The sequence below is a fragment of the Streptomyces sp. NRRL B-3229 genome (assembly GCF_000719505.1).
In the GTDB taxonomy this organism is placed as follows: domain Bacteria; phylum Actinomycetota; class Actinomycetes; order Streptomycetales; family Streptomycetaceae; genus Streptomyces; species Streptomyces griseorubiginosus.
The window spans coordinates 170,988-226,859 of record NZ_JOGP01000007.1; the positions used below are offsets into that span (position 1 = coordinate 170,988).

A 55,872-nucleotide genomic window follows, 5' to 3' on the forward strand; every position below is an offset into this window, starting at 1 on the left:
TGGATGATCAGCTCCTGGATGGAGTGGTACGAACGCGCCGTGCGCCGGAGCGCGAACAGGGACTCGGCACGCTCCTCGTAGTTCTCCCCGATCCCGATGAGGATGCCGGAGGTGAAGGGGACGGAGGAACGGCCCGCGTCCTCCAGGACCCGCAGCCGCACAGCGGGTTCCTTGTCCGGGGAGCCGTAGTGCGGGCCGCCCGGCTCGGACCACAGGCGGGTCGCGGTCGTCTCCAGCATCATGCCCATGGACGGGGCGACCGGCTTGAGGCGCTGGAAGTCCGTCCAGGACAGCACGCCGGGGTTGAGGTGAGGCAGGAGTCCGGTCTCTTCGAGGATGCGGATGGAGATGGCCCGGACGTAGGCGATGGTGTCGTCGTAGCCGTGCGCGTCCAGCCACTCACGCGCTTCCGGCCAGCGGTCCTCGGGCTTGTCGCCCAGGGTGATCAGGGCTTCCTTGCAGCCCAGCGCGGCGCCCTTGCGGGCGATGTCCAGGACCTCGTCGGGGGACATGAACATGCCGTGGCCGGCCCGGCGGAGCTTGCCGGGCACGGTCACGAAGGTGCAGTAGTGGCACTTGTCCCGGCACAGCCGGGTCAGCGGGATGAAGACGCTCTTCGAGTAGGTGATGACACCGGGGCGGCCGGCCTGTTCGAGTCCGGCGTCCCGGACCCGGGCCGCGGACGCCGTCAGGTCGGTGAGGGCCTCGCCGCGTGCTTGCAGCAGGACCGCCGCTTCGCTCACGTCGAGGGCGACGCCGTCCCGGGCCCGTTTGAGGGCGCGACGCATGGAGTTCTCGGTGGGGCCGGTTCCGCTGGGGCGGTCGGTGGGGCCGGTTCCGGAGGTCGCGGAGGTCGTCATCCTTCGAGCATACGAGCGGTGTGATCAGGGCAGAGGGGCTGCCTTGAGGTGGGTGACGTCACACCTGACCACCGTCACCGCCGACATACCGGGCATACTCGTCCAGCGCCTTCAGGACCTCCCCCTCGCCCGCCGGGGGCAGCTGCACCACGACCTCCTCGATGCCGAGGTCGGCGTAGTGGGCGAGCTTGCCCGGGTTCGGGAAGACGGCGTACGGGACGACCTGGAGGGCGTTCGGGTCGCGGCCCGCGTCCGTCCAGGCGGCGCGCAGCACGGGCAGGGACTCGGAGAGGCCGCGTCCGCCGATGGGCAGCCAGCCGTCGGCGTACTCGACGATGTGGGAGAACAGCTTGGGCCCGGCGGCGCCGCCCACGAGGGTCCTGCGCTGAACCGGCTTGGGGAAGGCGTGGCTGGCCCGGACGCTCCCGAACCGGCCTTCGTAGGCGGTCGGTTCATCTGCCCACAGGGCCTGCATGAGCGCCATCCGGTCGCGGACGAGTTCCCTGCGCGTGCTCCACTCGACGCCGTGGTCGTCGGCTTCCTCGACGTTCCAGCCGAAGCCGAGGCCGAGGGTGAAGCGGCCGCCGCTGAGGTGGTCCAGGGTCGCGATCTGCTTGGCGAGGTCGATCGGGTCGTGCTGGGCGACGAGCGTGATGCCGGTGCCGAGGCCGAGCGACTCGGTGACGGCGGCGGCCTGGCCGAGCGCGACGAAGGGGTCGAGGGTACGGCCGTACTCGCGCGGGAGTTCGCCGCCCGCGGGGTACGGGGTGACCCGCTCGACGGGGATGTGGGTGTGCTCGGGCAGGTAGAGCCCGGCGAAGCCCCGCGCCTCCAGCTCACGCGCGAGCCGGGTCGGGGTGATGGTCTCGTCGGTGAGGAAGATGGTCACGGAGATTCGCATGATGCATCTCTACCGGGCTGGGGCGGGGATGTCCATACCGACTGGTCGGCATCACGGGGAGGCGAGCGGGCCGCAGGCCGTCTGGCGGTGCTGTCGGGCCGTCTGTCGGTGCTGTAGGTGCGCTGTCGGAGCTGTAGGTGCGGTGTCGGTGGTTTGTCGACGGGGCCCCGGAACCTTGCTGGAGACGGCCGACCGGAGTCACCGGGCGGCCCATTCCGAAGGAGCCACCATGACGACCGGCAACGCCTTGAACAGCCCTGTCACGATCATCGGCGCCGGACTCGGCGGCCTCACGCTCGCCCGCGTCCTGCACGTCAACGGCATCGCGTCCACCGTCTACGAGGCGGAGGCCTCGCCGACGGCGCGGTCGCAGGGCGGGATGCTCGACATACACGACTACAACGGCCGGCTCGCCCTGGAAGCGGCCGGGCTGCTGGACGGGTTCCGCGGGCTCGTGCTGGAGGGCCGCGAGGCGGCACGGCTGGTCGCCCCGGACGGGACCGTCCTGTTCGACCAGCCCGACGACGGCACCGGTGGCCGGCCCGAGGTGCAGCGCGGTGAGCTGCGGCAGCTGCTGCTGGACTCGCTGCCGGCGGGCACGGTCCGCTGGGGCCGCAAGGTCAGCGGTACGCGGGCGCTCGGCGGGGGCCGCCACGAGGTGAGCTTCGCGGACGGCTCCGCGATCGTCACCGACCTCCTGGTCGGAGCGGACGGCGCCTGGTCCCGGGTCCGGCCGCTGCTCTCGGCCGCGGTGCCCGCGTACACCGGCATGTCCTGCGTCGAGGTCTATCTGCACGACTCCGACACCCGGCACCCGGCCAGCGCGAAGGTGGTCGGAGGCGGGGCGCTGTACGCGCTCGCGCCGGGCAAGGGTTTCGTGACGCACCGGGAGCGGGGCGGCAACCTGCACACCTACGTGATGCTCGCCCGGCCGCGGGAGTGGTTCGCGGACATCGACTTCACCGACTCCGCGGCGGCTGTCGCGAGGATCGCCGCGGAGTTCGACGGGTGGGCACCGGAACTCACCGCGTTGATCACCGACGCGGACACCGGTCCGGTACTGCGTCCCCTCGCCGCCCTGCCCACCGAGCACCGGTGGGAGCGGGTACCGGGAGTCACCCTGATCGGCGACGCCGCGCACGTCGCCGCCCCGAACGGCGAGGGCGCCAACCTCGCGATGCTCGACGCCGCCGAACTCGCCCGGTCCCTCGCGGCCCACCCCGACGACGTCGAGGCCGCCCTCACCGCGTACGAAGAGCCCATGTTCCCCCGCAGCACCGAAACGGCCGCCGAGGGCACGGAACTCTTCGCCCTCATGTTCGGCGAGGACACACCTCGGGGGCTGATCGAGATGTTCACGGGCCAGGACCGGAACGCCTAGCCCAACTCCCCCTTCCCCGCGCGTCAAGGCCCGGCGTACGGCTCGCAGGCCACGCCGTCACCGTCCCTGTCGAGATGCGGCGCGTATCCGGGGTCACCGCGGTGGAGCGGGGCAGCGCCGGCGGCCCGGGCCTCGTCACAGTTCTCGTAGTACACGTCGGGCGCTGGGGCCGTCGTCTTCGGTTCGGGGGCCTCGGCCGTCCTGGCCGGTTCGGGTGCCTCGGCTGTCTTCGTGACGGTCTTCGTGGGAGGGGGTTGAGGAGGGGTGGAGGGGGCGACGGTCACGGTCTCGGTTGCCGTGACGGTCGGACTTTTGACGGGGTGCGTCGGGAGGGGGACCGAGGTGTCGGCCGCCGGGGTCTCGGAGGACGCGGGTGCGTCGGGTTCGCCGTCGGACGGGGCGACTGCGCTGAGGACGCCCCCGAGAAGCAGAAAGCCGGCGAGTAACCCCAGGACCACGGTCAGGATGCGGCCCAGCAGGCCCAGAGATGCCCACTTCCGTCGCATGCGCCACACGGGGCCACGTCGTCTGCCGTTGCCGGTCATCGCAACGTCCTGTGCTCGATCAGATCCGGTCTCCAGTTCAGCACCTGGGCAGGTGCACCGCATGTCGGAGCAGTTGGGGCCCGGCGTGCGCGCACAGCCTGACCGTCGCACGCTGAAGCCATGAACAGCCCGACCCCGTCGGGACCCCCTGACGAGCCACTGCACACCCAGGTCGACGACGCCACTCGGCCGGAACATCCTGCGCGTTCGCGCAGGGGCGTCCTGACCCATGCGGGCGCGGCCTTCGCCGGGATCACCATCGGCGTGCTGATCGGCGTCACGGCCGGCTCCGGCAGCGACACGGGGCAGTCCATCAACTACCTCTGTGGACCCGTCCCCCTTCTGGACACCGTGCAGTTGGACCAGTTCCACGGTCCGATGCTCATCGACGCCGAGGCCCATCTGGAGAAGTACCGGCGCCTGCTGGACGTCGTGGAGGGCATGGCTCTCAGCCCCGCCAAGTCCCGGGATCTGATCCAATCCATCGCCCAGAACCTGTGAAGGAGCCGAGATGATCACGGACAGCTGGCAGAAGTCGTCCTACTGCCAGGAAGGCGACGCCTGCGTCCACATATCCACAGGCCCCGACCACGTCCGCATCACCGACTCCGACGCCGCCCTCACCGTCGTCACCGTCAGCCGTGCCGCCTTCGACGGCCTGCTGAAGTCGCTCTGACCCGACCCCCGGCTCACCACGGACCGTGGTCGAGCAAGCCCAGGACCAGGATGGCCGTCGCCGTCGTCAGGAAGACGATGCCGCCCACGATGTTGCGGGAGCCCACCCGCAGGTGGGCGATGATCGCCCCGGTGAAGTAGAGGATCAGGCCGGTCGCTGCGAGGGTGCCCAGGAGGGGTACGGCGAGGCCGGTCAGCAGGCCCACCGTGCCCGCCGCCAGCAGCGTGCCCAGGACCGGGACGTACTTGCGGGGTATGCCCTTCATGTCGGCCTGGGTCTTTGGGTATTCGTGTCCGATCAGGTAGGTGACGGCCGCGGCGCCGTTGAAGACCGCGCCGAGGATCGTGACCGTGAGGTAGGCGGCGAACAACGAAGGTCCCCGTTCTGTAGACGTGAGGCGTGACAGTGCCGCCATCACGACGAACGGGGACCCGCAGATGTGACATCGTCCCGCAGGCGCTCAGTCCCGCGTCGACTTCAGGTCCGCCACCACCGCCGCGTGGTCCGACGGCCACACCCCCTCCACCGGCCCGTCCCCCGCGCGCCGGACGCCCAGGACGTGGCCCAGTTGCGAAGGCCCTGGCGGGCCCACGTGGATGTAGTCGATGCGAGCCCGCGGGGATGCACCGACGTACGGGTTCGCCGGGTCCCATGTCGCCGACGGGGCGCCCTGGTCCGCGTACTCCCAGGCGTCCAGGAACAGTTGGTCCGGTGCGGCCGGCGCCGTCTTGTAGCCTCCGAAGAGGCGGATCTCGTCCGAGTCGGGCCACGCGTTGAAGTCACCGGTGACGATCGGCGGGAAGCCGGTGCCCGAGCGGTGCGCGGCGACGAACTCCGCCAGCGCCGTGACCTGTTGGCAGCGGACCGCGGAGGCGGTGGGCGCCGAGGTGAGGTGGGTGGTGAAGAAGGGGATGTCGTACGACGGTCCCGCGAGCCGGGCGTGGAAGGCCAGGCGGCCGTCGTCGATCTCCTCGGGCGCGGGGAGGCGCAGGACCGCCTGGTCCAGGACCGGCCAGCGGCTCAGGACCGCGTTGCCGACCTCCACGCCCGGCTCGCCGATCCGCCGCTGCCAGCGCTCGGAGGCCGGTGAGGGCGCCCACGCCCAGTGCAGGCCCAGTTCACCGGCCAGCCATTCCGCGAGGTTCTCGGTGCCCGCCGACCACACCTCCTGGAGGCCCACCACGTCCGGCCGCAGCTCACGCAGCACCGCCAGGATCGCCTTCTGCCGCTGCTCCCACGGCCCGAAGCGCCACCACAGGTTCCAGGTCACCACGCGCATCGCCGACATCCCTTCGTCCGCCCGGCCCGCACCCTGAGATCATCGAGGGCGCCGGTCAGGATACGGAAGACGAGTGACGGGAACCTCAACGACCATGCCCCGCGACCCCGAACGCAGGTACCGCGCAGCCGTGGCCCTCCAGCGCCGGCTCAACCCGGTCATGCGACGACTGCCCCTCCAGACCGTCCTGGAGACCACCGGCCGCAGCTCGGGACTCCCCCGCCGGACCCCGGTGGGCGGCAGGCGGATCGGCGGCTCCTTCTGGCTGGTCTCCGAGTTCGGGGAGCGCTCGCAGTACGTCCGCAACATCAAGGCCGACCCGAGGGTCAGGGTGCGGATCCGCGGGCGCTGGCACCGGGGGACCGCGCATCTGATGCCGGACGACGACCCCGGCGTACGCCTGCGCTCGCTGCCCCTGATGAACAGCGCGGCCGTACGGGCCATAGGGGCGGGGCAGTTGACGGTGCGGGTGGATCTGGAGGCCTGAAAGCAAGGGTGGTGGCCCCGCTCCCGGGCAGAGTCACCATCCCGCCCCGGGCAAAGCCCACCACCCCGGTCACAGACCCGCGCCCCTCACTTCGCCGGCTTGTAGAAGGCGTACGTCGCCGAGTACGCCACGCTCACCTGGTCCGTGCCGGTGCAGGCGCCGGCCGGGGCCACGCCGCCCGCCGTGTTCAGGCGCTGTATGTAGGAGACGCCTCCGAAGACGCCCACGCCCCGGGTGGCGGTGGCCTGGAGGAGGAGCTCGGGGATGGTGCCGGTCTTCGGGGAGTTGGCGATCGCGGTGGCGTTCACCGCGCTGCCGTCCACCGTGGACACCCAGACGGGGCCACGGGAGTGCAGGGCGACCGCGCGGCCCCTGCGGTCGAACAGGGTGGCGGCCGGCTCCAGGAGCTTCCAGGCACCCTCGGTGCAGGTGTACGTCTGCACGCCCCGGGCGCCGAACACGGCGGTCAGCTTGTTGCCGTCGGGCACCTTGAGGGCCGCCGGGGCCTTCACGGGCTTCGGCGCGGGGTCCGAGGGGGTGGCGTAGCCGGTGGTCGCACCCAGCAGGGCGGCCGTGGCGGCGACACCCGCAGTGGTCAGGACGAAACGCTTGGTGAGCTTCAAGTCAGTTCTCCGGAACGGTTCTTGACTGGTCATCAGGGCATGGACATCGATGTCCGCGCCCTCCGCTCCGGGACTCTACGGGCCCACCGCCCGGTTACCGGCCAGTCGGCCGAATTCCCTCCGTAGCAAACTGCGAGAAGGCGCGGGGAGCCGTGGAAAGCCGCCTCACCCCGGCCACACGATCGACTGCACCTCGCTGTAGGCGTGCAGCGCGTACGACCCGCAGTCCCGGCCGATCCCGCTGCGCCGGAAGCCCCCGAACGGCGCCTCCATGTTGCGGCCGACCGTGTTGACCCCGACTCCCCCGGCCCGCAGTCGCCGGGCCACGCGGAAGGCGCGGGCCACGTCGGAGGACCAGACGTAGTCGATGAGGCCGTAGTCGCTGTCGTTGGCGAGGGCGACTCCCTCGTCCTCGTCGTCGAAGGGCGTGACGGTCACGACCGGGCCGAAGATCTCCTCCCGGACCACCCGCAGGTCCGGGTGGCAGTCGGCGAGCAGGGTCGGGGGGACGTAGAAACCCCGGTCCGTCGCGGGCCGTTCACCGCCCACGACCACCGACGCGCCCTCCTTGCGGCCGAGTTCGACGTACGACTCGACCCGCTCCCGGTGCGCCGCCGAGATCACCGGCCCGACCACCGTCCCCGCCTCCCGCGGGTCTCCCACCGTCAACCGGTCGGCATAGGCGGCCAGTTGCTCGACGAGTCGGTCGTAGATCCCCCGCTGCGCCAGCACCCGTGTCGGCGCCGTGCAGATCTGGCCGCTGTAGAAGGAGAAGGTGGTCCCGATGCCCGCCACCGCCGACCCGAGATCGGCGTCCTCGAAGACGAGCGCCGCCCCCTTCCCGCCCAGTTCCATCAACTGCCGTTTCATGGACCGCCCGCACGCCTCTGCGATGCGCTGTCCGACGGCCGTGGAGCCGGTGAAGCTGACCATGTCGACGTCCGGTGAGTCGACGGCGGCCTCGCCGACCTCCACCGCGCGCCCGCCGACCACGTTCACCACCCCGCGCGGCACTCCGGCGGCCTCCAGCGCCTCGGCCATGCGGTAGACGGACAGGGGGTCCTGCGGGGCGGGCTTCACCACCACCGTGTTGCCCATGGCCAGCGCGGGGGCGATCTTGCCGGCGGGGTTGGCCCACGGGTTGTTGTACGAGGTGATGCAGGTGACGACCCCGACCGGCTGGCGCACGGCCAGCGCGCCCATCACGGCGGCCCTCCCCATCGGCCCGGCGTCGTTGACCTGGGGCGGGATCGCCCACTCGGTCGGCTCGACCTGCGCGTACCGCCGGAACCGGGCGGCCGCGACCCCGACCTGCATGCCCCGGGCCGTACCCGTGGTCGCCCCGGTCTCCGCCTGGGCGAGTTCCGCGTACGGCAGGAGGTGGGCGCGGATGAGGTCGGCGGCCCGGGCGAGGATCGCCGCCCGCTCCCCCGGCGCCGTGCGCGACCATGGCCCGAAGGCCTCGCGGGCCGCGGCGCAGGCCGCGTGCACCTGATCCCGCGAGGCCTCCGGGGCCCACCCGACGGTCTCCTCGGTGGCGGGGTCGACCACCGCGTAGTGCCCGCCGTCGGGTGCCACCCACTCCCCGCCGACGAACAGCCCCTGTTCCTCGGGCCGCGCACTCACTTCGTGCTCACCGTCCGCGTGTCCCGCCCGGACCGCAGCACCCGCCCCGGAACGGCCCCGCTCACCACGTCGTCCCGGATCGCCTCGACCCCGTTGACCCACACGGCCCGTATCCCGATCGCCTTGGAGTCGAGCCGTGGGCTGTCACCCGGCAGGTCGTGCACCAATGTGGCCGTGCCCGCGGCGATCTGCTCCGGGTCGAAGAGCACCAGGTCGGCATGGAAGCCCTCCTCGATGCGCCCGCGCTCGCGCAGCCCGAAGAGCTGAGCCGGGTCGTCGGTGAGCATCTTCACGGCCTGTTCCAGCGAGGTCAGTTTCCGGCCGCGCAGACAGTCCCCGAGGAAGCGGGTCGTGTACGGCGCCCCGCACATCCGGTCCAGATGGGCGCCCGCGTCGGACCCGCCGAGCAGCACGTCCTCGTGCTGCCAGGCCTCGGCGCGCATCGCCCAGGACGCCGGGTCGTTGTCGGTGGGCATGGGCCACAGGACCGTACGGAGGTCGTCGGCCGCGCAGATCTCGACGAGCGCGGCGAACGGCTCAAGGCCGCGCTCGGCCGCGATGTCCTCCACGACCCGCCCGCTGAGCCCGCGGTTCGCCTCGCTGTAGGTGTCGCCGATGACATACCGCCCGAAGTTGGTCAGGCGCCGGAAGACGCCGGCCTCCTTGGCCTGGGAGTGCCGGAGCAGTTCCTTCTGTACGTCGGGGTCGCGGAGCCGCTCGATCCGTTCGGGGACGGGCAGCGCGAGCACCGGGCCCCAGCCGGGGATGAGGTTCAGGGCGCAGAAGGTGCCGAGGGACATGTTCATCGGGGTGAGGATCGGCATGGTCAGCGCGACGACCCGGCCGCCCGCCTTCCGCGCCCGCTCACTGGCGAACAGCTGCCGCGGCACCCGTTCCGGGACGGCCGAGTCGATGGTCAGCACGTTCCAGTTGAGCGGCCGCCCCGCCGCCGCGCTCATCTCCACGAACAGCTCGATCTCGGCGTCGCTGAACTGGTCGAGGCATCCGGCCACGATCGCCTCGATCTGCGTCCCCTCGTGCTCCCCCACGGCCCGGGAGAGAGCGAGGAGTTCGGCGGGCAGGGCGTGCCGGGAGGCGACCGGTTTCCCGTCCCCGTCGGAGTGGGTGGAGGACTGGGTGGTGGAGAAACCCCAGGCACCGGCGTCCATGGCCTCGTGCAACAGCCTTACGATCTGGGCCAGTTGCTCCTCACTGGGCTGCCCGCCGACGGCGTCCGGCCCCATCACGTACCGTCGCAGCGCGCAATGCCCCACCATGAAACCGGCGTTGACCGCGATCCGCCCTTCGAGCGCGTCCAGGTACTCGCCGAAGGAGCTCCAGCTCCAGGGCGCCCCCTCCTCCAGCGCGACCAGCGACATCCCCTCCACCTTGGACATCATGCGGCGGGTGTAGTCGGCGTCCTCGGGCCGGGCCGGGTTCAGCGGCGCGAGCGTGAACCCGCAGTTCCCGGCGGCGACGGTGGTCACGCCGTGGTTGAGGGAGGGGGTGGCGTACGGGTCCCAGAACAGCTGGGCGTCGTAGTGCGTGTGCGGATCGACGAACCCGGGGGCGAGAACGAGCCCGGTGGCGTCCTCGGTGGAACGGGCTGCCTCGGTGACGTGCCCGACGACGGCGATCCGACCGTCACGGATACCGACGTCGGCAGTGAAGGCAGGCGCGCCGGTCCCATCGACAACGGCCGCACCTTTGATGACGTGATCGAGCATGGGGTTCACCTCCTGGGGCACAGGGGATCGACCTACCTAGGGGCGCGGGGCTGTTTTGATATGCGGCTCCGCCGCGTGGGCGCGACAAGCCCCCACACACGCCCGCAGCCGCCGTACGACCTCAGGCAGCCTCCCGGAACCGCGTGGTCCGATGCACAGGATCCGTGTCGATCTTCGGAATCACGTGCTCCCCGATCAGCCGGATCGTCTGAAGCGTCTCCTCCTTCGGCACTCCCACCGGCAACCCGAAGCTCAACTGGTCCGCCCCCGCCTGCTCCCACCGCTTGCACTGCCGGACCACCTCGTCCGGGTCCCCGCAGATCAGCAGCTCCTCCTCGATGAGGACCTCGACGAACTCCGCGGTGTACTCGGGCAGCGTCTCCGGCCACACCGGGAACCCCTCGGGCCGCGGGAAGGTGTCGTGGTAGCGGAAGACCAGCGAGGGCAGGTAGTGCAGGCCGCCGTTGACGGCGATCCGGATCGCCTCGTCATGCGTCGGCGCGCAGATCGCCGTCGTCGTCACCATCACGTTGTCGTTGACGAAGTCCCCGATCGGCTCGGCGTCCACCACGGCCGTCTTGTACTGCTCGAGGACCCACTCCATGTCGGAGACCTTCTGCACGCTGAAGCCCAGCACCCCGAGCCCCTTGCGGGCGGCCATCGCGTACGACGGCGGGGAGCCGGCGGCGTACCACATCGCGGGGTGCGACTTCCCGTACGGCTTGGGCAGGACCTTGCGCGGCGGCAGCTGCCAGTGCTTGCCCTGGAAGCCGGCGTACTCGTCCTGGAGCCACATCTTGGGGAACTCGGCGATGGTCTCTTCCCAGATCTCCTTGGTGTAGTTCATGTCGGTCACCCCGGGGATGAAGCCGAGGATCTCGTGCGATCCGGCCCCGCGGCCACTGCCGAACTCGAAGCGGTTCTCGGAGAGATGGTCGAGCATGGCGACCTTCTCGGCGACCTTCACGGGGTGGTTGACCTGGGCCAGCGGGTTGAAGATGCCGGAGCCGAGGTGGATGCGTTCCGTCGCGTGCGCCAGATAGCCCAGGAACACGTCGTTGGCGGAGAGGTGCGAGTACTCCTCCAGGAAGTGGTGCTCGGAGGCCCAGGCGTACTTGAAGCCGGACTTGTCCGCCTGGATGACGTACTCGGTCTCCTCCATCAGCGCCTTGTGCTCGGCCAGCGGGTCGGTCTCGGCGCGCTTGCCCACGTATCCCTGTACAAAGAGCCCGAATTCCAAGGAGGTTCACCGTCCCCAGTTGTTTCTGACAGGCCGTCAGATTTTAGATCTGCCGCGACTGTGGCACCGGCCGCACACAGGGTCAAGAGCTGATGGACTGTCAGATGACGGAGACCCCGGCCAGCCAGCCCCCGTCGATCACGAACGGCTGCCCGGTGATGTACGAGGAGTCGGCCGAGGTCAGGAACAGCGCCAGCGCCGCCACCTCCTGCGGACGGCCGATGCGGCTCAGCGGCACCAGCTTGCGGTAGAAGCGGTCGAGCCCCCGGGAGGCCTCCTCGCCGTCCGCCGACGGGTCCAGGACGGCCGGGTTGGACATCGCGGTGTCCACGGCCCCGGGGCACATGGCGTTGACCCTGATCCCGCGCGGCGCCAGCTCCAGGGCGGCGACCCTGGTGAGCCCGAGGACGGCGTGCTTGGAGGCGGCGTACGCACCCACGCCCGCCATGCCGGTCACCCCGGTGTAGGAGGCGGTGTTCACGATCGTGCCCCCGTCGGACAGGACCGGCCCCACGGTCTTCATGCCCAGGAAGCAGCCGACCTGGTTGACCTGCACCACCTGCATGAACTCCGCGAGAGGGGTGTCCAGCAGGGTGTTGAAGCGCAGGATCCCGGCGTTGTTGACCAGCCCGTCGACGCGCCCGTACTCCTCGACGGCGGACCGCACCGCCTGCTGCCAGTCTTCCTCCTGGCCCACGTCCAGGTGGACGTAGTGGGCGCCTATCTCGTCGGCGAGGGCCCGGCCCTGGTCGTCGAGGACATCCGCCACGACGACCGCGGCACCCTCCTCGCGGAACAGCCGGGCCTCCTGCTCCCCCTGTCCGCGTGCCGCTCCGGTGACCAGGACGACGCGTCCGTCGAGCTTGCCCATGGCGAACCCCTTCGCATCGGTGGAGTTCGCATCGTAGCGCCGAATCTGACGGAACGTCAGATAGCAAGTAACTCACGAGTAGGGACATTTGCCTCTGTGCACGGTCCGTGCCGCTCGCCAACAATCCTTCTGCGAAAGGTAAAGCAACCCTCAAGAACGGAGAACGGCGTGTCCCGCAGGAGACTCAGGAACAGGAAAGTCCGCTACGTGGCGATGGGTGCGGCTCTCGTCACGGGGGGCACCCTGGCTGCCATTCTGCTGCCGTCGGCGAACGCGGCCGAGGAGAAATCGGCGGCCGAGATCATGGATCTGTGCAAGAGGGCCAAGGTCCTTCAGGGAAAACAGCAGTCCATCGAGGACTTCGGGGGCCATCCCATCGCCGGTCCGAGCTTCGGTTCGGACAACTGCGATTTCGTGGAGACGAAGTTCGAGACCTTCGACGGCCCTGCCGAGAAGGCGTCGATCGACTTCCCCAACTGCGAGCCGAACGCGACCGATCCGGCCAAGGTCTCCATTGCATGGGAGTCCGAGGTGTCCCAGGGCAAGGGAAAGCAGATCACCACCGTGCAGGGCGGTTCGTTCGGTCTCTTCGGTGCCCTGAGCGGCGCCTGGTCGGTGCACCGGAGTTCCCTCGACATGACCACCAACACGGCGAGGGCCGGAAGCAAGGAAACCGTCGAGGTGCCGGTCGGCAAGGTCGCGCACATCCAGTTCACGCCGAAGTTGCAGCGCATGACCGGCGAGTGGCGGGTCCGCGTCGACGCCTTCCCCGGTGACTTCGCCAACAACCCGAGGCCCGAGCAGAACTTCGTCCTGCCCGACGTGGTCGAGGGCCCCAGCATGCTGCCCGGCGCCGCCGGCGCTCCCGGAGTGGTGGACGGCACGGCGAAGCCCGTCCTCGAGGACTGCTGACCCCTTCCCGCACCCCACCCCGTCTCACCCAACCCGCTCACCAGGAGAAACCCCTCATGTCCCGGAACAGCCGCTCCAGAAGCCACGGTCGCAGCAGCCGCAGGAAGCGCCTCGCGCTCATGGTCGGCGCCCCCGTGGTCGCCGTGGCCGCGGGCGTCACGCTGATCAACTCCGCCGGTGCCGCCACCCCGTCGGAGGTCTCGGCGGACTGCCGCGCCGACTCCGACAAACTGGAGAACTGCGAGTTCGTCGACGTCCAGTTCAAACAGAACAGCTTCGGTCCGAACGAGCGGGTCTCCCCCGTCTCGGACAACTGCGGAAACGCCACGACCACCACCAAGACCTTCAGCGTGAGCGCCTCGGTGACGCGCACCATCCAGCTGGAGGAGGGGTTCACCGTCGACAGCGGCATCAGGCTGGGAAACTCGGTCTTCGAGATCGGCGCCAAGTTCCAGACCGGGGAGATCAACATCACCCGGGACGACAAGAGGACCACCCTGGCCTTCGACCGGTCCGACATCGTACAGCCGGACAGCATGGGCTTCTTCATGTGGTCGCACAAGCGCACCGATGTGAGCGGATTCCTCAAGGCCACGTACAAGGAGCCGCAGGACGGCCAGACGGTGTTCTTCTCACCGAGCGAGGGTGCCGCCGACATTCACGTCTTCTATCCGCAGATCCTCAAGAACGGGACTCCGGACGGGCGGCTCTGGCTGCGCAATGTGAAATGCGGCACCACCGACGCGGCCAAACTCTCCGAAGCCTCCGGTGATTCCGCGCAGAACACGACAAGGGCGGTTCTGCCGGAGCCCGGATTCGGCCAGGGCGGCGCGAACGTCACCGACGTGGAGATCCCGCTCTCGGAGGTGACCGCTCCTTAGCGGTTCTCAGGTGCGAACCACGGGCGCGGCTCCCAGCCATCGCAGGACCGCGTCCGTGCTGCCGCGGGCGTGCAGCTTGGCGTAGATGTTGCTGAGGTTGTTGCGGATGGTCTTCTCGCTCAGGCTGAGCCGCAGCCCGATCTCCTGGGCGCCCAGGCCGGTCGACAGCAGCTCCATGACCTCGCGTTCACGCGGCGAGAGCAGCGCCCGCAGGCCTTCGGCGGAATCGCCCTGCTCGGGGGCGCGCCGGACGCCGTCGCGCACGGCGGCACAGGCGGAGGGCGAGAGATAGGTGTGTCCCACGGTCGCGCCGACGACGGCCGAGGAGAGCATGCAGGTGCAGTGGTCGCCCTCGACGAGGTAGCCCGCGCCGCGCCGGAAGACCTCGACGACGGTCTCCGTGTCCCGGTGCGGGCTGACCACGATCACCGGGGCGCCCGCACCGCCCAGCTCCGCGAGCGCGTGGAGCGGTTCGTCGCAGCGCAGGACGACGACGTCGGCCCCCGCCGGGACCAGGAAGGGCCGCTCCAGCTGGATGGCCCGGCCCACGTAGGGGTCGTCCTCGGCGGGCCAGCCCGCGTGCGGCCAGTCGCCGTCGGCGCAGGCCAGGGCCACGGTCAGCCGGGTGAAGCCGTGCAGGGGGGAGGCGGGGCCGGAAGCGTGGGGCGAGCTGTGGGGGGAGTTGCCGGAGGTGCGCACTTACGGTCCTTCCGCCGGAGCCGTCACATCCGTACCTCACTGGATACGCGGCCCGGCGGGGAGGTGTTCAAGCTTTCAATGACGAACCCACCTCGGTGCCGAACTCCTCTATCTGGTCGAGGAGTTCGGCGGGGCTCCGGCTGCGGAAGCGGACCTGGATCTGGTCCACGCCCATCGCGCGGTAGGCCCGCAGCGACTCCGCGAGTTCACCGGGGGCGCCGCTGAGCGTGCGGCGGCCGACGTCCCACGTGGGGGTGCCGACGTAGAGCGGCTCGGCGATGGCCCCGACGGTGAACGGTCCCTCCAGGCCCGCCTCCTGCCGCAGCCGCCGTATCCGCTCGATCTGCGCGGGCAGCTTGTCCCGGGGGTCGCCCTGGGGCAGCCAGCCGTCGCCCCTGAGGGCGGCCCGGCGTACGGCGGCCGGGGAGGAGCCCCCGACCCACAGCGGGACATGGGGCTGGGCGGGGCGGGGGCGCTGGCCGAGTCCCTCGAAGTCGTAGAGCTTGCCGTGGTGTTCGGGGAACTCCTCGGGCCCGAGGGCGCTGCGCAGGGCGTCGATCGACTCGTCGAGGACGGCTCCGCGGTGGGCGAAGTCGACGCCGAGCGCCTCGAACTCCTCCTGGACGTGGCCCGCGCCGACCCCGAGGACGAGCCGTCCGCCGCTGAGGTGGTCGAGGGTGGCGTACTGCTTGGCGGTGAGCAGGGGATGCCGCAGCCCCACCACCGCCACGTGGCTGAGCAGCCGGGCCCGTTCGGTCACGGCCGCCAGGAAGGCGAGGGTGGCGACCGGGTCGTACCAGATCGTGCTCATCGCGGGGGCGAGGCGGCGGGGGATCGCCACGTGGTCGCAGGCGGCGATGTAGTCGAATCCGGCGCGGTCCGCGGCGCGGGCGATCCCGGCGAGGTCGGCGGGGGTCGCTTCAGCTTCCCAGGGCTCGGCGTAGATCGTGCTCTGGGACTGGATCGGGAGCTGGATGCCGTATCTCATGCACCGCTCCACAGCCCCTCGGGGGTGAGCCCGAGCAGTTCGATGGCGTTGCCGCGGACGATCCGTTCCACCACGTCCGGGTCCAGGTGCCCCATCTGGGCCTCGCCGACCTCGCGGGACTTGGGCCAGGTGGAGTCGGAGTGGGGGTAGTCGGTCTCGTAGAGGACGTTGCCGACGCCGATCGCGTCGAGGTTCTTCAGGCCGAACGCGTCGTCGAAGAAGCAGCCGTAGACGTGGTCCGTGAAGAGTTCGGACGGCGGGCGGTGGACCTTGTCGGCGACGCCGCCCCAGGCGCGGTTCTCCTCCCACACCACGTCGGCGCGCTCCAGGATGTAGGGGATCCAGCCGATCTGGCCCTCGGCGTACATGACCTTGAGGTTCGGGAAGCGTTCGAACTTGCCGCTCATCAGCCAGTCGACCATCGAGAAGCAGCAGTTGGCGAAGGTGATGGTGGAGCCGACCGCCGGCGGGGCGTCGGCGGAGGTGGAGGGCATCCGGCTGCTGGAGCCGATGTGCATCGCGACGACCGTGCCGGTCTCGTCGCAGGCGGCGAGGAAGGGGTCCCAGGCGTCGGTGTGGACGGAGGGCAGGCCCAGGTGCGGGGGTATCTCGGAGAAGGCGACGGCCCGTACGCCCCGGGCGGCGTTGCGGCGGACCTCGGCGGCGGCCAGCTCGGCGTCCCACAGCGGGATCAGGGTCAGGGGGATCAGGCGGCCCTCGGCCTGCGGGCCGCACCACTCCTCCACCATCCAGTCGTTGTACGCCCGCACGCACAGCAGGCCGAGGTCGTGGTCCTTGGCCTCGGTGAAGGTCTGGCCGCAGAAGCGGGGGAAGGTGGGGAAGCAGAGGGCCGACTGGACGTGGTTGACGTCCATGTCGGCGAGGCGGGCGGGGACGTCGTAGGAGCCGGGGCGCATCTGCTCGTAGGTGATGACCTCCAGCTTGATCTCGTCCCTGCTGTAGCCGACCGCGGTGTCGAGGCGGGTGAGCGGTCGGCGCAGGTCCTCGTAGATCCACCAGTCGCCCAGGGGGCCGTCGTCACCGGGGGCGCCCATGACGGGCTTGAAGCGGCCGCCGAGGAAGGACATCTCCTTCAGCGGGGCGCGGACCGTGCGGGGGCCGGTGTCCAGGTACTTCTTCGGGAGCCGGTTCTGCCAGACGTCGGAGGGCTCCACGGTGTGGTCGTCGACGGAGATGATCTTCGGAAGTGCCGTCGTGGTCTCCATGGCGCCCACGGTAGCGCCGATCTGACGGTCCGTCAGCTCTGTGTGCGGCGGCCGACGACTCCGGTTCCCCTCGTGAACGGAAGCGGAGAGAAGGTAAGGGGGTTGTGATATCACCGCGCGGCCCCCTGTGATCACGCTCTCCACAGCTGACGCGACCACGGTTCACAAGGCAGACTGACGGGGTTGTAGACAGGCCCTAGGGGGACGGCGATGGACGGTGAACCGAGGGTGCCCGAGCAGCGGCGTCCCGGCGCCTCGGCGGAGGGCGGGAAGGACGCGGGGTCTTCGGCGGGGGTCGCGGTGGAGGCGGGCAGCGCGAGGCCGGCCGTCCAGGCCGATGCCACCGCCGGCGTTCCGCCGCTGCGGTTCTCCGTGCTCGGGCCCGTGCGGGCCCGGCGGGGTGGGGAGTTGCTGAGCACCGGGTCGCCGCAGCAGCGCGCCCTGCTGGCCGCCCTGTTGCTGCGGGAGGGCCGTACCGCCACCGCCGCCGAGTTGATCGACGCGCTGTGGGGCGAGGAGTCGCCGTCGCAGGCGCTGGCCGCCGTGCGGACGTACGCCTCGCGGCTCCGCAAGATCCTCGACCCCGGCATCCTGGTCAGCGAGTCCGGCGGTTACGCGATCCGCGGGCTCGGCGAGGACGCGCTGGACCTGGCCGCCGCCCAGGAACTCGCCACCGAGGCCGAGAAGGCCAGGAACACCGGCGACCTGTGCCACGCGCGGGAGGTCCTGAGCCGGGCGCTGGCCCTGTGGAACGGCGAGGTGCTGGCAGGCGTACCGGGCCCGTACGCCGAGGCACAGCGCGTACGGCTGGAGGAGTGGCGGCTGCAACTCCTCGAATCCCGCCTCGACATGGACCTGGAGCAGGGCTGCCACGCCGAGGCCGTCTCCGAACTGACCGCCCTCACCGCCGAGCACCCCCTGCGCGAGCGGTTCAGGGAACTCCTCATGCTCGCCCTGTACCGCAGCGGCCGTCAGGCGGAGGCCCTCGCGGTCTACGCCGACACCCGCCGCCTGCTCGCCGACGAGCTCGGCGTCGACCCCCGCCCCGGCCTGCGCGAACTCCAGCAGCGCATCCTCCAGGCCGACCCCGGCCTCGCGGAGCCCTCCTCCCCGCAGCCCGAACCGGCCGCGGCCCCCGTCCGCCCCGCGCAACTGCCGGCGACCGTCCCGGACTTCACGGGCCGCGCCGCCTTCGTCACCGAACTGAGCGAGGTCCTCGCCTCCGGTGCCGAGGGCCGCGTGATGGCGGTGTCCGCCCTGGCCGGCATCGGTGGCGTCGGCAAGACCACGCTGGCCGTGCACGTGGCCCACCAGGCCCGTGCGGCCTTCCCCGACGGACAGCTCTACGTCGACCTCCAGGGTGCCGGCTCCCGCGCCGCCGACCCCGAGACGGTCCTCGGCGCGTTCCTCAGAGCCCTCGGCACCGCCGACTCCGCGATGCCCGACTCCCTGGAGGAACGGGCCGCCCTGTACCGCTCGGTCCTCGACGGCCGCCGGGTCCTCGTCCTGCTCGACAACGCGCGCGACGCGGCCCAGATACGGCCCCTGCTGCCCGGCACCGAGGGCTGCGCCGCCCTGGTGACCTCCCGTGTGCGGATGGTCGACCTCGCCGGGGCGCACCTGGTCGACCTGGACGTGATGTCCCCCGACGAGGCACTCCAGCTGTTCACCAGGATCGTCGGCGAGGAGCGGGTCGCCGCCGAACGCGAGGCCGCCCTCGACGTGGTCGCCGCCTGCGGCTTCCTCCCGCTCGCCATCCGCATCGCGGCCTCCCGCCTCGCCTCCCGCCGCACCTGGACGGTGTCCGTCCTCGCCGCGAAGCTCGCCGACGAGCGCCGCCGCCTGGACGAACTCCAGGCAGGCGACCTCGCCGTCAAGGCCACCTTCGAGCTCGGCTACGGCCAGCTGGAGCCCGCCCAGGCGCGCGCCTTCCGCCTGCTCGGCCTCGCCGACGGCCCGGACATCTCGCTGGCCGCGGCGGCCGCCGTACTCGATCTGCCCGTCGAGGACACCGAGGACCTGCTGGAGTCCCTGGTCGACACCTCGCTGCTGGAGTCGGCGGCGCCCGGCCGGTACCGGTTCCACGACCTCGTACGGCTCTACGCGCGCGCGTGCGCCGAACGCGACGAGTGGCCGCCCAGCGAGCGGGAGGCCGCCCTGTCCCGGCTGCTGGACTTCTACCTCGCGACCGCGGCGGCCGTGTACGCCATCGAGCGGCCCGGCGACCGGCTGGTGGAGCACCTGGAGGAGATCCACTACCCCGGGCTGACCTTCGCGGACCGCCACACCGCCCAGGACTGGCTGTACGCCGAGGCCAACGCGCTGCTCGCCTTCGTGCAGCAGTGCGCGCAGGGGGCGTTGCTGCGGCGCGCGGTGGACTTGCTGTGGGTGGCCAAGGACCTGGCCGAGTCGGGGGCCAACGCGAAGCAGTACGAGACCGCCGCCGTCGCCCTGCGGGACGCGGCCGACGCGGCGAACGACCCGCGCACCCGCGCGCGGGCGCTCACCACGCTGACCAACGTCCACCTCGTCGCCGGCCGCTTCGAGCAGGCCGACGCCGAGGCCCGGCTGGCCATGGAGCTCGCCCGCGCGGCCGGCGACCTGGCGCCGAGCTGCTGGGCCGCCAACGACCGCGGCATCATCGCCCTCTACCAGGGGCGGCACGCGGAGGGCGAGGCCTGCCTGAAGGAGGCCATCGAGAGCTTCCGGCTCGACCGGAACCTCGCGGGCGAGGCCAGCGCGCTGTGCAACCTCTCGCGCATCCACCTGGCCATGGGGCAGAGCACCAGCGCCGTGGAGCTGGCCCAGCAGGGCATCGTGATCTACGACCGGCTCGGGCACACGCTGCGGGGCGCGAACGGCCGGTACGCGCTGGGTCTCGCGCTCACCGGGCAGCGGCGGCTGGAGGCCGCGGTGGACCGGCTCACGGAGGCGCTGGAGGTCTTCCGCGACAGCCGGCAGCGGCTGTGGGAGGGCATGACGCTGTTCCGGCTCGCCGAGGCGCACCTCGCCGGCAACCGGCCCGCGCAGACCGCCGCCCTGACCGAACAGGCCCTCGCGGTCCTGCGGGGCATCGGCGGGGAGTGGCGGCGCGGCAACGTGCTGACGGTCCTCGGCCGCGCCCTCAGCAGCCTCGGCCAGCCCGGCCGGGCCCAGGCCTGCTGGCAGGAGGCGCTCACCATCTTCGAGCAGCTGGGCTCGCCGGAGGCCGCGGACGTACGGCTCCTGCTCGCGCCGTCGGCCACCGTGTAGGGCGTGGGGGCATCGGGCGGAACGACGTTCATCGTTCGTTTATCGCCGCCCGGCAGACTCGTCCCCGTCGATCCGTCGCGTCGGGGGGCAGACGGGTCAGCGGTGGTCGCCATCGCTAGGGTTACCGACCCTGACACGGCCGCCCGGCGACCCTCGGGGGAGTCGCCGGGCGGCGTGGCCCATCATCGAAACGGGAGAGTCACCACCCATGAGTGAAACCGCGAAGAAGGACGGCCCCGTCAAGCCGCTCGACAACCACGCCACGGGGACCGAGGACACGGTCAAGCCGCTCGACAACCACGCCACGGGCGCCGAGAAGGTCGTCACCCTGGCCGCCGGCACGACGGACGGCACGGTCAAGCCGCTCGACAACCACGCCACGGACGAGAAGGCCTGACCAGGACTTCTCCTCGCACGGGGATCGGCCGCGGCGGCGCGGAGGGGGAGCCGCCGCGGCCGAGGCGTGTCCGGGGGCGGCGCGTCTCGCGCCAGACCGTCCCGCGCCACGCGGGGGGCCATCCGGTCCGGTGAGCCCTTCGACCCGGGAGCACATGGCCCTCCCCTCCACGGTCGCAATCGCTAGGGTTGGCTCATGACCGCACTGCCCGACTGGATGCGCCCGCCACGCGCGGAAGGCTGGTTCGCGGAGGACCTGGACCGCCTCCCCGAGGCACCCCGCCACACCGAGCTCATCGACGGAGCCCTCGTCTTCATGATGTCGCCCCAGAGGTGGTGGCACGGCCACCTCGTCACCATGCTGACCGTCGCCCTCATGGAGCAGGTTCCGGCCGATGCCAGGGTCGGCCGCGAGATGACCATCAAGCTCGACCCGCGCAACCGCCCCGAGCCCGACCTTCTGGTGACCACGGCCGACTACGACGCCGACCGCACCTGGTTCACTCCGGAAGAGGTGCGGCTTGTCGTCGAGGTCGTCTCCCCCGAGTCGGCGCATCGCGACCGAACGGTGAAGCTCCGCAAGTACGCGGAGGCCGGCATCCCGCATTACTGGTGCATCGAGGACGAGAACGGCGCGCCCGTGGTCCACGTCTACGAGCTCGACGGACCCACACGGACGTACGCGCCGGCCGGAATCTTCCGGGGCACCCTCCAGCGCCCGGTGCCTTTCGGGATCAATCTGGACCTCGACAAGCTCACACCGCCCCGCAACAGCTGAAAGGCAGCTGGAGCAGTCAGAGTAGCGATCGGGCTCAGAACCCCCGCAGCTCCCCCTTCACCACCTTCCCGCTCGCGTTCCTCGGGAGTTGCGGTACGAACTCCACCGTTCTCGGGACCTTGTAGTTCGCCATCTCGCGGCGGGCCCAGGCGATCAGGTCGTCGGCGGTCAGGGTCGAGGTCGGGCGGCGGACGACGTACGCCTTGCCGACCTCGCCGAGGCGGGGGTCCGGGACGCCGATGACCGCCACGTCGGCCACCGCCGGGTGCAGGCCGAGGAGTTGCTCGATCTCCGCCGGGTACGCGTTGAAGCCGCCGACGATGAACATGTCCTTCAGGCGGTCGGTGATGCGGAGGTTCCCCGAGGCGTCCAGGACGCCCACGTCCCCCGTGCGCAGCCAGCCGTCCTCCGTGACCGCCTCCGCGGTGGCCGCCTCGTCCTCGAAGTAGCCGCGCATCACGTTGAAGCCCCGGACCAGGATCTCGCCGGGCTGCCCGGGCGGTGCCTCGACGCGGACCTCCGTGCCGGGGATGGCCCGGCCCGACGTCGACGCGATCACCGGCAGCGGGTCGCCGCGGCGGCACATCGTGACGATGCCGCTGGCCTCCGAGAGGCCGTAGGCGGTCAGGACCGTCTCCACGCCCAGTTCGCCGTGCAGTTGCTCGACCAGCCGGAGCGGGACCACCGCCGCGCCCGTCACCACCAGGCGCAGGGCGGAGAGGTCGTGGGAGTCGCGTGCGGGGTGGTCCAGGAGGGACTGGTGGAGGGTGGGCGGGCCGGGCAGGACCGAGACGCGTTCCGCCGCGATGTTCGCCAGCACGGTGTCCACATTGAAGACAGGCTGCGGGATCATCGTCGCCCCGCGCATCAGGCACGCGATCACCCCGGCCTTGTAACCGAAGGTGTGGAAGAAGGGGTTGACGATCAGGTAGCGGTCGCCCTGCCGCAGCCCGGCCAGTTCGCACCAGACGTCGTACGCCCGCAGCGTCTGCTCGTGGGTGATCACCGCGCCCTTGGAGCGGCCGGTCGTCCCGGACGTGAAGACGATGTCCGAGGGCCAGGACCCCTCGACGGCGGCGGCACGCGCCCGCACCTGCGCCTCCCCCACCCCGTCCCCGCTCGCCAGGAACTCCTTCCAGGTGCGGAAGTCCGCGGGGGCGTCGTCCGAGAGCACCACCACCTGGTCCAGCGACGGCAGCCCCGGGCCGTCCGCGATCGCCCGGCGCAGGGAGGCCACGTAGGAGGTGCCGAGGAAGGTGCCGGTGACGAACAGCAGGCGGGCTCCGCTGCGGCGCAGGACGTCCGCGGCCTCGGTGCCCTTGAAGCGGGTGTTGAGGGGCACCAGGACCGCTCCCGCCGACACCGCGCCCAGCGCCGAGACCATCCAGTCGAGCGAGTTGGGCGCCCAGACGGCCACCCGGTCGCCGGGCCGCACGTCGTTCGCGAGGCACGCGGCCGCCGCGCGCTCCACGCGGACCCCCAACTCGCCGTACGTGACGCGGTTGCGGCCCTCCACGACCGCTTCCGCGGAGCCGTACCGCCGCGCCGCCCACTGGACCAGTTCCGGGATGCTGCGCCACTCCACATCGGCCTCCCCGAAAGCGGAAACGCATTAGCTGACTACCCGTCAGATTAGCTGTAGCCTGACGGGCTGTCAGCAGGCCTCACAGGTGCGGAGGTGCGGAGGTGCGTGCAGCGTGACCCTCAAGGACGCCACGGCGATCGTGGGCATCGGACGGACCCGGTTCGCGAAGAATCTCGCCGAGGACGAGAGGACCCTGGCCTGCCGGGCCGTTCTCGCCGCGCTCGACGACGCCGGGATCGCCCCGGGCGAGGTCGACGCCCTCGCCTCGTACACCATGGAGGAGACCGACGAGGTCGAGCTCGCCAAGGCCGTCGGCTTCGGCGACCTCACCTTCTTCAGCAAGGTCGGTTACGGCGGCGGCGGTTCGTGCGCGACGGTCGCCCATCTCGCGGCGGCCATCGCGAGCGGCCAGGCCACGGTCGGGGTGGCCTGGCGCTCCCGCAAGCGTGGCTCCGGGCCGCGTCCCTGGACCAACACCGCCGTTCAACTCCCCACCCCGGCCCAGTGGACGAGACCCTTCGGGCTGCTGCGGCCCGCCGACGAGATAGCCATGCTCACCCGCCGCTACATGCACGAGTACGGCGCGACCCGCGACCACCTCTTCAACGTCGCCCTTGCCTGCCGCAACCGCGCCAACCAGAACCCCGCCGCGATCATGTACGACCGTCCCCTGACCCGCGAGATGTACATGACCTCCCGCTGGATCAGCGAACCCCTGTGCCTCTTCGACAACTGCCTGGAGACGGACGGGGCGTTGGCGTGCGTGGTCGTCAGCAGGGAGCGTGCCCGGGACTGCCCGCGGACCCCGGTCTACGTCCACTCCGCCGCCCAGGGCCTGCCCGCCCAGCACCACGGCATGGTCAACTACTGGAACGACGACCCGCTCACCGGACCCGCCTGGACGGCCGCCCGGCACCTGTGGAAGAACGCCGACTTCACACCGCAGGACGTCGACGTGGCCCAGATCTACGACGCGTTCACCTCTCTCGTCCCGCTGTCCCTGGAGGGGTACGGCTTCTGCGGCCGCGGCGAGGGCGGCGCCTTCACGGAGGGCGGCGCCCTGGAGATCGGCGGGCGGCTGCCGATCAACACCGGCGGGGGCGGGCTGTCGGAGGCCTACGTGCACGGCTTCAACCTCATCGACGAGGGCGTACGGCAGCTGCGCGGGACCAGCACCGCCCAGGTGCCGGACGCCGCGACCTGCCTCGTCACCGCCGGCGAGGGCGTCCCCACCTCCGCCCTGCTGCTGACCAACAGGAGCTGACATGCTCGAACCGGTGAAGGACCCCACGGGCGCCCCCTTCTGGGAATACGCCGAGCGGGGTGAACTCCGCGTCCAGGCCTGCGCCGACTGCGGCGAACTCCGCTTCCCGCCCCGCCCCTGCTGCCCGCACTGCCAGTCCTTCGAGCAGGAGTGGCGCCCCGTCTCCGGCCGCGGCCGCGTCTGGTCCTACGTCGTCCCGCACCCACCCCTGCTGCCCGACTACGCGGCGCAGGCGCCGTACAACGTCGTCGTGGTCGAACTGGAGGAGGCACCCCGGATCCGGCTGATCGGCAACCTGGTCCGGGCCGCCGGCGCCCCGCTCAACTCCCTTGACCCGGACCGCATCCGGATCGGCGCCCGCGTGCAGGTGGTCTTCGCGGACGGGCTCCCGCAGTGGGTGCTCGCGTGAGCGGCCTGCGGGTCACCGCCGACAAGGACACCGGCGTCGCCGTCGTCACCCTCGACCGGCCGCAGCGGCTCAACGCCATCGACCTCCCCCTGCGGGACGAACTCATCTCCACGTGGAGGGAGTTGCGGTTCGACGACTCCGTGCGGACCGTGGTGCTGACCGGGGCCGGGGAGCGGGCCTTCTGTACGGGGCTCGACCGGGACGCGGAGGTGCCGCAGCCGAACTCGCCCTATATGACCGACGATCCGCTGCTGAACGTCGGGCCGAAGTCCAACGACCTGTGGAAGCCGGTCGTCGCCGCCGTCAACGGGATGGCCTGCGGGGGCGCCTTCTATCTGCTCGGCGAGTGCGACTTCCTCGTCGCCGACCCGGCCGCGACCTTCTTCGACCCGCACACCACCTACGGCATGGTCTCCGCCTACGAGTCGGTGCTGATGGCGCAGCTCATGCCGCACGGGGAGGCCGCGCGGACGGCGCTCATGGGGACGGCGGAACGGCTCTCCGCGGCGCGCGCCCACGCCATCGGGCTCGTCACCGAACTCACCGAGCCGGGTGGGGCGTTGGCAGCCGCGACCGCCGCCGCCGAGGTCATCGCCGGGTATCCGCCGGAAGGGGTGCAGGGCACGGTCCGCGCGCTCTGGGCGGCCAAGGAGGCCGCCGTGCAGCGGGGCTTCGCGCAGGCCCCGCACCTCATCGCGCTCGGGAACCTGCCGCCGGACCGGCAGTCCGGACTGTTCCGTTCCCGACAGCCCGGATTCCGATTGCGTTAGCAATGTCGATGCACTGTACAGGCGTATGCTCGCCCCATGGTTGAACATCGCACGGTCGACGTGAACGGCATACGGCTGCACATCGCCGAGGAGGGCGAGGGACCGCTCGTCGTGCTGCTGCACGGCTTCCCGGAGTCCTGGCACTCCTGGCGCCACCAGTTCGCCCCGCTGGCCGCGGCCGGCTTCCGGGTGGTCGCGCCCGACCAGCGCGGATACGGCGCCGGCGACCACCCCGAGGACGTGTCGGCGTACAGCATCCTGCACCTGGTCGGCGATGTCGTCGGGCTGGTCCACGCACTGGGCGAGGAGCGGGCCTTCGTGGTCGGGCACGACTGGGGCGCGCCGGTGGCCTGGCACACCGCGCTGCTGCGGCCGGACGTGGTGCGCGGGGTCGCAGGACTGAGCGTGCCGCCGCCGTTCCGCGGGGACCGACCGCCGCTGGAGGTCATGCGGGAGCGGTTCGACGGGCACTTCTACTGGAACTACTTCGCCGAGCCCGGCCCGGCCGACGCCGAGTTCGGCAAGGACCCGCGCGCGGCCCTGCGCAGGCTGCTGTACGGCGCCTCGGGCGACGCCCCCGACGCGGGCCGCTACGAACAGGCCCTGGTGACCGACCTGGACCGCGGCTGGCTCGCCGACATGCCCGACCCCGGGACGCTCCCCGACTGGCTCACCGAGCAGGACCTCGACGAACTCGCCGCGAGCTACACCCAGGGCTTCACCGGCGCCCTGAACTGGTACCGCAACCTTGACCGCAACTGGGAACTGACGGCCCCTTGGCACGGCGCCCGGGTCACCCCGCCGGCCCTGTACGTCTACGGCGACCGGGACCTGGTCCCGGCCTTCCCGGGCACGCCGGAACTGATCGAGCAGCTCCCGCGGCTGATGCCGAACCTGGTCCGGGACCCCGTCCGGCTGAAGGGCTGCGGCCACTGGACCCAGCAGGAGCGGCCGGACGAGGTCAACGAGCTGCTGGTGGAGTTCCTGACGGGGCTCCGGGACTGACGGTCAGGAGACCCTGTCGGCCTCGGGTTCGACCTGGCAGTGGTCGAGGTGGGTGAGGAGCGCGGCGCTCGCCTTCACCCGGACGGTCTCCGTGCCCTTCGCGGGCACCGTGACTTCCGGGTACTCGACCGACAGCAGGTGGCCGTCCTTGTCGTCGAAGGAGAAGGAGACCTTGAAGGTGCTCGCACGGCTGTTGGGGTTGGTGACCTCGGCCGTCGCGTACGGGTCGGTCCTCGTCGCACACTTCACCAGGCGCGCGGAACCGTCCCTCAGCACCCTGGTCCGGCTCGACGAACCGCCGCCGCCGCTTCCGCCACTGGTGCTGTAGCTGTCGTGGTCCTGGCGGGAGCTGCTGCACCCGCCCCCGCCGTCACTGTCGCTGTGACTGCTCTTGTGCCGCCCGCTGCTGTGGTGCCGCCCGCTGGAGAACCCCGTCAGCGCGAGCACCACCGCCGCCATGACCGCTGCGAACCTGAGAACACGCCCCCGTGAATGCATGCGATCACTCTAATGGGGGCCACTGACAGCACGCGGCCACCGGCGTCCCGCCCAGGTCACCCGGCCCGCTCAGGTCGCCCTGGCCGTCCCCGTCCCCTTCTCCGCGTCCAGCGCGTACACGCAGCGGTCCTTGCTGCACGCGTACACCACGCCGTCCCTGACAACCGGTGAGCCGGTGATCTCGCCGCCGGTCGCCAGCTTCCAGCGCAGTCGGCCGTCGTCGGCCTTCAGGGTGTAGAGCAGGTGGTCGGTCGAGCCGAAGTGGATGCGGCCCTCGGCCACCGCGGGCGCCCCCACGATGTCGCCGCCCGCCTGGAACCGCCACTTGGGTGTACCGGTGACCGCGTCGAGGGTGTAGAGGCCCTTGCCGCTGCCCACGTGCACATGGCCGCCCGCCACCAGCACCGGTTCGACCGAGGCGCGGGCCTCGGTCGCGATGCGCCAGCGGTCCCGGCCGTCGACCGCGTCGAGGGCGTACACCGTGCCGAGGTAGTCGGCGAGGTAGACCCCGCCGCCGGTGACCGCGGCGCCCGGCACGAAGGTGGGCGGGCACAGGAAGGCCGCCGGGGCCTCGAAGTGCCAGCGGACCCGGCCGGTGGTTACCTCGAGGGCCATGACCCGGGTCCCGGCCGAGACGTACACGTATCCGTCGTGGGCCTGCGTCACCCGGACCGGCACCCCGCCGCAGGAGGCCGCGTCGCCGATGGGGAACGCCCAGCGCTCCTTGCCGTCGCGGGCGTCCAGGGCGCGCAGCCGGCCCTCCTGCCAGACGTAGACCGTGCCCTCGTGGAGGGCGGGGCCGGCCTCCGGGGACTCGAAGTCGGTCTGGCAGCCGCCGATCTCCCAGAGCTTGCGCCCGTTGGAGGCCTCCCAGCCCTGGACGCCACCGCCGCGGGTGCCGGTGACGACGGTGCCGTGCTCGGCCTTGAGGGAGTACACCCAGGCGTCGGTGCCGATCCGCCACTGGTCGGCGCCCTCCCGGGCGTCGAGGGCGAACAGGGTGGGGCCGTCGGAGGCGTGGATACGGCCGTCCGCGACCGCCATGGACCAGGCCACGTCCCGGGTCTTGAAGCGGCGGCGGCCGGTGGCGACATCGAGGGCGTGCACCTCGAAGGAGGTGACGTAGACGAGGTCGCCGGCCACCGCCGGGGTTCCCCACACGTCGTTCGACATGCGGAAGCGCCAGGGGCGCCAGCCGGCCGCGGACTCCGGCGGCGCGGGCGGCGGGGACGGTACGGCGGGGCCCACGGCCGCGTCCGTGCCGTTGACGCCGGGGCGCGGCCGGGACCAGGAGGCGACCAGGCCGAACTCCGGCGGGGGCGCCTTCACGGCGGCGGCGCGGGCGTCGGCGACCCGCGGGCCCGGCCCGATGGGCACCTGCGCGCCGGCCAGCCGCACGGGCCCGGTGTCGGGGGCGCCGACGGGCACGGGCGCGGGCGGCACCGGGTCGTAGGAGGGCGGCGGCGGTACGACCGCGGGGCGGCCGCCCCCGCTGCGGGAACCGCCGGTCTGGGTGGGCGCCGGGCGGCCGCCGCGCCGGGACTCGATGAGGGCCACGGCCTTCTCGGGCAGCCACGCCGACGCCGTACCGCTGTCGTCGGAGCCGGAGCCGAAGAGGTGGGGTGCCAGCTGGGCCTGGAGGTCGGCCGGGTTGGGGCGGGCGGTGGCCTCCATCTGCATGCAGGACTCGATGAGCGGGCGCAGCTCGTCCGGGAGGCCTTCGAGGTCGGGGCCCTCGCGGAGCAGCATGAAGACCGTCTCGACCGGGTTGGCGCCGTGGAAGGGCGGGTGGCCGGTGGCGGCGAAGACCAGCATGGAGCCGAGTGAGAACACGTCGCTGGCGCCGGTGACGCTGCGGGAGTCCTTGGCCTGCTCGGGGGACATGTAGGCGGGGGTGCCGACGGCGACGTTCGTCATCGTCAAACGGGTGTTCGAAACGCCGGACGCGATACCGAAGTCGATGACCCGGGGGCCGTCCTCCACGACGAGGACGTTGGAGGGCTTGAGGTCGCGGTGGACCAGTCCGGCGCCGTGGATGGACTGGAGGGCCTCGGCGACGCCCGCCGCGAACCAGCGCACCGCCTGGGCCGGGAGCGGCCCGCACTCGTTCACTATCTCCTCGAGGGAGGGGGCGGGGACGTACGCGGTGGCCAGCCACGGCACGGCCGCGCGCGGGTCGGCGTCGACCACGGCCGCCGTGTAGAAGCCGGAGACCGCCCGGGCCGCCTCCACCTCGCGGGTGAAGCGGACCCGGAAGAGCTGGTCCTCGGCGAGCTCCGTACGGACGGTCTTGATCGCCACCCGCCGGCCCGAAGCCGAGCGCGCGAGATAGACCAGCCCCATGCCGCCGGCACCCAGCCGCCCCAGCACCTCGAACGGCCCGATCCTGCGCGGATCGTGCTGCGTCAGCTGATCCACCACTCTGCCTGCCACCTCCCCGTACAAGCCGCGCCACCCACATATGTACGCGACCCTGTGCAGCGTCTCACCACCGCACCGCCATGGCGGCACGCAACCCTGATTCTTCCTGGCCGGAGGCCTGGTGGCGAACCCGGGGTCAAATGGGGTGTCTCATATCAAACCGGTATCTTCTACCGCTCCGTCCGCTCCAGAACGGCGAACGACGCCCCTTGATTGTCGGTGACGACCGCCACTTTCCCGTACGACGTCTCGAATGGCGGCGCCTGGACCCGCCCCCCGAGCCGGCCGACCGTCCCGAGCACCGCCTCGCAGTCCTCCACCTGGAAGTGGACGAGGAAATGGGGCGGCATCTCGGCGGGGAACACGTCGGCGACGGGGGCGCGGCCGAAGTCGGGGTGGGCGTCCGGGCCGAAGAGGGCGTCGTGGAAGAGGCCGCCGTAGAAGGTGTTGGCGGCCTCGGTGTCCCGGGCGTACAGCTCCGCCCAGGCGAAGGTGCCGGGCCGGTGCCGGACCCCGAAACCCTGGTGACTGCCGGGCTCCCAGAGCGCGAACACGGCCCCCTCCGGGTCGGTGACCAGCGCGGACATGCCCAGCTCCGCGACCGGCACGGGGGCGGTGACGACCTGTCCGCCGGCCGCCCAGATCCGGTCGGCGAGGGCCTCGATGTCCGGGGTGGCGAAGTAGACCGTCCACACGGTGGGCATCCGGCCGTCGGTCTTGCGGGCGAGCCCGGCGACCGGTTCGCCGTCGCGCAGGGCCCATACCGAGCCGCCGGGCGCCTCCTCGAAGGTCCACCCGAAGAGCTCACCGTAGAACCGCTGCCCGGCGGCCACGTCGGGCAGCTGCGCGTCCACCCAGCAGGGGACGCCCTCCCCGTAACCCGTTCCGTCTGCGGATGCCCTGTTTTCGGCCATACCGTCAAAGTAACGGCGACGCACGCACCCCGCAGGACCAGGCACACCCGTCTCCCGGACCCCCCGCACCCCATTTGCAGTCGGCCGAATCGCGCTCCGATCACCCCTCGGTAAGCTGACGGCATGACAGGACAAGTGCGTACCGTCGACGGCCGTGTGGCCGGTCGGCGTGGGCAGGCGACCCGGCAGAAGCTGCTCGACTGCCTCAGCGAGATGCTCAGCTCCTCCCCTTACCGGGACGTCAAAGTCATCGATGTCGCCCGGAAGGCGGGCACTTCGCCCGCGACCTTCTACCAGTACTTCCCGGACGTCGAAGGCGCCGTCCTGGAGATCGCCGAGCAAATGGCGACCGAGGGCGGCCAGTTGACCGAGCTGCTCGAAGGCCGGTCATGGGTCGGCAAGGCGGGATGGCAGACCGCGCAGGAACTCGTGGAGGGCTTCCTCGAGTTCTGGCGCAGGAACGACGCGATCCTGCGCGTGGTCGACCTCGGTGCCGCCGAGGGCGACAAGCGGTTCTACAAGATCCGCATGAAGATCCTCAACTCGGTGAACAACTCCCTCTCGGACGCGGTCGCCGAGCTCCAGTCCAAGGGCAAGGTCGACAAGGACGTCAACCCGGCCGCGGTGGCGGGTTCCCTGGTCGCGATGCTCGCGGCGGTGGCCTCGCACCAGAAGGGCTTCCAGACATGGGGCGTCAAGCAGGCTGAACTCAAGCCGAACCTGGCATTGTTGGTGCACCTGGGCGTCACCGGGAAGAAGCCGACGAAGTAGCTCGACGAAATAGTTCGACTCCTCTTACCGGTCTCAAGTCCTGTCAGGCAGGCGGCTGTTCACTCGGGTGGACGGCCGCCTGTCGTGCGTACGATCCGGAAGAGCCGTATCTCCCGCTCCACCCGCGCCTGATAGGTGGCGTACGGCGGCCAGAACGCCAGCGCGGTCTTCCACACGGCCGCCCGCTCCTCCCCCGTCAGCAGGGTCGCCCGCACCGGGATGTCCGCGCCCTTCCAGCTGACCTCGGCGTCGGGGTGGGCGAGGAGGTTGGCGGTCCAGGCGGGGTGGCCCTCGCGGCCGAAGTTGGAGCCGATGAGGATCCAGGTGCGGTCCTTCTCCTCGGGCATGCAGGCGAGCGGGGTCCGCCGGGGCAGCCCGCTGCGCGCGCCCGTCGAGGTGAGGATCACACCGGGCAGCATCTGGGCGCTGAGCAGGACCTTTCCCCGGGTGAGCCGGTGCACGGCCCGGTCCAGCGCGGGAATCACATGGGGGGCCACCTTGGCGAAGCCGCGCGTGGACGACACCTTCTGGACGATCCGTTCCCCGATCACACCGACACCTCTGTTCGTTCGAAGAGCCGTGCCGCGTCGGCGGCGTGCGCCCGCAGCCGGTGCGCGGGTCCGAAGAGCAGATCGTCTCCGGTCGCCCGCTTGAAGTACAGATGGGCTTCGTGTTCCCAGGTGAATCCGATGCCGCCATGCAGCTGGATACCCTCGGCGGCTGCGGTGCGCAGCGCCTCCAGGGCCTGGGCGAGGGCGAGAGCGCCGACCCGCTGCTCGCCCTGTCCGACGGCCCAGGCGGCGTAGTAGGCGGCCGAGCGGGCCGCCTGGAGCTGCACGTACACATCGGCGAGCCGGTGCTTCACGGCCTGGAAGGACCCGATCGCCCGCCCGAACTGCTCCCGCTGCCCCACGTACTCGACGGTCCGCTCCAGCGCCCGGTCGGCGGCCCCGACGGCCTCGCAGGCGAGCACGGCGGCGACGGCGTCACCGACGCGGGCCAGCACACCGAGCACGTCGGCCTCCTCATCCCATCCCAGCAACTCGGCCTCCACATCCCGTAGTTGGATGCACGCCCGGGGCCGGGTGGCATCGAGGGCGGTCTGCCGGGTGCGGACGAGTCCGGGGGCGTCACCGGGAACCAGGAAGAGCAGGGTGCGGGACCGGGCGAACCCACCGGCGTGCGCGGCGACGACGAGAAGACCGGCGGTATGCCCGTCGAGCACCTGATCGACCTGGCCGTAGAGCCGCCAGGCGGACCGCGGGGCGGCGGCTCGGGGGGCCGCGGGGGGCGTGGAGGATGTGGAGGCTGCGGCCGCCGGGGCGTCTCGCGAGCCGGCGGGAGCGGAGGCTCTCGGCGGGCGCTGCGCAGCCCCCGTGTCGGGACCCTCGCCACGTACGAGCCGTGCCTGCACTCCCCCCGCGCGGCCCCCTCCCGCCCACTCCCCCTCGTTGCCGCAGGTGAGGGCGAGGGCTGTGGCCGGTGGGGCGGCGAGGGTGGCGGTCAGGGCGCCGGAGGCGATGCGGGGGAGCAGGTCCGCTCGCTGGTCCTCCGTGCCCAGGGCCAGCAGCAGCGGGGCGGCGAGGACGGCCGTCGCCAGCAGCGGCGAGGGCGCCAGCACCCGGCCCGTCTCCTCGCAGGCCAGCGCCAGTTCGGTCGCCGAACAGCCCACACCGCCGTACTCCTCGGGCAGGGCCAGTCCCGGCAGCCCCAGCCGGCCGGCGAGGGCCGCCCACAGGTCCGGGTCGTGGCCGGCCGGGGTGTCGACCGCCCCACGCAGCTCCCGCGGCCCGCAGCGCCTGCGCAGCAGGTCCCGCAACGCGCCCCGGATCTCGTCCTGTTCGGCGGTGAAGCGAGCGTCCATGGCTCTTCCTCTTCCCTCCGGATCTGACGGTCCGTCATATTAGGAGCGCCCGCACCAGTTGCCCAGAGGCAGGAGGCCCCTCATGCCCCCCGGGAGCCGGAAAGTCGCGATCACCGGCGTGGCCCTCGCGGACTGCGGCCGCGTGGACGGCACGACCCCCTACACGCTGCACGCCCAGGCCGCCCGCCGCGCACTGGCCGACGCGGGCCTGGACCGGTCCCTCGTCGACGGCCTGGCCTCCGCCGGCACCGGCACCCTCGCTCCCGCCGAGATCGCCGAGTACCTGGGCCTGCGCCCGACCTGGGTCGACTCGACCTCCGTCGGCGGTTCCACCTGGGAGGTCATGGCGGCGCACGCGGCCGACGCGATCGCCGCCGGACACGCGAACGCGGTGCTCCTCGTCTACGGCTCCACGGCCCGCGCCGACATCAAGGCGGGCCGCCGCACCGGCACGCTCTCCTTCGGCGCCCGCGGCCCGCTCCAGTTCGAGGTGCCGTACGGCCACACCCTGATCGCCAAGTACGCGATGGCGGCCCGCCGTCACATGATCGAACACGGCACGACGATCGAGCAGTTGGCGTCCGTCGCGGTACAGGCTCGGGCCAACGCGGCGCTGAACCCGGAGGCGATGTTCCGCGACCCGATCACCGTGGACGACGTCCTGGCGGGCCCGATGATCGCGGACCCCTTCACCAAGCTGCACTGCTGCATCCGCTCCGACGGCGGCGCGGCGGTGCTGCTGGTGGCCGAGGAGTACGTACGGGACTGCCGTACGGCCCCCGTCTGGGTGCTCGGCACCGGGGAGTACGTCTCGCACGTCAGCATGTCCGAGTGGCCCGACTTCACGGTGTCCCCGGCCGCGGTGAGCGGACGGCTGGCCTTCGAACGGGCCGGGGTGCGGCCGGAGGAGGTCGAACTCGCCGAGATCTACGACGCGTTCACCTACATGACGCTGGTGACCCTGGAGGACCTCGGCTTCTGCGCGAAGGGCGAGGGCGGCTCCTTCGTGGAGAAGGGGCGGCTGCTGGTCGAGGGCGGCGACCTGCCGGTGAACACCGACGGCGGCGGCCTCTCCGCCCAGCATCCCGGCATGCGCGGACTGTTCCTGCTGGTGGAGGCGGTACGGCAGCTGCGCGGAGAGGCGGGCGCCCGGCAGGTCAGACGCCGGGACGGGTCCGCGCCGGGGCTGGCGGTGGCGTCGGGGACGGGCGGGTGGTTCTGCTCGTCCGGGACGGTGGTGCTGGGGCGCTAGGCCTCCAGGGCGGGCTGCGGGGGCTCCGGCCTCGGTACCGTCGGGGCATGGCAACCGATCTTCACGAGCTGCTCAGGTCGTTGCGGGTGTGGGACCCGGAGGTCACCACGCTGCCCGCCTTCGACCCGGCCGACGCGCCCGCGACCCCGCTGGAGCTGTTCACCACCTGGTTCGCCCAGGCGGTGGCGGCCGGGCAGACCGAGCCGCACACCATGTCCCTGGCCACGGCGGACCCGGAGGGTCGGCCGGACGTGCGCACGGTGATGCTGCACGGCGCCGACGCGGCCGGCTTCGCCTTCGCGAGCCACGCCCACAGCCGCAAGGGCGGCCACCTGGCGGCCCGGCCCTACGCCGCGCTCGGCTTCTACTGGCCGGTGCTGGGCCGGCAGGTGCGGGTACGGGGCCCGGTGACCGCGGCCCCCTCCGGAGAGGGCCAGGCCGACCTGCACGCCCGCTCGACCGGGGCGCTGGCGGCAGCTCTCACCGGTCGGCAGAGCGAAGTACTCGACTCCCTGGACGAGTTGGCCCGAGCCTCCGAGCAGTCCTGGGAACGAGCCCGACGGGAACCCGCGGCCCCCGTCCCGTCATGGACGCTGTACCGACTCGCCCCCGAGGAGGTGGAGTTCTTCCAGGGCGACGAGCGCAGGCGGCATGTACGGCTCGCCTACCGGCGCACCGACGGGGGGTGGGAGCGGGACCTGCTGTGGCCGTGACCCGGGTGCCTCCGGTCTACGAGAAGTCGTAGGCCGTGAAGTCCGCCACCGGGACGTAACCGAGGCGGCGGTAGAGGGCGTTGCTGGTCTGGTTGGCCAGGTCGGTGAAGAGGAGGAGCTGGTCGGCGCCGCGGTCGAGGGCCGTGCGGGTGACCGCGGTGGTGACGGCGGCGGCGTAGCCGCGGCGGCGGAGGGGGGCCGGGGTGTAGACGGGTGCGACGCGGATCATGCCGGCCAGCAGGGGGCTGATCCCGGCCATGGCGACGGGGGTGCCCTCGGGGGTCTCCCAGAGGGTGAGGCCGCCGTAGGCGAGCCGGGCGTCGGTCCAGGCGGCGGCATCCTGTCGGCCGGGCTCCCCGATGGCCTCCTGGAACTCGTCGAACCAGAGGGCGAGCAGCTCCCGGTCCGCCTGCCCCGCGATCCGGGCCCGCCCCTGCGGTGCCGGGTCGGGTGGGATCAGTGCGGCGAGCCGGTGGAGGCGGGTGCCGTGCGGGCGGGGGCCGGTCGTGGCGCCCGTACGGCGGGACCAGGACGCGGCGAACGCGTCTGCGGTGTCGCGGACCGCGTTGACGCCGGAGACCGGGCGTCCGAGTGCGAGCAGGCGGGCGGCGAGCGCGTCGGCCTGTGCGGTGGTGAGCGGGGTGGTCACCAGCCGGTGCGGCGGCGTCCGGAAGCAGGCCGCCCGCACCTGCCCGGCCTCCTCCAGCACCCCGAACCAGGGTGCCTGGTCGCCGTACGTCCGCGCCCCACCGTTGCGGAGCGTCTCGACCACGGTGAGCACGACGGTGTGCAGGTCGGGGCGGGAGCGGAGGAAGGTGTCGGCCTGGGAGAGGAAGGCGTCCAGGTCCTCGGTGACGTGCCAGGAGTCGGCAGTCGGGGGTGGCGGCGGGGTCTCGGGGCGCATGCCTCATCGTCCTCCGAGGGGGGCGGAGCGCGCCCCTGAATTTCGCCCGGGCGCAGCGGGGCCGCTCAGCGGGCCGGTTCACGGCGGGACACCTCGTCCTTGCGCATGCGCACCGCCACGAAGAACGGTGTCCGGTGGGTTTTCAGGTAGCGGGCCTCGTCGACCCGGCGGGCCGCCTCAGTGGCGCGGGGCTCCACGAGCCGCTCCAGGACGAATCCGGTGTCCAGGAGTTCTCCGAGGAAGGTCTGCATCGTCATACGGCGGTAGGAGTTGGTGGCTCCGCTCTCCCCGAAGCGAGTCTCCACACGGTCCTCGTCGAAGTAGGAGCCGCCGTGCCAGAGCCAGTCGGCGGTCGGGTGGACGGTGGAGAGCAGCAGCGTTCCGCCGGCGCGCAGCACACGGTGCAGTTCCGCCAGCAACTCCCGCCGGGCTTCCAGGTGATGATGGACCAGGGCCACTACGCCGAGGTCGAAGGAGCCGTCCGGCAGGAAGGCCAGGGGTTCCTCCAGGTCGTGGTGGCGCAGCGTGACGGCGGGGTCGTCACCGACGCGGTCCCGGGCGTGGTCCAGCAGTCTCGCGCTGCCCTCGACCCCGACCACCTCGGCCGCGCCGCGCGCCCGCAGTTCCGTGATGTAGTGCCCGGCCCCGCAGCCGACGTCCAGAACCCGCAGACCGCTGAGGCCCCCGGCCAGTTCGAGCATGGCGGGGCGATCGGTGTGGGCGTTGTAGGGGCCGTCGGTCGCGTTGCCGGCGAAGTAGTCGGCGAGGGCGCCCTCGTAGGCGGTGGAGATACGCATCCCGGCATGCTGGCAAGGGCCGTCCGGCGGCACAACGGGCGGCGGCAAAGGGCGAGTTAAGAGTTGGCGGCCGCGACGTCTCGGCCCGCCCGCCCGTCGCGCCCGGGATGGCCTGGGCTTGGGCCGCCCGCCGGGGGATGGATGAGGGCGGCGTCCACGGGATGGGTGAGGGCGGCGTCCAGGGCCGCTGTCGCCCCGGGTTCGCCGCCCGTCCCTCACCCCCGCTCCGGATCCGTCGCCAGTCGGGCGTGCAGGTGGGCGTCGCGGAAGGCGTCGTGGCGGCCCGCCTCGAACATCGATCCCCGTAGCGTGCCCTCGTAGCGGAAGCCGCAGCGTTCGGCGACGCGGCAGGAGGCGTCGTGACCGACTCCGTGGACCAAATCGACCCGGTGGAGGCCCAGTTCGGTGTGCGCCCAGTGGGAGGCCAGGCGGAGGGCCCGGGTGGCGACGCCCCGGCCGCGGGTCTCGGGGAGGACCCAGTAGCCGACGCGTGCAGAGCTGAAGACGTGGTTGATGTCGTTGACCCCGACGTGGCCCAGTGTCGTACCGCTCGACTCGTCGGTGATCCGGTACGACGCGCTGGTGCCGTCCGCCGCCATGCCGGCCTTCCGTCGCAGCACCTCGCGGGCGCCGGCCAGGTCGTCGATCAGGGTGAGCGGGGTGTTCCAGAGGGCGAACTCCGGGTCGGTGACACCCCGTAGCCAGCTCTCGGCGTCGGTGTCGCTGTCCGGGTCCCACGGCCGCAGCCACAGGCCGTGACCGTGCAGATCGGGGAAGGGGCTGCTGATGGGATGCTGATCGTCGAGAGGGGACACCGGGCCATTCAAGACCCTGCCGGCTCTCCCAGCGGCCTGAATTTCGGGACGCCCTCCGGGAAGACCGCCTCCAGTTCCAGCCCCGGCCGCAGGTCCTCGTGGGCACAGTCCACGATCTCCGTCATCATCCGCGGGCCCTCGGCGAGGTCCACGACGGCGGCGGCGTACGGGGTGCGGTCCTTGAACGGCGGCAGGTCGTTGCGGTGGACGACCGACCAGGTGTGCAGGGTGGCCCGGCCGCTCGCCGCGAACCAGGAGACGTCCTCGCTCCAGCACCGCGGGCAGAACTCGCGCGGGTAGTGGTGGACCCGCTCGCACGCCCCGCAGCGCCTGAGCAGCAGGACCCCCTGCCGCGCCGCGTCCCAATAGGTCCGTGTGAAGGCGTCCGCCTCCGGCAGGTCGAACCTCGGGGTCACCGGCGCCCCGGTCACCGGAACCAGCCCAGCGCGGCGTCGAGCGACCACGTCTGCCAGGACATCCCGAACAGGGCCACGAGCGAGATGAGGGCCATCATCGAGTTCTGCCCCTGCTCGGCCCAGTCGTGGATCATCAGGGTGAAGTAGAGGACGTTCAGGAGCAGCCCGCCGACCAGGGCGACCGGCGTCAGCAGGCCGAGGATCAGGCCGAGACCGAGGGCGAGTTCGGCGTACGCGACGACATAGGCCATGGTCCTGGGCCGGGGTGCCACGATCACGTCGAAGCCGCTGCGGACCGGGGTCCAGCGGTGCTTGGCGGCGATGTCGGCGGCCCAGGTGATGCCGCCGCCCTTGAACCACGTCTTCTTGTCCTTGTGCCGCCAGCTCTCCAGCCACCACAGGCCGAGACCTACACGCAGGACGGCGAGCCACTCGGCCCCGGTGAGCCAGATCGTGTCCATGAAATCTGACGGTACGTCAGATCAGGGGTTCCGGGAACCCCACCGGTCGGCCGGTCCGGCACTCTGGGGTTTTCCGTGTGGGATACGTCACGCGACCCACGCACTTCTCCTACAGGCGTGATCGATCCGCAACCAATTCCCGTCTTGACCGAGACCTATCAACGAGCCGTCTGATTACGCTCGCGCTCATGGGCGACTCCTCTCTCTCCACCAGCACCGCCGACCACCCCGTGTACGTGGTCGGCGGCGGCCCGGCCGGACTCTCCGTCGCGTACGCGCTGCGCACCCGGGGGATCCGCGCGGTCGTCCTGGAGAAGTCCGAGCACGTCGGCGCATCCTGGCGACGCCACTACGACCGCCTCCACCTGCACACCACCCGACGCCTGTCGGCGCTGCCCGGCCTGCCGATGCCCCGCCGCTTCGGCCGCTGGGTCTCGCGCGACGACGTGGTGCGCTACCTGGAGAAGTACGCGGAGCACCACGAGCTGGAGACGGTCACCGGAGTCGAGGTCTCCCGCATCGAGCGCACCCCCGACGGCACCGGCTGGCTGCTGCACGCCACCGGCGGCCGCGAACTGACCGGCGCCGCCGTGGTCGTGGCCACCGGCTGGAACCACACCCCGCTGCTGCCGGAATGGCCGGGCCGCGAGGAGTTCAAGGGCGAGCTGCGGCACGCGGGCGAGTACCGCAACCCCGGGCCCTACGCGGGCCGTGACGTCCTGGTCGTCGGCGTCGGCAACACCGGTGCCGAGATCGCCGTGGACCTGGTCGAGGGCGGCGCCGCGCGGGTCCGGCTGTCGGTGCGCACCGCCCCGCACATCGTCCGCCGTTCCACGGCCGGCTGGGCGGCCCAGTACACGGGGGTTCTCGTACGACGGCTGCCGGTCGGCCTCGTCGACCGGCTGGCCCGCCCTCTGGCGAAGCTCAGCGTGCCTGACCTCTCCGCCCACGGCCTGCCCCGCCCCGACACCGGCCTCTACAGCCGGGCCAAGGAGGGCGCCATCCCGGTCCAGGACGTCGGCCTCATCGACGCGATCCGCAAGGGCCGCATCGAGGTGGTGGCCGCCGTCGAGGGCTTCGAGGGCGACGAGGTCCTCCTCGCCGACGGCACCCGGATCACCCCGGACGCGGTGATCGCGGCCACGGGGTACGCCCGTTCACTGGACGGTCTGGTCGGCCACCTGGACGTCCTCGACGGGCGCGGGGGTCCGGTGGTCAACGGGGCCCGCGTCCCGAAGAACGCCCCCGGCCTCTACTTCTCCGGGTTCGTCACGCCCATCAGCGGCACGTTCCGGGAAGTCGCCCTGGACGCCGAGAGGATCGCGAAGGCCGTCGAGAAGGCGGCGAAGGCCGCGGAGAAGGGCGGCGGGGGCCGCCTCTCGCGGCTGCCCGTCTGACGCGCGGGACCCCAACTCGCTTTACCGGCGCTCCTGTTACATCTGCGAGAGATGTGACAGGAGCGTTGTCGTGTGCCGTCGCGCGGGGCCAGAATGTGAACAACTCTCATGTTCTAGCTCCACACTCTCTCCACCACGGAGGACGCACGTGGCACGCGAAAGACAGCTCTCCCCGCTCTCCCCCCTCTCCCGGCGCTCCCTGCTCGGCGGTGCCGCCGCCGCGGCCGGTGCCGTCGCGCTCACCGGCACCGCCGCCGCTCCCGCCTCCGCCGCGACGACCCGTGACGTGGACGTCGCGATCGTCGGCGGCGGCCTCGCCGGGCTCACCGCCGCCCGTGACCTGGTCGCGGGCGGGAAGACGGTCGCCGTCCTGGAGGCCCGGGACCGCGTCGGCGGCCGGGTCCTGAACCTGAAGCTGGCCAACGGCGGGGTCACCGAGGGCGGCGGCGAGTTCATCGGCCCCACCCAGGACCGCATCAAGGCGCTCGCCGACTCGTTGGGGGTGGGGACCTTCGCCACCTACAACACCGGCAACAACCTGCTCTACAAGGACGGCAAGAGGACGCCGTACGCCACCGACGGCCTCCTCGGCTCGGTCCCGCCGATCGACGCGGCAGGCCTCGCCAACGCGGCGATCGTCCAGGCCTCCCTCGACGACATGGCCAAGACGATCCCCCTCGACGCGCCCTGGACCGCCCCCAAGGCCGACGAGTGGGACCGGCAGACCTTCGAGACCTGGCTGCGCGTCAACGCCGTGATCCCGTCGGCCAAGTTCCTCCTGGACGTGGCCTGCACCTCGATCTTCTCCGCAGAACCCCGCGAACTCTCCCTGCTGTTCGTGCTGTTCTACATAGCCGCGGCCGGCAACGAGACCACCCCCGGCACTCTGGAGCGCCTCACCGAGACCGCGGGCGGCGCCCAGGAGCTGCGCTTCGTCGGCGGCTCCCAGCAGGTGCCGATCAAGCTCGCCGCCACCCTCGGCGACCGGGTGGTCCTGAACGCCCCGGTGCGCACGATCGCCAAGTCCGGCGCGAAGTACGTCGTCACGGCCGACGGGGTCACCGTCACCGCCAAGCGGGTCGTGGTCGCCGTACCGCCGCCGCTCGCGGCCCGCATCACCTACGACCCGCTGCTGCCGGCCGCCCGCGACCAGCTCACCCAGCGGCTGCCGATGGCCTCGGTCGGCAAGGCGATCGCGATCTACGACACCCCGTTCTGGCGGGCCGACGGCCTCAACGGCCAGGTCGTCAGCGACTCCGGCGTGATCAGCTCGACCTTCGACAACTCCCCGCCGGACGCCTCCTACGGCGCCCTGATGGGCTTCATCGAGGCCGACGAGGCCCGCAAGTTCGACGCGGCGAGCGAGGCCGAGGTCAAGGCGGCCGTCCTCAAGGACTACGTGACCTACTTCGGCTCGAAAGCGGCCTCCCCCACCTCCTTCGTCCTGCAACGCTGGAACAACGAGGCCTACACCCGCGGCGGCCCGGTCTCCATCGCCGCGCCCGGTGTCCTGACCCAGTACGGCGCCGCCCTGCGCACTCCGGTGGGCGGCATCCACTGGGCGGGCACGGAGACCTCCCTGCACTGGAACGGCTTCATGGACGGAGCCGTCCGCTCCGGTGAGCGGGTGGCCAAGGAGGTCCTCGCGGTCCTGTAGTCCGCTCGTCAACTTTGCGTGCACGCCCGTTCCTGACGCAGCGTCAGTTCTGTAATCTGACAGAGCGTCAGTTATTCACGCTGTCACACAGGAGCGGGCGGACCGATGCTTGGATCAACCCACGGCACCCTCACCACCGACTCCCGCCGGGCCCGGGTCATCGCGTGCGGCGAGCAACCCGGCCCCGCCGTCCACGGCAGGCCCGCCGACGTCGACGACCTCGACGTCGGCGGCCGGCCGCTGTATACGGACGTCCCCGATCTGGACCGTTTCTTCCGGCCGGAGTCGGTCGCCGTGATCGGCGCCTCGGACGCCGAGGGCCGCCCGAACACCGGGGTCACCCGGCAGTTGATCGACTGGGCCGGACGGGTCGGGGCCCGGCTGCACCCGGTGCACCCGACCCGCCAGGCTGTCTTCGGCATCCCCTGCGTGACCTCCGTGGCCGACCTGCCCGAGCAGGTCGACCTGGCCGTCCTGCTGGTCGCGGACCCGCTGCCGGTGATCGAGCAACTGGCCGAGGCCAAAGTGAAGTTCGCCGTGGTCTTCGCCTCCGGCTTCGCCGAGACCGGCGAGGAGGGGGCGGCGGCGCAGGAACGGCTCGCGGCCGCCGTGGCCGAGTCCGGGATACGGCTGCTTGGCCCCAACACCAACCTGAACGCCTTCTCCTCCTTCCGCGAGGACCTCGAAGGACCCGGCATCGCCCTGATCACTCAGTCCGGCCACCAGGGCCGCCCGGTCTACGCCCTCCAGGAACTCGGCATCCGCCTCACCCACTGGGCGCCCACCGGCAACGAGGCCGACCTGGAGACCGCCGACTTCCTCTCCTGGTTCGCCGAACGGCCCGAGGTCGGCGCCATCGCCTGTTACGTCGAGGGCCTCAAGGACGGCCGTTCCTTCCTGCTCGCCGCCGACCGGGCCGCCCGCCGCAAGGTCCCGGTGGTCGCGGTCAAGGTCGGCCGCACCGAGACCGGCGCCCGCACGGCCGCCTCCCACACCGGCAAGCTCACCGGCGCCGACGCGGTGGTGGACGCGGCGATGCGGCAGTACGGCGTGATCCGCGTCGACGGCCTCGACGAACTCCAGGACACCGCCGCCCTGTTGGCCCGCGCGAGGCCGCCACGCGCCGAGGGGGTCGTGGTGTACTCGATCTCGGGCGGCACCGGCGCCCACTTCGCCGACCTGGCGACCGAGGCGGGCCTGCACCTGCCCGCCCTCTCCGAGGCCAAGCAGGCCGAACTGCACCAGTGGATACCGGAGTTCCTGAGCGTCGCCAACCCGGTGGACAACGGCGGCCACCCGGTCGGCGACTGGCGCGGCCGGAAGATCATCGACGCGATCCTCGCCGACCCGTCCGTGGGGGTGCTGATCTGCCCGGTGACCGGACCGTTCCCGCCGCTGAGCGACCGGCTGGTCCAGGACCTGGTGGACGCCGCCGAGCAGACCGACAAGCTGGTCTGCGTGGTGTGGGGCTCGCCCGTCGGCACCGAACCGGCCTACCGCGAGGTCCTGCTCGGCTCCTCCCGGGTGGCCACCTTCCGCACGGTCGGCAACTGCATCACCGCCGTCCGCGCCTACCTCGACCACCACCGCTTCGTCAGCGGCTACCGCTCCCCCTTCGACGAGGCCCCGCGCCACCCCTCACCCTCCTTCCGCAAGGCACAGGCGCTGATGCGCCCGGGCCAGCAGCTCAGCGAGCACGCGGCGAAACAGCTGCTGCGGGCGTACGGGATCCGGGTGCCGCGCGAGCAGCTGGTGACCAGCGCGGCGGCGGCCGTACGGGCGGCGGGCCTGGTCGGCTACCCGGTCGTGATGAAGGCGTCCGGCGCACGGATCGCCCACAAGACGGAACTGGGGCTGGTGAAGATCGGCCTGACCTCAGCCAGCCAAGTGCGGGACGCCTACCGCGAGTTGACGGACATCGCCCGCTACGAGGACGTGACCCTGGACGGTGTCCTGGTCTGCCAGATGGTCGAGCGGGGCGTCGAGATGGTCGTCGGGGCCGTGCACGACGAGCTGTTCGGGCCGACGGTGACGGTCGGGCTCGGCGGAGTGCTGGTCGAGGTGCTGCGCGACACCGCCGTACGGGTGCCGCCCTTCGGGGAGGAGCAGGCCCGGGACATGCTGGCGGAGCTGCGCGGGCGGGCCCTCCTGGACGGGGTCAGGGGACGGCCGCCGGCCGACCTGGACGCGCTCGTGGAGGTGGTGCTGCGGGTGCAGCGGATGGTGGTGGAGCTCGGGGACGAGCTGGCGGAACTCGACGTCAACCCGCTGATGGTGCTGCCCAGGGGGCAGGGCGCGGTGGCGCTGGACGCGCTGGTGGTGTGCCGGTGAGCGAGGTGCTGCACGTCGTCGACGGCCAGGTCGCGTACCTCACCCTCAACCGCCCCGAGGCGCTCAACGCGCTGACGCCCGCCCAACGGGACCGTCTCATCCAGCTGTTCGGCGAGGCGTCCGCGAACCCTGACGTCCGGGCCGTGGTCCTCACCGGCACCGGCCGGGGCTTCTGCGCGGGGGCGGACCTGCGGAGCGGGGCGGAGGCAGGTGAGCGGGGCGCCGGTGACGGGTCGGGCGAGCGGGTGGCCGGTGAGCGGGTCCCCGGTGACAGGTCGGGCGAGCGGGCGGCCGGTGATGTGGCCCGGATGATCCGCGAGGGTGCCCAGCGGCTCGTCGCCGCCGTCCTGGACTGCGAGAAACCGGTGATCGCGGCGGTCAACGGCACGGCGGCCGGGCTGGGCGCCCACCTCGCCCTGGCCTGCGATCTCGTGCTGGCCGCCGAATCGGCCCGGTTCATCGAGGTGTTCGTGCGCCGGGGCCTGGTCCCCGACGGCGGCGGCGCCTACCTGCTGCCGCGTCTCGTCGGCCCCCGGCGGGCCAAGGAGCTGATGTTCTTCGGCGACGCGCTCTCCGCCACCGACGCCGAACGGCTCGGCCTGGTCAACCGGGTCGTCCCGGACGGGGAGTTGGACAAGACGGCCCGCGAGTGGGCGGCCCGGCTCGCCGGCGGCCCCACCCGCGCCCTCGCGCTGACGAAACAGCTCGTCAACGCCTCCCTGGACAGCGACCGCGGCACCGCCTTCGCCGCCGAGGCCGCCGCACAGGAGATCAACATGACGACGGCCGACGCGCAGGAGGGCGTGGCGAGCTTCGTGGAGCGCAGAAGCCCCGAGTACCGGGGACGGTGACGCTCAGGTGGTGAGGCTCAGGGGACCCGCTTGAGGATCCGCACGTCCGGCGCGTCCGGGTCCCCGAACGGCACGAACAGCTCGGGCGCGGCCTCCGTCCCGCCGATCCTCCAGTACGTCTGACGCCCACAGCCACCGGTGGGCCGTACGACGACACCGGGGCGCCCCTCGGGGCCGTCGGCGTAGGGGTCGTAGCCGCCCTTGGCGTCCCGCTGCCAGGTGCCGGTGCCGTCGCACACCACGAAGGCCGGGTCTTCCGACGGGTCGGCCGGCGCCGTCTCGGCGGGCAGGGCGGTGAGTTCGGCCTCGCCGCCCGGACGCAGGCGCAGCACCGCGCCGTCGCTCCCGTGCCATTCGCCGGCGAGCTGCGCGGCGGAGAGCTTCGGTGGTTCGTACTCCTCGAGGATTCCCGTGACCGTGGCCAGCACCCCGCCGACGAACACCAGGAGGAACAGTCCGACGGAGGCGAACAGCGCGGGCAGCCAGATGCCCCAGAAGCCGCGCGTCCGTCTGCGCAGCCACCCGAGGCCGAGCACCGGGAAGACGCCGAGGACGGCGAAGAGCGGGGCCGTGGTGGTGAACGGCCAGTCCCACAGCAGCAGGGCGACACCCGCCCAGATCACGCCGAACAGCGATGCGAGAAGCAGGTGCCAGGCCCACACCGGTGCCCGCAGGCGCCCGGCGACCCGGTGTGCGAGTGCCTCCGCCGGGAGCACCTGGAGGAGGGCATGCGCGAGACCGAGGACTGGCAGGATCAGCGGGGCCACTACCAGGAGGCACGCCAGGGCGAACACGGCGAAGACCCCGTAGGCGCCCGCGTACGCGTAGTCGTCACCCAGCTGACCCCTGATCCACCAGCCCAGCCCGATCGCCGGAAACTGCGCCGCACACACCGCCGCGGCCTCGTTGAGCCGCTTGTTCCCCCACCCCATGGACGCAGCGTACGTGCGGTGTTTCGTGCCCCCTCCCCGGCCCTTCCCATCTGACGCACCGTCAGCTTCAATGGGGGACGTGATGGGACAAGCGGGGACGGCGGAAGCGGCCGTCCGGTACCTGAGGTCGACCGGGGCGCGGCCGGTGGAGGCGCTGCCCCGGCCCGAGCTGCGGTGTGTGCGTGAGGACGAGCGTGCGCCGCTCGATCCGACCGAGTTCCGGCGGGTGCTGGGGAACTTCGCGACCGGGGTCACCGTGATCACGGCGCCCGGCACACCGCCCGCGGGCTTCGCCTGCCAGTCCTTCTCCTCGCTCTCCCTCGATCCGCCGCTCGTCGCGTTCATGGTGGGCCGCGGGTCGGGGACCTGGCCCCGGATCGCCCGGGCGGGCGTCTTCTGCGTGAACGTCCTGAGCGCCGAACAGGGCGAGCTGTGCCGGGCGTTCGCGGTCAGCGGCGCCGACAAGTTCGCGGGGGTGCGGCACGAACCGGCCCCGGTCTCCGGCTCCCCGCGCCTCGCGGACACCCTCGCGTGGATCGACTGCACCATCCACGCGGTGCACACCGGCGGGGACCATCTCATCGTGGTGGGACGGGTGGAGGCGCTGGGCACCGGGGAGGGCGAGCGGCCTCTGCTGTTCCACCAGGGACGGTTCATCTGAGGGACCCGGTCCGCGGAGCCGGATGTCAGTGGCCTCCGTGATAATCGCTCCGCCACGACCGCCGGAGCGACGGAGAGCCCGCCTTGTCCCCGATCCATGACTTCGCCACCTGGGAACCGCTGTTGCGGCTCCTGCACCACGACAACGCCGAGCGCCTCGCCGCGCCGGGCGGCCATGTGGCCGGGCACATCAGCCAGGGCGGGTGGAGCGTGCCGGTGCGGCGCCGGTCGCCCCCTCCCGGGCAGGCCTCGCAGATCGAGGACATGCAGGAGGAGTACGACGCGGTGGGGCGGGTGCACACGGCGCTCGCCGAGTCCGGTGTCGACGGGGTCGCGTTCGTGGCGGAGATCTCGCCGGCCGGCCGGGCCGTGCTGCATCTCATCGAGACCGGTCCCGCCGTGGAGCCCGGGATCGGCGGACCGCACCCGGGGCCGATCCTGCTGGTCGAGGGCGCCGTACCGGAACCGTGGCGCCGCCTGCCCGACCCGGCCGACTCGGTCTCCCCCGACCCCGCGGCCGACCCCGCCGCTCTGGAGCGCACGCTGCGCGAACGGCTCCCCGACGCGATCGGCGCCACCGAGGAGGAGATCACGGCCGCGGAGAAGCGCCTCGGACTCGCCCTGCCCGAGGAGCTGAAGGCCCTCTACCGGGTCACGCGGGCGCGCTGGGAGGACTGGGACGGCGACTACGACCGGGCGGAGCAGGTCTACGACGCGGTCGGCTGCGAACTGCTCCCGCTGGACCACCTGTACGTCGCCGAGGCCTCCACCCGCCGCTGCTCCTGGCAGTTCGCGGCGATGGAGGCGGTCGTCACCCCGCCCGACGCCAAGGTGCAGGGGGTCGTCGGCTCCCCCGGCTGGATCGTCTTCGGCGACAACGGCGGCGGCGACCGGCTCGCGGTGGACCTCACCCCTGGTCCGCGCGGACACCGGGGCCAGATCGTCCTGATCGGCCACGAGGACAACATCGGCGCCGACCTGCTCGCCGCCTCCCTCACCGACCTGGTGCACAACGGGGAGCACGAGGAACGCGCCCGCCGCCGGGAGGCCCCGGAGGTGGCGTACGTCAATGTCGCGAGTATCGGCAGCATCGAGGAGGCCGCCCACCCGGCCCTAGAGGTCCTGTCCGTCGGCGTGCTGCCGGAGGGCACCGCCGTCAGCCTGGCCCCCGTGGTCGGGCTCCCCCGGCTGCGCACCCTGAGCGCCTATCCCGGCACCCTCGCCGACCCGCTGGAGATCGGCCGGCTGACCGGCCTGGAGTATCTGGAGCTCGCCCCGGAGCAGTGGCGCACGCTCCTGGACGCGGGGGCGGTCCCCAGGAGCCTGCTAGCCGCGGGCATCGAGGTCCTCGGTGAACACCACCCGCTCCCGGTCGTCGACCTCGCGAACGAACTCCTCGCCCTGTGGGACCGTCCGCCGATGACCCGGACGGTCCTGGAGGGCGACCTCTAGCCCCGGCTTCAGGCGGTCGCGAGCCCGGGGGCGGGGACGGCAGGCCGGCGCCGGATCACCAGTGCCATCAGCGCCGCCGCCGCGCACAGCGCCCCCGAGGCGTACCAGACCATGTCGTAGGTGCCGAACACGTCCCGGGCCACCCCGCCGAGGAAGGCGATCAGGGCGGCGCCGACCTGGTGGGAGGCGAGGACCCAGCCGAAGACGATCGCGCTGTCCTCGCCGTACTGCTCGCGGCACAGGGCGACGGTGGGCGGGACGGTGGCGACCCAGTCGAGGCCGTAGAAGACGATGAAGAAGAGCATCGGCGGGTGGACGCTCGGCGCCAGCAGCATCGGCAGGAACAGCAGCGAGATACCGCGCAGGGCGTAGTACACCGCGAGCAGACGGCGGGGTTCGAAGCGGTCGGTGAACCAGCCGGAGGCGATGGTGCCGACCACGTCGAAGACACCGATGACCGCGAGCAGCGAGGCGGCGGCCGTGACCGGCATGCCGTGGTCGTGGGCGGCGGGCACGAAGTGGGTCTGGACCAGGCCGTTGGTGGAGGCCCCGCAGATCGCGAAGGTACCGGCGAGCAGCCAGAAGGGGCCGGTGCGGGCGGCCTTGAACAGGACCGTGACCGCCCTGCGCGCGGCACCCTGGACCGGCGCAGGCTTCGGCACGAACTCCTGCGCCCCGTACGGCTTCAGGCCCACGTCGGCCGGGTGGTCGCGCAGCAGCAGCCAGACGAAGGGAACGACCGCGAGGGCGGCGAGCGCGACCGTGATCGCCGCCGGGCGCCAGTCGTGCTTCTCCACCATCCAGGACAGCAGCGGCAGGAAGATCAGCTGGCCGGAGGCGGAGGCGGCGGTCAGGATGCCGGTGACCAGGCCGCGCCGCTCGGTGAACCAGCGGTTGGTGACCGTCGCGGCGAACGCCAGCGCCATCGAACCGCTGCCGAGGCCCACGAGCAGGCCCCAGTAGAGCATCAGCTGCCAGGCGGCCGTCATCCACACGGTGAGTCCGGACCCGACGGCGATCACGGTCAGCGCGACCGCGACCACCCGCCGGATGCCGAAACGGTCCATCAGGGCCGCGGCAAAGGGCGCGGTCAGGCCGTACAGCGCGAGGTTGACGGAGACGGCCGCGCCGATGGTGCCGCGCGACCAGCCGAAGTCCTGGTGCAGGGGATCGATGAGGAGGCCGGGCAGGGAACGGAAGGCGGCGGCGCCGATGATCGTCACGAAGGTGACGGCGGCGACGAACCAGGCGCGGTGGATCCGCGGGGGCTGCTTCTGGGTCCTGGGCGCCTGTACAGCGGCTGCGGTTGTCTCGGTCACGACATCAAGCTTCCGGCCTGCGCCGCCTCCGCTCCATTGGCCCGAAGGACAGCATTCGTTAGGATCGGGCCATGAGCCGAGACCCTGTCGACCGTGTGGACCGCGCCGACCGCCCCGCACCGGGGTTCCGCCCGCACCGCGTCGTCGTCCTCGCCATGGACGGGGTCCTGCCCTTCGAGCTGGGCATCCCCCACCGGATCTTCGGCCGCCCCAGGGACGCCCAGGGGCGGCTGCTGTACGACGTCGTCACCTGCTCGATCCGCCCGCCGGGCCCGGTGCAGACCGACGCCGACTTCGCCATCCAGGTCGAGCACGGCCCGGAGATCCTGGCCACCGCCGACACCGTGATCGTCCCGGCCTCCTACGAACTGGGCCCGGTCTTCGAGCGGGGCGTCCTGACCGACGAACTGGCCGCCGCCCTCGCCCACATCCGCCCCGGCACCCGGCTCGCCTCCATCTGCACCGGCGTCTACGTCCTGGCCGCCGCCGGCTTCCTCGACGGCCGCCCCGCGACCACGCACTGGGCCGACTCCGACCGGCTCCAGGAGCTCTTCCCCCAGATCAGGGTCGACCCGGAGGTCCTGTTCATCGACGACGGCGACGTCCTGACGTCCGCGGGCGTGGCGGCCGGCGTCGACCTGTGCCTGCACATGGTCCGCCGCGACCACGGCACGGCGGTCGCCAACGACGTGGCCCGCCGCACCGTCGTGCCGCCGCACCGGGACGGCGGTCAGGCGCAGTACATCCACCGCCCGGTGCCCGACCCCCAGTCCTCGACCACCACCTCGGCCCGCGCCTGGGCGCTGGGCCGCCTCCACGAGCCGATCCAGTTGCGGGACATGGCCGCGCAGGAGGCCATGTCGGTCCGCACCTTCACGCGCCGCTTCCGCGAGGAGGTCGGCGTCAGCCCCGGCCAGTGGCTCACCCAGCAGCGGGTGGAGCGCGCCCGGCACCTCCTGGAGTCCACCGGCCTCTCCGTCGACCAGGTGGCCCACGACGCGGGCTTCGGCACGGCCCAGTCGATGCGCCAGCACCTACAGGCGGCCCTCGGCGTCACCCCGACCGCGTACCGCCGCACCTTCCGGGCCGGGACCGGGTTCGCGACCGAAGACCGGGTGGCCGGCGGGAGATGAGCCGGCAGCCGGGGCTGGCGGGTCCGCCGCCACGACGCCCCCGGCACACCCTCCCGAACCCCGCGTCCGACGCGCCTCTCCCCACCACCCCACACCTGTCAGTACGAGCGTGAGCACCACACCGGCCAGGACCGCCCGGGACGGCACCGTGACCGTGAGCAGGGCGCCGGCGAGCGACCCCGTGGCCGCGTAGCCTGCACCCGCCGCCGCGTACATCACGGAGTACCCGGCGGCCAGGACGGTCGGCGGAAGCACCTCGCGCAGGGCCAGGTTGCGAGTGACCAGAGCGCCCGACTGGAGCAGGCCGCCCACGGCGAGCGCGGCCGCGATCCCCGCGGCGTCCGGTGTCAGCGCGAGGAGGGTCACGCAGACCGATGTGCCGCACATCAGCACCACGCTGCGGGTGCGCAGAAGTCCGGGCCAGGTGCGCAGGCCGTAGAGGAACGCCCCGAGCCCGCCGCCCACGGCCAGCCCGGCCAGCATCGGGCCGGACCAGCCGACGCGGATGCCGCGCTGTTCGAGCAGCGCGGGCAGCGCGAGTTCGGCGAGCCCCAGCAGACTGAGGCTGGCCGCGCCCGTGACGTACACCGGCCAGGCACCGAGCAGCAGCCGGGACGTCGACGGCTGCCCGGTCCTCGTGCCGCCCTCGGAGCCCGTCTTCCACCCCGACGGAAGCAGCCACAGCCCCGCCAGCGACGCCCCCATCAGCACGGCGGCGAGCAGCAGCGGTACGCGGGGTGCGACGCCGAGGGCCAGGCCGGTGACGGCGGCCGGGGAGACGGCCCAGATGACGGAGTTCAGCATCGACTCCGTGGACAAGGCCTGCGGCACGGCCCGTTCCGGCACGAGCTCGGTGAGCAGCGCGCGCAGCCCGCCGGTCACCGCGGCCGGGGCGCTCCCGGCCAGGACCGCGCACCCGCCCAGAATCAGGGAGCCGACATCGGGAAGCAGTCCGAGCCCCGCGAACCCGGCCGCGCCCGCCGCCAGCCCGGCCGCGAGGTGGGGCCTGGGTCGCTCGGGGCGCAGTCGCATCCCGAGCACCGGGGCGCCGACGATCTCCCCGATCACGTACACCGCCGCGAGCACCGCCCCCAGCGCATACCCTCCCGGTCTCTCTCGCACCAGGAACACGAGGGCCAGCGGGGCCATCGCCACCGGCATCCGGGCGCCGACGGACGTGCAGGCCCAGACCAGCACCTGTGGGGAGGCGACGTCGCGGTAAGTCATGCGTCGAAGCTAGGGCCCGGCACCGACATCACCCCAAGGGTTTTCCGAGCCCTGTGGACAACTCCGGGGCCGGCAAGTCAGAAGGTCAGCACCCCCCGCGCCACCCGCCCCGCCTCCGCGTCCCCGACCGCCTTCTCGAAGTCCTCGATCGGATAGGTCTCCGTGACGAGTTCGTCGAGGAGCAGTCGTCCCCGGCGGTAGAGCTCGGCGTACCTCGGAATGTCCCGCTGCGGGCGCGACGACCCGTAGCGGCAGCCGAGGACGGACTTGTCGAGGAACATCGACGAGACGACGAAGGACGCCTCCGCCCCCGCCGCCGGCGTCCCCAGCAGCACCGCCTGTCCGTGCCGGTCCAGCAGGTCGATGGCAGCGCGCACGAGCTCGACCCGCCCCACGCACTCGAAGGCGTGGTCCACGCCGTACGGCAGCAGCTCCCGCACCCCCTCCACCGACGTCAGGAAGTCACTCGCCCCGAACTGCCGGGCCACCGCCTCCTTGGCCGGGTTGGCGTCCACGGCCACGATCCGAGAGGCCCCGGCGATCCGCGCGCCCTGGATGACGTTGAGTCCGATCCCGCCGGTCCCGATCACCAGGACGCTGTCCCCGAGGTCCACCCGGGCCCGGTTGAGCACGGCTCCCACCCCGGTCAGCACCCCGCACCCGATGAGCGCGGCGGAGGTCAGCGGGATGTCCTTCGGGATCCTGACCGCCTGGACGGCCTTCACCACCGTCCGTTCCGCGAAGGCGGAGTTGCTCGCGAACTGGAACACCCGCTCCCCGCCCCGCGAGAAGGGCCTTTGGGGCCGCCCGATGGCCTTGCGGCACATGGTCGGCCGCCCCCGGTCGCAGTCGGCGCAGGCGCCGCAGTTGGCCAGCGTGGACAGGGCCACGTGGTCCCCGGGTCCGACATGCGTGACCCCCTCCCCCACGGCCTCCACGACCCCGGCGCCCTCGTGCCCCAGCACCACCGGCACCGGGAACGGGATGGTCCCGTCCACCACCGACAGATCGCTGTGACACAGCCCGGCCGCCGAGATCGAGACCAGCACCTCCCCGGCCCCCGGTTCGCGCACCTCCAGATCGTCGACGACCTGGATCTGCCTCCCGTCGAACAGCACGCCGCGCATCAGACGACCCCCTTGGGTTCCCTGGGCAGACCGAGCACCCGCTCGGCGATGATGGTGCGCTGGACCTGGTCCGAGCCGCCGTAGACGGTGTCGGCCCGCGAGAACAGGGACAGGTACTGCAACTGGTCGAGTTCGTACGGTGATTCGGGGGACCATTCCCGGGGCCCGACCGCGGCCTCCGCCCCGCGCACGAGCAGCGCCAGCTCCCCGAGCCGCTGATGCCACCCCGCCCACAGGAGCTTGGCCACATTGGGCGCCCCGGTGTCCCCCGAACCGCCCAGTGTCCGCAGCGCGTTCCACCGCATGACCCGCAGCTCGGCCCACTGCCGCACGAGCAGCGCCCGTACGACCGGATCGGCGACCGCGTCACTGCGTACGGCGGCCCGCACGACCCGGGTCAACTCCTGCGCGAACCCGATCTGTTGGGCCAATGTGGACACCCCACGCTCGAAGCCCAGCAGGCTCATGGCCACCCGCCAGCCGTTCCCCTCGCCCCCGACGACATGCTCCACGCGCGCGTGCGCCCCGTCGAAGAAGACCTCGTTGAACTCGCTGGTGCCGGTCATCTGCCGGATGGGCCGCACCTCGATGCGCCCCGGCTGATCCATGGGGACGAGGAGGAAGGACAGCCCGCGGTGCCGGCTCGACCCGGGATCGGTGCGGGCCAGCACAAAGCACCAGTCCGCCTCGTGCGCCAGCGAGGTCCAGATCTTCTGCCCACTGATCCGGTACGTCCCGTCTCCGTCCCGCACGGCCCTGGTCCGCACCCCGGCGAGATCGGACCCGGCACCGGGCTCGCTGTACCCCTGACACCACAGCTCGTCCCCGGCGGCGACGGGAGGCAGAAACCGGGCCTTCTGCTCATCACTGCCGTGCGCGAGAAGAGTGGGCGCCAGCAACTTCTCCCCGATGTGCCCGGACCGCGCCGGCGCCCCGGACCGCGCGTACTCCTCGGCCCAGACGACCTGCTGGGTGAGGGTGGCGGTCCGGTTGCCGTACCCGGACTCACTCCAACCGAGCCCGATCCACCCGGACTTGCCGAGCGTGCGCTCCCAACCACGGCGGTCCTGAGCACCATCTACGTGCCCGTCGAGCCAGTCCCGCACCTCACTCCGGAACGCCTCGTCCTCCTCGGTGAACCCGAACTCCACGAAGGTCTCCTCTCCGCTCCGGCCCCGGAGCCCCGCCCAGGGGCGCGGGGAACTGCGCGCCCAGCCACAACGCGCCCGCAGCCGCCCACCGACGCGCACCCCTCGACGACTAGGCGCCCGGCCCCGAAAGCAACGGCATCGGATCGACTCCCACCGACCCCGGCAGGAACTCCGCGATCGACTCGGGCGTCCACCCGCCGGAGGCATACGCGGCACGCACCTCCCGCGGCTGCGCCCACACGGCGATCTTCGACCCCGCCACCGTGTACACCTGCCCGGTGATCTCCCGAGCCCGCGAGGACAGCAGATAGACCACCATCGCGGCCACGTCCTCCGGTTCCCCGATCTCCGCCAGGTCGAAGGGGACGTTCGCCGACATCCGCGTACGAGCCACCGGCGCCACCGCGTTCGCGGTCACCCCGTACTTGTGCATCGCGAGGGCCGCGCTGCGCACGAGCGAGATGATCCCGCCTTTCGCGGCGCTGTAGTTGGCCTGCGAGAAGGACCCCTGGTGGTTCCCGCTGGTGAACCCGATCAGCGTCCCGGCCCGCTGCTGCCGCATCACCGCGGAGGCCGCCCGGAAGACGGTGAACGTCCCCTTCAGGTGGGTCGCGACGACCGGATCCCACTCCTCCTCGGACATGTTGAACAGCATCCGCTCGCGCAGGATCCCGGCGACGCACACCACCCCGTCGAGCCGCCCGTAGGAGGCCAGCGCGGTGTCGACGACCCGCTGTCCGCCCGCCATGGTCGAGATGTCGTCGGCCACGGCGACGGCCTCGCCGCCGGCCGCCTCGATCTCCTTGACGACTCCGGAGGCGACCTCGCTCGTGGGCGACGCCCCGTCCACGGCGACGCCGTAGTCGTTGACGACGACCTTCGCCCCCTCGGCCGCGGCGGCCAGAGCCACCGCACGTCCGATCCCCCGCCCCGCACCGGTCACGGCGACCACCTTGCCTGCCAAGAAGTTCCCCACGCCCGGCCCCTTCCCGCGGTTTCTGACGGACCGTTAGATTTTATGACCCGTCAGATGTGCGGACACAAGCCCCGGGGAGGGCCCGATGTCACTTCCGGCCGCGTTCCACGACATCGCCAAGCGCGTCAACAACTGGGGGCGTTGGGGCGCCGACGACGAGATCGGCACCCTGAACCTGATCACCGACGAGGTCGTCCGCGAGGCCGTGGCGACGGTCCGCACCGGGCACCGGGTCCCTCTGGCGCTCCCCCTGAAGCAGGACGGCGTGCAGACCGGGATGATGCCGGGCCGGGTCAACCCCCTCCACTCGATGGTGCAGATCAACCAGGAGCTCTTCGGCCCGGGGACGGTCGCGTGCAGCGACGACGTCGTGACCATGGGCCTCCAGGCGGCCACCCACTGGGACGCGCTCACCCACGCCTCGCACTCGGGGATGCTCTACAACGGCCGTCCGGCCGGCACCATCACCCCGCACGGCGGCGCCGAGTTCAGCGGCATCGACAAGGCGCGGCACGTCGTCTCGCGCGGGGTGCTCCTCGATGTGGCCCGCGCGCGGGGCGTGGCGCGGCTCGACGGGGGGCACGCGGTGACGCCGGAGGACCTGGAGGCGGCCGAGGAGCTCGCGGGCACGCGCGTGCGTGCCGGGGACGTCGTGCTCGTACGGACCGGGCAGATCCAGGCGTACCTGGCGGCGGACCGGGAGGCGTACGCCTACCCCTCGCCCGGCCTGTCGGTCCGCACTCCGGAGTGGTTCCACGCGCGCGACGTGGCGGCGGTCGCCAATGACACCCTGACCTTCGAGGTCTTCCCGCCGGAGATCGAGGACCTGTGGCTGCCGGTACACGCGCTGGACCTGGTGGAGATGGGGATGCTCCAGGGCCAGAACTGGAACCTGGAGGAATTGTCCACAGCCTGTGGAGAAGAGGGGCGCTACACGTTCCTACTGTCGGCGATGCCCGAGCCGTTCGTCGGCGGCACCGGAACGCCGGTGGCCCCGGTGGCGATCCTCTGAGGGGTCGGTCGGCGGCGCGCGCAGGCCCGCCCCGAGCTCGACATCGCGCGCCGCCGTCATCGACTCCCCTGCGCCCTGGGGGAGTCGACACCGCCTCACGATCCACTCTCGTCGAGGACCTCCGTCACCGAGGCCCTCGGCGTCCCCTCGCGGCGAATCGCTGACACCAGCGTGATCAATCGAACACATTGCGTCAACACCGCCCAGCCGAATAGTGACTTACGTCCGGTTTCGCACCGCCGCGCACCGATGCACCCCCCGGCGCACCGGCACACCGCAAGGAGGGACGGGCCCGGTTTCTGCAACCATGCGCCGGGCGATTTCCCGGGCGGGGGGGCGAGCGCCGCGCTCCGTGCGCCGGACGGGTTCCGGGCCCCGGGTTGGGCGAGTTGTCGACCATGGACAGGTCGAATGGGCGACCAGGGACAGGCCGGGTCCGC

At 72.0% G+C, this 55,872-nt stretch carries 54 protein-coding genes (1 of these 54 cut by a window edge); 24 read left to right on the forward strand and 30 right to left on the reverse strand.

From position 1 onward, the window contains the following. Nucleotides 1–860: the 5' portion of a bifunctional FO biosynthesis protein CofGH gene (locus IF54_RS0112665; protein ID WP_030317686.1), read on the reverse strand. It extends 1,753 nt beyond the left edge of the window; only the first 860 of its 2,613 coding nucleotides appear in the window; the start codon lies at nt 858–860; the stop codon falls past the left edge of the window. Nucleotides 861–918: 58 nt separating this feature from the next. Further along, the gene (locus IF54_RS0112670) at nt 919–1,761 is read right to left on the reverse strand and encodes an LLM class F420-dependent oxidoreductase (RefSeq protein WP_030317689.1); all 843 of its coding nucleotides are present in this window, start codon (nt 1,759–1,761) and stop codon (nt 919–921) included. A 229-nt stretch (nt 1,762–1,990) separates the two neighbouring features. On the opposite strand from IF54_RS0112670, the gene IF54_RS0112675 reads away from it, so the two are divergent. Next, nucleotides 1,991–3,142 (forward strand): FAD-dependent oxidoreductase, encoded by a 1,152-nt coding sequence (locus tag IF54_RS0112675; RefSeq protein WP_030317691.1) that lies wholly within the window; start codon nt 1,991–1,993, stop codon nt 3,140–3,142. Nucleotides 3,143–3,165: 23 nt separating this feature from the next. Here IF54_RS0112675 and IF54_RS43330 read toward each other — a convergent pair whose 3' ends face one another. Next, on the reverse strand, nt 3,166–3,648 hold the full coding sequence (locus tag IF54_RS43330; protein WP_234438968.1) for an excalibur calcium-binding domain-containing protein: 483 nt from the start codon (nt 3,646–3,648) through the stop codon (nt 3,166–3,168). A gap of 159 nt (nt 3,649–3,807) precedes the next feature. Between IF54_RS43330 and IF54_RS43335 the strand changes: the two genes are divergently transcribed. Both IF54_RS43335 and IF54_RS39570 read left to right on the forward strand, forming a co-directional pair. Next, entirely contained in the window at nt 3,808–4,188 is a 381-nt protein-coding gene (locus IF54_RS43335) for a Scr1 family TA system antitoxin-like transcriptional regulator (protein WP_234438969.1), read from the forward strand. A 10-nt stretch (nt 4,189–4,198) separates the two neighbouring features. Beyond that, nucleotides 4,199–4,363, forward strand: a complete 165-nt coding sequence (locus IF54_RS39570; RefSeq protein ID WP_078851950.1) for a DUF397 domain-containing protein — start codon at nt 4,199–4,201, stop codon at nt 4,361–4,363. A 13-nt stretch (nt 4,364–4,376) separates the two neighbouring features. On the opposite strand, the gene IF54_RS0112695 is transcribed toward IF54_RS39570, so the two are convergent. Both IF54_RS0112695 and IF54_RS0112700 read right to left on the reverse strand, forming a co-directional pair. Next, on the reverse strand, nt 4,377–4,733 hold the full coding sequence (locus IF54_RS0112695; RefSeq protein ID WP_030317703.1) for a DoxX family protein: 357 nt from the start codon (nt 4,731–4,733) through the stop codon (nt 4,377–4,379). 90 nt (nt 4,734–4,823) lie between these two features. Then, a complete protein-coding gene (locus IF54_RS0112700) occupies nt 4,824–5,642 on the reverse strand; it encodes an endonuclease/exonuclease/phosphatase family protein (RefSeq protein ID WP_030317710.1) in 819 nt (272 codons plus the stop codon). A gap of 94 nt (nt 5,643–5,736) precedes the next feature. Here IF54_RS0112700 and IF54_RS0112705 point away from each other — a divergent pair, with 94 nt between their 5' ends. Next, nucleotides 5,737–6,129: a nitroreductase/quinone reductase family protein gene (locus tag IF54_RS0112705; protein ID WP_030317712.1), complete on the forward strand. Its 393-nt coding sequence runs from the start codon at nt 5,737–5,739 to the stop codon at nt 6,127–6,129. A gap of 86 nt (nt 6,130–6,215) precedes the next feature. Here IF54_RS0112705 and IF54_RS0112710 read toward each other — a convergent pair whose 3' ends face one another. The 5 genes from IF54_RS0112710 to IF54_RS0112730 all read right to left on the reverse strand — a co-directional run bounded on the left by IF54_RS0112710 (nt 6,216) and on the right by IF54_RS0112730 (nt 12,216). Next, a complete protein-coding gene (locus IF54_RS0112710; protein WP_030317714.1) occupies nt 6,216–6,752 on the reverse strand; it encodes a DUF3455 domain-containing protein in 537 nt (178 codons plus the stop codon). A gap of 165 nt (nt 6,753–6,917) precedes the next feature. Beyond that, entirely contained in the window at nt 6,918–8,378 is a 1,461-nt protein-coding gene (locus tag IF54_RS0112715; protein WP_030317716.1) for an aldehyde dehydrogenase family protein, read from the reverse strand. Continuing rightward, nucleotides 8,375–10,105, reverse strand: coding sequence for an N-acyl-D-amino-acid deacylase family protein (locus tag IF54_RS0112720; protein ID WP_030317718.1), 1,731 nt, complete (start codon nt 10,103–10,105; stop codon nt 8,375–8,377). Before IF54_RS0112720 ends, IF54_RS0112715 begins: the two co-directional genes overlap by 4 nt. A 121-nt stretch (nt 10,106–10,226) precedes the next feature. Next, entirely contained in the window at nt 10,227–11,345 is a 1,119-nt protein-coding gene (locus tag IF54_RS0112725) for an LLM class flavin-dependent oxidoreductase (RefSeq protein WP_078851951.1), read from the reverse strand. A gap of 100 nt (nt 11,346–11,445) precedes the next feature. Next, nucleotides 11,446–12,216 carry an SDR family NAD(P)-dependent oxidoreductase gene (locus IF54_RS0112730; RefSeq protein WP_030317721.1) on the reverse strand — a complete coding sequence of 257 codons (771 nt, stop codon included), beginning with the start codon at nt 12,214–12,216 and terminating at the stop codon, nt 11,446–11,448. Between the two features lie 213 nt (nt 12,217–12,429). Here IF54_RS0112730 and IF54_RS0112735 point away from each other — a divergent pair, with 213 nt between their 5' ends. Beyond that, entirely contained in the window at nt 12,430–13,128 is a 699-nt protein-coding gene (locus tag IF54_RS0112735; RefSeq protein WP_199821209.1) for a hypothetical protein, read from the forward strand. Nucleotides 13,129–13,184: 56 nt separating this feature from the next. Further along, nucleotides 13,185–14,009, forward strand: a complete 825-nt coding sequence (locus tag IF54_RS0112740) for a hypothetical protein (RefSeq protein WP_030317725.1) — start codon at nt 13,185–13,187, stop codon at nt 14,007–14,009. Between the two features lie 6 nt (nt 14,010–14,015). Here IF54_RS0112740 and IF54_RS0112745 read toward each other — a convergent pair whose 3' ends face one another. From IF54_RS0112745 to IF54_RS0112755, 3 genes are all read right to left on the reverse strand, one after another. Further along, entirely contained in the window at nt 14,016–14,708 is a 693-nt protein-coding gene (locus IF54_RS0112745) for a response regulator transcription factor (RefSeq protein ID WP_078851952.1), read from the reverse strand. Nucleotides 14,709–14,775: 67 nt separating this feature from the next. Further along, nucleotides 14,776–15,696, reverse strand: a complete 921-nt coding sequence (locus IF54_RS0112750; RefSeq protein WP_030317730.1) for an LLM class F420-dependent oxidoreductase — start codon at nt 15,694–15,696, stop codon at nt 14,776–14,778. Then, nucleotides 15,693–16,922 carry an amidohydrolase family protein gene (locus IF54_RS0112755; RefSeq protein ID WP_030317732.1) on the reverse strand — a complete coding sequence of 410 codons (1,230 nt, stop codon included), beginning with the start codon at nt 16,920–16,922 and terminating at the stop codon, nt 15,693–15,695. Before IF54_RS0112755 ends, IF54_RS0112750 begins: the two co-directional genes overlap by 4 nt. A 210-nt stretch (nt 16,923–17,132) precedes the next feature. Between IF54_RS0112755 and IF54_RS0112760 the strand changes: the two genes are divergently transcribed. The 3 genes from IF54_RS0112760 to IF54_RS0112770 all read left to right on the forward strand — a co-directional run bounded on the left by IF54_RS0112760 (nt 17,133) and on the right by IF54_RS0112770 (nt 21,348). Then, on the forward strand, nt 17,133–20,174 hold the full coding sequence (locus tag IF54_RS0112760) for an AfsR/SARP family transcriptional regulator (protein ID WP_030317734.1): 3,042 nt from the start codon (nt 17,133–17,135) through the stop codon (nt 20,172–20,174). A gap of 208 nt (nt 20,175–20,382) precedes the next feature. After that, entirely contained in the window at nt 20,383–20,571 is a 189-nt protein-coding gene (locus IF54_RS0112765; protein ID WP_030317736.1) for a hypothetical protein, read from the forward strand. A 195-nt stretch (nt 20,572–20,766) separates the two neighbouring features. Beyond that, nucleotides 20,767–21,348, forward strand: a complete 582-nt coding sequence (locus IF54_RS0112770; protein WP_030317737.1) for a Uma2 family endonuclease — start codon at nt 20,767–20,769, stop codon at nt 21,346–21,348. A gap of 34 nt (nt 21,349–21,382) precedes the next feature. Here the strand turns inward: IF54_RS0112770 and IF54_RS0112775 are convergent, their stop codons facing one another. Continuing rightward, entirely contained in the window at nt 21,383–22,933 is a 1,551-nt protein-coding gene (locus IF54_RS0112775) for a FadD3 family acyl-CoA ligase (RefSeq protein WP_030317740.1), read from the reverse strand. Between the two features lie 112 nt (nt 22,934–23,045). On the opposite strand from IF54_RS0112775, the gene IF54_RS0112780 reads away from it, so the two are divergent. The 4 genes from IF54_RS0112780 to IF54_RS0112795 are packed head-to-tail and all read left to right on the forward strand — an operon-like array spanning nt 23,046 to nt 26,381. Continuing rightward, nucleotides 23,046–24,197 carry a lipid-transfer protein gene (locus tag IF54_RS0112780; protein ID WP_030317742.1) on the forward strand — a complete coding sequence of 384 codons (1,152 nt, stop codon included), beginning with the start codon at nt 23,046–23,048 and terminating at the stop codon, nt 24,195–24,197. A 1-nt stretch (nt 24,198) separates the two neighbouring features. Then, a complete protein-coding gene (locus tag IF54_RS0112785) occupies nt 24,199–24,606 on the forward strand; it encodes a Zn-ribbon domain-containing OB-fold protein (protein WP_030317743.1) in 408 nt (135 codons plus the stop codon). Then, nucleotides 24,603–25,376 (forward strand): enoyl-CoA hydratase/isomerase family protein, encoded by a 774-nt coding sequence (locus IF54_RS0112790; protein WP_234438970.1) that lies wholly within the window; start codon nt 24,603–24,605, stop codon nt 25,374–25,376. Before IF54_RS0112785 ends, IF54_RS0112790 begins: the two co-directional genes overlap by 4 nt. A gap of 36 nt (nt 25,377–25,412) precedes the next feature. Further along, nucleotides 25,413–26,381, forward strand: coding sequence for an alpha/beta fold hydrolase (locus IF54_RS0112795; RefSeq protein ID WP_030317745.1), 969 nt, complete (start codon nt 25,413–25,415; stop codon nt 26,379–26,381). Between the two features lie 3 nt (nt 26,382–26,384). Here IF54_RS0112795 and IF54_RS0112800 read toward each other — a convergent pair whose 3' ends face one another. The 3 genes from IF54_RS0112800 to IF54_RS0112810 all read right to left on the reverse strand — a co-directional run bounded on the left by IF54_RS0112800 (nt 26,385) and on the right by IF54_RS0112810 (nt 30,214). Continuing rightward, complete coding sequence (locus IF54_RS0112800) at nt 26,385–26,879, reverse strand: hypothetical protein (protein WP_030317746.1); 495 nt, start codon at nt 26,877–26,879, stop codon at nt 26,385–26,387. A gap of 69 nt (nt 26,880–26,948) precedes the next feature. Continuing rightward, nucleotides 26,949–29,300, reverse strand: coding sequence for a PQQ-binding-like beta-propeller repeat protein (locus IF54_RS0112805; RefSeq protein ID WP_030317747.1), 2,352 nt, complete (start codon nt 29,298–29,300; stop codon nt 26,949–26,951). Between the two features lie 170 nt (nt 29,301–29,470). Next, nucleotides 29,471–30,214: a VOC family protein gene (locus IF54_RS0112810; protein ID WP_078851953.1), complete on the reverse strand. Its 744-nt coding sequence runs from the start codon at nt 30,212–30,214 to the stop codon at nt 29,471–29,473. A gap of 135 nt (nt 30,215–30,349) precedes the next feature. On the opposite strand from IF54_RS0112810, the gene IF54_RS0112815 reads away from it, so the two are divergent. Next, nucleotides 30,350–30,985: a TetR family transcriptional regulator gene (locus tag IF54_RS0112815; protein ID WP_020137688.1), complete on the forward strand. Its 636-nt coding sequence runs from the start codon at nt 30,350–30,352 to the stop codon at nt 30,983–30,985. 59 nt (nt 30,986–31,044) lie between these two features. Here the strand turns inward: IF54_RS0112815 and IF54_RS0112820 are convergent, their stop codons facing one another. Together IF54_RS0112820 and IF54_RS0112825 are read right to left on the reverse strand one after the other, a co-directional pair. Beyond that, on the reverse strand, nt 31,045–31,536 hold the full coding sequence (locus IF54_RS0112820; RefSeq protein WP_030317749.1) for a nitroreductase/quinone reductase family protein: 492 nt from the start codon (nt 31,534–31,536) through the stop codon (nt 31,045–31,047). Further along, nucleotides 31,533–32,849, reverse strand: a complete 1,317-nt coding sequence (locus tag IF54_RS0112825; RefSeq protein WP_030317751.1) for an acyl-CoA dehydrogenase family protein — start codon at nt 32,847–32,849, stop codon at nt 31,533–31,535. Before IF54_RS0112825 ends, IF54_RS0112820 begins: the two co-directional genes overlap by 4 nt. An 82-nt stretch (nt 32,850–32,931) precedes the next feature. On the opposite strand from IF54_RS0112825, the gene IF54_RS0112830 reads away from it, so the two are divergent. Next, on the forward strand, nt 32,932–34,101 hold the full coding sequence (locus tag IF54_RS0112830) for a thiolase C-terminal domain-containing protein (RefSeq protein ID WP_030317753.1): 1,170 nt from the start codon (nt 32,932–32,934) through the stop codon (nt 34,099–34,101). Nucleotides 34,102–34,148: 47 nt separating this feature from the next. Next, nucleotides 34,149–34,814 (forward strand): pyridoxine/pyridoxamine 5'-phosphate oxidase, encoded by a 666-nt coding sequence (locus IF54_RS0112835; RefSeq protein WP_030317755.1) that lies wholly within the window; start codon nt 34,149–34,151, stop codon nt 34,812–34,814. A 16-nt stretch (nt 34,815–34,830) separates the two neighbouring features. Here IF54_RS0112835 and IF54_RS0112840 read toward each other — a convergent pair whose 3' ends face one another. From IF54_RS0112840 to IF54_RS0112860, 5 genes are all read right to left on the reverse strand, one after another. Next, nucleotides 34,831–35,718: a GNAT family N-acetyltransferase gene (locus IF54_RS0112840; RefSeq protein ID WP_030317757.1), complete on the reverse strand. Its 888-nt coding sequence runs from the start codon at nt 35,716–35,718 to the stop codon at nt 34,831–34,833. A gap of 65 nt (nt 35,719–35,783) precedes the next feature. Next, entirely contained in the window at nt 35,784–36,515 is a 732-nt protein-coding gene (locus IF54_RS0112845) for a class I SAM-dependent methyltransferase (RefSeq protein ID WP_030317759.1), read from the reverse strand. A 215-nt stretch (nt 36,516–36,730) separates the two neighbouring features. After that, nucleotides 36,731–37,330: a GNAT family N-acetyltransferase gene (locus tag IF54_RS0112850; protein ID WP_030317761.1), complete on the reverse strand. Its 600-nt coding sequence runs from the start codon at nt 37,328–37,330 to the stop codon at nt 36,731–36,733. A gap of 8 nt (nt 37,331–37,338) precedes the next feature. After that, the gene (locus IF54_RS0112855) at nt 37,339–37,761 is read right to left on the reverse strand and encodes a Zn-ribbon domain-containing OB-fold protein (RefSeq protein WP_030317762.1); all 423 of its coding nucleotides are present in this window, start codon (nt 37,759–37,761) and stop codon (nt 37,339–37,341) included. Continuing rightward, on the reverse strand, nt 37,758–38,207 hold the full coding sequence (locus IF54_RS0112860) for a DoxX family membrane protein (protein ID WP_030317763.1): 450 nt from the start codon (nt 38,205–38,207) through the stop codon (nt 37,758–37,760). Before IF54_RS0112860 ends, IF54_RS0112855 begins: the two co-directional genes overlap by 4 nt. 188 nt (nt 38,208–38,395) lie before the next feature. Here IF54_RS0112860 and IF54_RS0112865 point away from each other — a divergent pair, with 188 nt between their 5' ends. The 4 genes from IF54_RS0112865 to IF54_RS0112880 all read left to right on the forward strand — a co-directional run bounded on the left by IF54_RS0112865 (nt 38,396) and on the right by IF54_RS0112880 (nt 44,443). Further along, the gene (locus IF54_RS0112865; protein ID WP_030317764.1) at nt 38,396–39,604 is read left to right on the forward strand and encodes a flavin-containing monooxygenase; all 1,209 of its coding nucleotides are present in this window, start codon (nt 38,396–38,398) and stop codon (nt 39,602–39,604) included. Between the two features lie 148 nt (nt 39,605–39,752). Further along, nucleotides 39,753–41,261, forward strand: a complete 1,509-nt coding sequence (locus IF54_RS0112870) for a flavin monoamine oxidase family protein (protein WP_030317766.1) — start codon at nt 39,753–39,755, stop codon at nt 41,259–41,261. Nucleotides 41,262–41,366: 105 nt separating this feature from the next. Further along, nucleotides 41,367–43,592: an acetate--CoA ligase family protein gene (locus IF54_RS0112875; RefSeq protein ID WP_030317768.1), complete on the forward strand. Its 2,226-nt coding sequence runs from the start codon at nt 41,367–41,369 to the stop codon at nt 43,590–43,592. After that, entirely contained in the window at nt 43,583–44,443 is an 861-nt protein-coding gene (locus IF54_RS0112880; protein ID WP_030317771.1) for an enoyl-CoA hydratase/isomerase family protein, read from the forward strand. Before IF54_RS0112875 ends, IF54_RS0112880 begins: the two co-directional genes overlap by 10 nt. 17 nt (nt 44,444–44,460) lie before the next feature. Here the strand turns inward: IF54_RS0112880 and IF54_RS0112885 are convergent, their stop codons facing one another. Further along, the gene (locus tag IF54_RS0112885; RefSeq protein ID WP_234438971.1) at nt 44,461–45,375 is read right to left on the reverse strand and encodes a hypothetical protein; all 915 of its coding nucleotides are present in this window, start codon (nt 45,373–45,375) and stop codon (nt 44,461–44,463) included. 82 nt (nt 45,376–45,457) lie between these two features. Between IF54_RS0112885 and IF54_RS0112890 the strand changes: the two genes are divergently transcribed. After that, complete coding sequence (locus IF54_RS0112890; protein WP_030317775.1) at nt 45,458–46,036, forward strand: flavin reductase family protein; 579 nt, start codon at nt 45,458–45,460, stop codon at nt 46,034–46,036. Nucleotides 46,037–46,119: 83 nt separating this feature from the next. Next, nucleotides 46,120–47,487 (forward strand): SMI1/KNR4 family protein, encoded by a 1,368-nt coding sequence (locus IF54_RS0112895; protein WP_030317777.1) that lies wholly within the window; start codon nt 46,120–46,122, stop codon nt 47,485–47,487. Nucleotides 47,488–47,495: 8 nt separating this feature from the next. On the opposite strand, the gene IF54_RS0112900 is transcribed toward IF54_RS0112895, so the two are convergent. Next, nucleotides 47,496–48,806, reverse strand: coding sequence for an MFS transporter (locus IF54_RS0112900; protein ID WP_030317779.1), 1,311 nt, complete (start codon nt 48,804–48,806; stop codon nt 47,496–47,498). Between the two features lie 71 nt (nt 48,807–48,877). Here IF54_RS0112900 and IF54_RS0112905 point away from each other — a divergent pair, with 71 nt between their 5' ends. Then, nucleotides 48,878–49,939 (forward strand): GlxA family transcriptional regulator, encoded by a 1,062-nt coding sequence (locus IF54_RS0112905; RefSeq protein ID WP_051735423.1) that lies wholly within the window; start codon nt 48,878–48,880, stop codon nt 49,937–49,939. Here IF54_RS0112905 and IF54_RS0112910 read toward each other — a convergent pair. The 4 genes from IF54_RS0112910 to IF54_RS0112925 form a co-directional block, all read right to left on the reverse strand. Continuing rightward, entirely contained in the window at nt 49,841–51,166 is a 1,326-nt protein-coding gene (locus IF54_RS0112910) for a hypothetical protein (RefSeq protein ID WP_030317783.1), read from the reverse strand. The two genes, IF54_RS0112905 and IF54_RS0112910, sit on opposite strands and share 99 nt — an antisense overlap. 77 nt (nt 51,167–51,243) lie before the next feature. Continuing rightward, the gene (locus IF54_RS0112915) at nt 51,244–52,293 is read right to left on the reverse strand and encodes a Zn-dependent alcohol dehydrogenase (protein WP_030317789.1); all 1,050 of its coding nucleotides are present in this window, start codon (nt 52,291–52,293) and stop codon (nt 51,244–51,246) included. Beyond that, complete coding sequence (locus IF54_RS0112920; RefSeq protein ID WP_030317791.1) at nt 52,293–53,444, reverse strand: acyl-CoA dehydrogenase family protein; 1,152 nt, start codon at nt 53,442–53,444, stop codon at nt 52,293–52,295. The genes IF54_RS0112915 and IF54_RS0112920 overlap by 1 nt, the downstream gene beginning before the upstream one ends. A 109-nt stretch (nt 53,445–53,553) precedes the next feature. Continuing rightward, nucleotides 53,554–54,420, reverse strand: coding sequence for an SDR family oxidoreductase (locus tag IF54_RS0112925; RefSeq protein ID WP_030317793.1), 867 nt, complete (start codon nt 54,418–54,420; stop codon nt 53,554–53,556). 85 nt (nt 54,421–54,505) lie between these two features. On the opposite strand from IF54_RS0112925, the gene IF54_RS0112930 reads away from it, so the two are divergent. Then, nucleotides 54,506–55,432, forward strand: a complete 927-nt coding sequence (locus IF54_RS0112930) for a cyclase family protein (RefSeq protein WP_030317796.1) — start codon at nt 54,506–54,508, stop codon at nt 55,430–55,432. Nucleotides 55,433–55,872: the final 440 nt, after the last annotated feature.

What these genes read in the sequence shown, in the direction of transcription:
- IF54_RS0112840 (WP_030317757.1), bottom strand. Translation starts at nt 35,718, where the DNA reads ATGCGCCCCGAGACCCCGCCGCCACCCCCGACTGCCGACTCCTGGCAC.
- IF54_RS0112845 (WP_030317759.1), bottom strand. Translation starts at nt 36,515, where the DNA reads ATGCGTATCTCCACCGCCTACGAGGGCGCCCTCGCCGACTACTTCGCC.
- IF54_RS0112795 (WP_030317745.1), top strand. Translation starts at nt 25,413, where the DNA reads ATGGTTGAACATCGCACGGTCGACGTGAACGGCATACGGCTGCACATC.
- IF54_RS0112930 (WP_030317796.1), top strand. Translation starts at nt 54,506, where the DNA reads ATGTCACTTCCGGCCGCGTTCCACGACATCGCCAAGCGCGTCAACAAC.
- IF54_RS0112810 (WP_078851953.1), bottom strand. Translation starts at nt 30,214, where the DNA reads ATGGCCGAAAACAGGGCATCCGCAGACGGAACGGGTTACGGGGAGGGC.
- IF54_RS0112875 (WP_030317768.1), top strand. Translation starts at nt 41,367, where the DNA reads ATGCTTGGATCAACCCACGGCACCCTCACCACCGACTCCCGCCGGGCC.
- IF54_RS0112825 (WP_030317751.1), bottom strand. Translation starts at nt 32,849, where the DNA reads ATGGACGCTCGCTTCACCGCCGAACAGGACGAGATCCGGGGCGCGTTG.
- IF54_RS39570 (WP_078851950.1), top strand. Translation starts at nt 4,199, where the DNA reads ATGATCACGGACAGCTGGCAGAAGTCGTCCTACTGCCAGGAAGGCGAC.
- IF54_RS43330 (WP_234438968.1), bottom strand. Translation starts at nt 3,648, where the DNA reads ATGCGACGGAAGTGGGCATCTCTGGGCCTGCTGGGCCGCATCCTGACC.
- IF54_RS0112735 (WP_199821209.1), top strand. Translation starts at nt 12,430, where the DNA reads ATGGGTGCGGCTCTCGTCACGGGGGGCACCCTGGCTGCCATTCTGCTG.
- IF54_RS0112800 (WP_030317746.1), bottom strand. Translation starts at nt 26,879, where the DNA reads ATGCATTCACGGGGGCGTGTTCTCAGGTTCGCAGCGGTCATGGCGGCG.
- IF54_RS0112915 (WP_030317789.1), bottom strand. Translation starts at nt 52,293, where the DNA reads ATGCGCGGCGTGCTGTTCGACGGGAGGCAGATCCAGGTCGTCGACGAT.
- IF54_RS0112765 (WP_030317736.1), top strand. Translation starts at nt 20,383, where the DNA reads ATGAGTGAAACCGCGAAGAAGGACGGCCCCGTCAAGCCGCTCGACAAC.
- IF54_RS0112910 (WP_030317783.1), bottom strand. Translation starts at nt 51,166, where the DNA reads ATGACTTACCGCGACGTCGCCTCCCCACAGGTGCTGGTCTGGGCCTGC.
- IF54_RS0112755 (WP_030317732.1), bottom strand. Translation starts at nt 16,922, where the DNA reads ATGGAGACCACGACGGCACTTCCGAAGATCATCTCCGTCGACGACCAC.
- IF54_RS0112750 (WP_030317730.1), bottom strand. Translation starts at nt 15,696, where the DNA reads ATGAGATACGGCATCCAGCTCCCGATCCAGTCCCAGAGCACGATCTAC.
- IF54_RS0112830 (WP_030317753.1), top strand. Translation starts at nt 32,932, where the DNA reads ATGCCCCCCGGGAGCCGGAAAGTCGCGATCACCGGCGTGGCCCTCGCG.
- IF54_RS0112860 (WP_030317763.1), bottom strand. Translation starts at nt 38,207, where the DNA reads ATGGACACGATCTGGCTCACCGGGGCCGAGTGGCTCGCCGTCCTGCGT.
- IF54_RS0112760 (WP_030317734.1), top strand. Translation starts at nt 17,133, where the DNA reads ATGGACGGTGAACCGAGGGTGCCCGAGCAGCGGCGTCCCGGCGCCTCG.
- IF54_RS0112865 (WP_030317764.1), top strand. Translation starts at nt 38,396, where the DNA reads ATGGGCGACTCCTCTCTCTCCACCAGCACCGCCGACCACCCCGTGTAC.
- IF54_RS43335 (WP_234438969.1), top strand. Translation starts at nt 3,808, where the DNA reads ATGAACAGCCCGACCCCGTCGGGACCCCCTGACGAGCCACTGCACACC.
- IF54_RS0112785 (WP_030317743.1), top strand. Translation starts at nt 24,199, where the DNA reads ATGCTCGAACCGGTGAAGGACCCCACGGGCGCCCCCTTCTGGGAATAC.
- IF54_RS0112890 (WP_030317775.1), top strand. Translation starts at nt 45,458, where the DNA reads ATGGGACAAGCGGGGACGGCGGAAGCGGCCGTCCGGTACCTGAGGTCG.
- IF54_RS0112770 (WP_030317737.1), top strand. Translation starts at nt 20,767, where the DNA reads ATGACCGCACTGCCCGACTGGATGCGCCCGCCACGCGCGGAAGGCTGG.
- IF54_RS0112885 (WP_234438971.1), bottom strand. Translation starts at nt 45,375, where the DNA reads ATGGGGTGGGGGAACAAGCGGCTCAACGAGGCCGCGGCGGTGTGTGCG.
- IF54_RS0112740 (WP_030317725.1), top strand. Translation starts at nt 13,185, where the DNA reads ATGTCCCGGAACAGCCGCTCCAGAAGCCACGGTCGCAGCAGCCGCAGG.
- IF54_RS0112705 (WP_030317712.1), top strand. Translation starts at nt 5,737, where the DNA reads ATGCCCCGCGACCCCGAACGCAGGTACCGCGCAGCCGTGGCCCTCCAG.
- IF54_RS0112835 (WP_030317755.1), top strand. Translation starts at nt 34,149, where the DNA reads ATGGCAACCGATCTTCACGAGCTGCTCAGGTCGTTGCGGGTGTGGGAC.
- IF54_RS0112675 (WP_030317691.1), top strand. Translation starts at nt 1,991, where the DNA reads ATGACGACCGGCAACGCCTTGAACAGCCCTGTCACGATCATCGGCGCC.
- IF54_RS0112730 (WP_030317721.1), bottom strand. Translation starts at nt 12,216, where the DNA reads ATGGGCAAGCTCGACGGACGCGTCGTCCTGGTCACCGGAGCGGCACGC.
- IF54_RS0112670 (WP_030317689.1), bottom strand. Translation starts at nt 1,761, where the DNA reads ATGCGAATCTCCGTGACCATCTTCCTCACCGACGAGACCATCACCCCG.
- IF54_RS0112700 (WP_030317710.1), bottom strand. Translation starts at nt 5,642, where the DNA reads ATGCGCGTGGTGACCTGGAACCTGTGGTGGCGCTTCGGGCCGTGGGAG.
- IF54_RS0112905 (WP_051735423.1), top strand. Translation starts at nt 48,878, where the DNA reads ATGAGCCGAGACCCTGTCGACCGTGTGGACCGCGCCGACCGCCCCGCA.
- IF54_RS0112720 (WP_030317718.1), bottom strand. Translation starts at nt 10,105, where the DNA reads ATGCTCGATCACGTCATCAAAGGTGCGGCCGTTGTCGATGGGACCGGC.